Origin of the sequence: Sulfoacidibacillus thermotolerans (assembly GCF_003144315.1) — a bacterium.
GTDB lineage: Bacteria > Bacillota > Bacilli > Alicyclobacillales > SLC66 > Sulfoacidibacillus > Sulfoacidibacillus thermotolerans.
This window is the reverse complement of sequence record NZ_MPDK01000020.1, coordinates 1-47531: the sequence shown is the minus strand read 5'-3', so window position 1 is coordinate 47531 and position 47531 is coordinate 1. Positions and strand designations below refer to the sequence as shown.

The window sequence follows — 47531 nt, the reverse complement described above, 5'->3', positions numbered from 1 at the left end:
CTCGCTACCTTCTTGCGCCGCCGCTCGCGGCGACATCGAGTAATATAGCATACCCTGTTTTGCTCTGTCAAAGCCTATTTCGAAAAAAATACGTTGTAATTTATTCCTTGGAATTTATCGGTGAAATGCACGAAGAATAAGCTTGAACGAGACCATCTGCTAAGTCGATGGTCTTGTACTTTTACGCTCTTGTTCACGTTTTTTCAGAATATGACGTTGAATTTTCCCGGATGGAGTCATCGGGAATTCTGTGACGAATTCGATTTCACGAGGATATTCATGCGCTCCGAGACGAGTTTTTACCCATTGTTGCAATTCGACTGCAAGTTCATGCGTTTGCGTGAACTCTGCTCGCAATTTTACAAATGCTTTTACGATCTCGCCGCGCACAGGATCAGGGCTTCCGACGGCAGCCGCCATTAGCACAGCTGGATGCTGGGTCAATGTTTCTTCAATTTCAGAAGGACCTATGCGATATCCCGCAGATGAAATAACATCATCTTTACGACCAACAAAGTGGAAGTATCCATCTTCATCTTTATATCCTAAATCTCCCGTACAAAGCCAATCACCAATAAATTTTTGTTTTGTAGCATGAGGTTGCTTCCAGTATTCGAGAAACATCACGGGATCGGGGGTGAGAATTGCAATCTCGCCAATTTCCCCGCATTTTACCAGTTGTCCATTGGCATCAATGATTTCAACACGGTGGCCAGGAATGGGACGACCCATGGAATTCGCTTTGACTGGAAAAAGCGAACTGCAGTTCCCTAGTACTACATTACATTCTGTCTGACCATAAAATTCGTGAATCGTCACGCCTAGTTGTTCTTTCGCATAATCCAGTGTTTCTTGTCCTAACGGTTCTCCCCCACTTGTGATCGTCCGCAGTTGCAGATGCCAACGCTCCCTCGGACGCTGAATTTGGCGCATCATTTTGAGCGATGTTGGAGGCAGAAACACATTTCTAATCTGCTTGCGTTCCATCAGAGTAAATGCTTGTTCTGGATCAAATTTCGCCATGCGATGGGCCACGACAGGGACCCCCCAATGTAAAGCAGGGAAAAGTACATCAAAGAGTCCTCCAATCCATGCCCAGTCAGCGGGAGTCCAGAAACGATCTCCCAAATGGGGAGCAAAATCATGAGGTAAGCTTACGCCAGGTAAATGTCCTAATAAAATTTGATGGCCATGTAAAGCTCCTTTTGCAGGACCCGTAGTTCCAGATGTATAAATAATCACTGCCGGATCAGCTGGCCGCGTGCGTACAGGATCAAACTGTGGAGAAGCTCCATTTTGCAGATCAGTAAAGAAAAGCGTATCTCTTATTTGCTGGTCGGTGACAATAATGGATTGTAACGTGGTGAATTGCGAACGCAGGTCAAGGATTATGTGTGCATGTGCTGCATCTGTAATGACAACTTTTGCACCACTGTCATTTAAGCGATGTAACAACGCATCCGGCCCAAATAATGCAAACAAAGGAACAGCAATGGCGCCTAATTTGTAAATAGCAATATGCGCAATCGGCAACTCGCTACTTTGTGAGAGAAGTACAGCAATCCGATCTTTACGTTCACAACCAAGTCCGCGCAAGGCATTTGCAAGACGATTTGAGGAAACTTTTAATTCTTGAAAAGTCCAAATAATCTCTTTGCCTCTCTCATCTTCTTCAATGAGGGCAATCGCACTTGGATGGCTGTCTGCATGTCGATCACAAACGTCAACGCCAAGATTATAATGCATAGGAAGGTTCCATTTGAACTGAGAGTATACCTCCTCGTAAGTAATCTGATCATTTTTACTCTTTACTACTCTCGACAATTGATCCCATGAGTCATCAGAAGAATTAGAAAACATAAACAAGCCCCCCGATCCCAATGATACCGTCTTATTTGTATAGATAAGATGATTGTACATCGTTTAGAAGTGAAAACGAATACACCGTTTTACATACAAGACTTTCTTTGCTCAATCAAGACATTGCGCAATTGTAGTCGAAGGTAAAATTAGTTATGGGAGTTTGGAAGGACGAGTTGGTGATAGCGATTAAACAAACTCGGATAAGTGAGAAAACCAAGTGTTATACTGGCAATCATTGCAGAAGCCATAAATGTAAATAGTACAACGAGTTGATAGCGCACAGCAAGGATAGGATCTGCCCCTGCAATAATTTGTCCTGTCATCATCCCAGGCAGTTGTACAAGTCCAGTGGTTTTGGCGCTGTCAATCGTAGGGATAAGGCTTGCCCGAATGGCCTGTTTGACAAAAGGTACAATTGATTGTTTGGGAGTACCTCCCAGAGCGAGAACGGTGATGATTTCTTGGCGATGGGAATGAGCTTCTGCTTGCAAACGATTCAGCAATAACCCACTCACAATCATTGCGTTACCAATAATCATGCCACTAATCGGAATCAAATATTGCGCTTTTGCTGGGATGATATTCAGGCCAATTAGAAAACTTTGGGCAATGATTTCAGTGATCGCAATTGCAAATAAGATCTTGAAAGAGACTCGGGGAATCCCCTTTCCCCGTTTAGCAGCATTTTGAGTGGCTACCCCGATCATGAGTGCGATCATGAGGATCATAAATAACGGATTATTCAATCCAAATACAATTTTTAACACATATCCGACAGCCAACAATTGGATCGAAGAGCGAATCGTCGCAATGACAATATCACGTTCCACACCTAATTTTAGCCACATCGAAAGTAAAATTGCGATCCCGACAAACGCTAAGGTAAAAGAAAGTGTGAGCAAGCTCAACGAAATAGTGCTCCTTTCCTACTCGATTTATATGCGTTGCCCATTTAGTTCGCCTTGTAAAAAAAGTCGCCCCAGTTCGGTTTGTGGAGATGTAAAAAATTGCCTTGTTTCAGTCACTTCAATAAGTTGTCCTCCGATCATCAACCAGACCCAGTGACTGACGCGCAATGCTTGTTCGAGATTATGCGTAACCCATAGCATGGTCGTTTTGTTTTTTTCATGGATATGTAGGATCCATTCCTCAACATCACGAGCTGCAGAAGGATCGAGTGCAGAGGTCACTTCGTCAAGCAGCAAAACTTTCGGCTCTGTAGCAAGTACTCGCGCTAAAGCAACTCGTTGTTTTTGTCCCCCTGAAAGTTCACTTGCTTCATGATCCAACAAATCCGCAGATAAGCCAACGTTTTGTAGATAGCGTTCAGGTTGATTGAATGTATCTCCTTGTAATACGCGCGCCAATTCAATATTGGTTCGTACCGTACCAGGAAAAATGGTCGGTGTTTGAAATACAAGACCAACTTTACGGCGCAATTCAGTGATATTCCAATCTAGCACATTTATCCCGTCCACAAATACTTTCCCAGCATCTGCAGTGATCAATAAATTACAAAGCGATAACAACGTGCTTTTCCCGCTTCCCGAGGGACCAATCAAGGCAACAATATCACCCGGTGCCACAGCCGCTGTGACGCCTTTTAAAATCGGAATAAATGTATCCTTGACGTAAAATGACTTAACTACATCGCGAAATGCAAGCGCAGCCGACTCAGAATGTTCCACCATGTTTTCTATCACCTCTGTCACTTGCCTGGACATTGGGAGCCAAAGAAAGTATGGGATAGCGAAAACAATCTACTGTATGATCCATCACCATACCTGTAGCTTGCATGAAACTATAACAAATCGTCGTTCCCACAAAACGGAATCCTTGCTTTTTAAGTTCTGTACTCATATGGTCAGAAAGCGGCGAAGAAGTTGGAACCTCTTCGCTGCGATGCCAGTGATGTATTTGGGGGTTCCCATCCACGAAAGACCACATGTACCGTGAAAATGTCCCATATATTTCTCGAATGTTAAGATATGCGCGCGCGTTCTCTACGGCTGCTTGCAGCTTTAAGCGATTGCGAATGATGCCCCTGTCTTGAAGTAACTGTGCGATTTTTTGTTCATCGTATGCAGCTATTTTTTCTGGAATAAAATCATCGAATGCACAACGAAAGCTCTCCCTTTTTTTTAAAATAGTAATCCAGCTTAACCCAGCTTGAAATCCTTCTAAGAGGAGAAATTCAAACAGCTTAAGATCGTCATAAACAGGAACTCCCCACTCTTCATCGTGGTAATGTATCGAGAGTGGGTCTTGCGAAACCCAGTCACAGCGTGTCAGCACAAGGTAACTCCTTTATGTGAACATAGGATCTACATGCTGCGGATTGCTCCACCGTCAATAAAGATGGTTTGACCAGTCATGTAGGAATTTACAGGAGAGAGCAAAAATGCGGCTAATTTTCCAAATTCCTCAGGTTGACCGTAACGATTCAGTGGGATATGACTTTGTTCATCAAGACGTACTTCTTCAATCGTTCTCTGTTCTCGCACTGCCCGTTGTTCATCAAGCCACTGAACTCGATCGGTGTGTATGCGACCTGGTGCTAAATTTAAAATTTGGATGTTATCTTTGGCGACTTCTCGAGCTAAGGTTTTAAGCATAGCCATGGTCGCTGTGCGTACCGTATTTGACAAAATGAGATTAGGTATAGGCTCTTTCACTGAGACTGAAGAAACATTTAAGATTTTCCCGCCTCTCTGCTTTTTTAGATATGGGAGAGATTCGCGGATGAGGCGCACGACACTTAATAAATTTTGGTTTACTGCAAATAGCCACTGTTCATCAGATAATTGTTCAAATGTCCCTGCAGGAGGACCGCCTGCATTTGTGATAAGCAGATCAATTCCCCCCAATATTTGCGCGCTTTTTGCGATCAATTGAGCAATGTCATTCTCTTTTGTCACATCTGCAGGAATTGCATAAAGGCGCGATGGATCAATCCCCGTTTTTGTCATTAGATCTTTTTTTGTTTCCTCTAAAACTTTTACATTCCTGCTAGAAATGACTACTCGGCATCCTTCTTGGATCAGTTCTGTTGCGATCGCTCGTCCAAGACCACGTGATGCAGCCGTCACAATTGCCCGTTTGTCTTGTAATCCCAAGTCCATTTGTATGATTCCTCTCTATGCGGATCGTTCTTTTTTCTATCTACCTTTTCCATTGTCATCTCTATACGCGCTTCATTCAAATTTAAGTATACCGTAATTTAATAATGAACGCGAAGAAGTATGCATTCCTTGTGCCAGATCATCTCATAGGAATGCACGGTCGCAGGAATCAATCCGACTTCTCCAGGGGATAAGTGCAAGGAGAAATCGGGAGACTTTTCATTGTCCACGCGAATTTGAACATTACCTTTTACGCAGATGATCATGTCGGGACTGCGTTCACGTCCAAGATGAAAAGTAAGTATACGGCTTTGTCCATTAGGAAAATCGGTTTCAAGCACAATTTCCTCGATGATGAAATAAGGAGATACGATCTTTTTTGGCTCTTCAATTACGCCTATTTTGTTTTCGTTTTTTTTCGTTTCTTCTGTTGGAAAATTAATTACTTCTGCAGCTTCTTTTATATGCAAAGCACGTTTTTCTCCACCATTACTTACGCGATCCCAATCATAAATGCGATATGTAAGATCAGAGGTTTGCTGAATTTCTATCACACTTGTCCCGGCTAGTAACGCATGAACCGTCCCCGCCGGAATATAAACCATCTCACCTGCAGTGATCTCCCGATACTGTAAGTGAGATTTGATTTCTCCAGTAGCAATAGCGCTCTCAAAATCAGCACGTGAATTGAAATCGTGTCCAAGACAGATGCGACGCTCACCTTGTGCAGATAGAATGTACCAAGCTTCTGTTTTTCCAAAGTCGCTTTCGTAAGTTTGCGCATAGACATCATTAGGATGGACTTGTACAGAAAGATTTTGGTCTGCTTCCAAATATTTAATTAGAAGCGGAAAACGCGGCTGTGGAGATTCGCCTAGAAAATCTTCCGGATACACGCGAACAAGGTCATTGAGTGATTGCCCGGCCAAGGGCCCTTCTGCAACAACGCTCTGGCGTGTAGGATACGCCGACAATACCCAGTACTCTCCAATCGGTTCCGAGAGTTGTGTGTGAAACATTGACTTCAACTGGTGTCCACCCCAAATTCTCGGAACAGGAATTGGCGTAAATTTGACGGGAAACACTCCATCGCCTCCATTACAAACATCAAATACAGTGAACTTACCTTCTCCATGATAGCATGCACACGCTACCCTAGAGTGAAAAAAGTGCAGTACAGCAAAATCCGTAAATATGATTTGAATTAAAAGAATGAAGAGAGTATACTTATTCCCCATAAAACTCAGTTTCTTAGAAATGGGGGATCATAGATAAACATAGAATAGTCAGATTTGTAGGTTTTATTCATTATTATTTCATTAAATACTCAACTTGATATTTTGCCTTGAAGGGAGTAAGGGAAATGAACGCAGGATTTAAGCGGGATTTATCTCTCCTCGATTTGATCATGGCTTCAGTTGGAGGCATTATCGGATCGGGTTGGTTATTTGGAGCTTTGTATGCTGCCCAAGATGCAGGACCAGCAGCAATTCTTTCTTGGATTATTGGTGGAGCAGCAGTTTTATTAATTGGATTGGTTTATGCTGAATTAGGCGGAATGCTTCCTGAATCGGGATCGATCGCACGATATCCACACTATAGTCATGGACACGTGACAAGTTTCATCATGGGTTGGGCCGCTTGGATCGCATATGCTTCAGTCCCGGCTGTCGAAGCAGAAGGGGTTATGCAGTATGCCGCACACTGGTTTCCAGGACTTTGGGATACACAGACGAATCTCCTTACTGGACTCGGTCTCTTTTTTGCGGCTCTTTTGATGTTTGCCTTCTTTTTAGTCAATTATTTTGGCGTGCGGTATTTTGCAAAAGTGAATACGACCGTTACGTTTTTGAAATTTATAATGCCCGTGTTAACCATCATCATTTTTCTCTTCGCCGGGTTACATTGGGGAAATTTAACACAAGCAGGTGGATTTTCACCTGAGGGGACATCGGGTATCCTCGTTGCGGTCGCTACATCTGGAGTGGTGTTTGCCTACTTAGGATTTCGTCAAGCACTTGACCTATCCGGTGAGGCAAAAAATCCTCAACGTGATATTCCACTTGCACTTCTTACATCGATTGTGATTGGAATTGTACTCTATGTTCTCTTAGAGTTGGTATTTGTGGTTGGAATTGATCCTAAAGCTCTTCAACATGGTTGGCCAAGTGTTTCGTTTAATGCGCCTTTTGCACAACTTGCAGCGAGTTTAAATCTCGGTTGGCTAGCAACTCTATTATATGCGGATGCCGTACTGTCACCCGCAGGTACTGGCAACGTCTATATTGCTTCGACAACACGTGTGTTGTATGCGCTTGCAAACAATGGGTATTTCCCGAAAGCGCTTGCTAAAGTTGATTCTCGTACAGGAATTCCAGTTTTTTCTTTAGTAACAGCTTTTGTACTGGGATTGATTTTTCTACTCCCCTTTCCGTCTTGGCAATCACTTGTAGGGCTTGTTTCTTCTGCGACGGTTTTCACTTATATCATCGGCCCTGTATCGCTTGCGGTCCTGCGAAAAACGGCCTCCGAGGCTCACCGGCCCTACCATTTGTCTGGTGCATCACTCATTGCACCCATTGCATTTGTGATTGGTTCGCTCATCATTTATTGGACAGGTTGGGCAACAGATTCAAAACTATTGATTGCATTATTGATCGGAGTCGTCATTTATGCTTTCTTTGCCCTCATTATGCCTAATGAAATTCGTCGACCAGATGCACAATCGATCAAGAGTGGAATTTGGCTGATTCTTTTCTTACTTGCAATGCTCGGACTAACGTACATCGGTTCTGCGAAACTCGGAGAACTTAAAAACTGGATCCCCTATCCTTGGGATATGGTTGTTGTCGCCATTGTGTCATTGCTCTTTTATTACTGGGGAGTTGCCAGCGGATATCGGACAGCCGATGTAGTAGAGGCATTGGAAAATATCTCTCAAACTCGTGAAGCAAGCGAATTGTGATGAACTCTACAAATTTTCATGTGCTGGGTTGCTCGTAAGCAAACCCAGCACATCCTGTCTTCACAAGACGTATTTACCGCCATTGTGGCGGTCGTTTTTCTAAAAATGCAGAAATTCCCTCTTTTGCATCAGGAGTTGTACTTTGTAGTGAGATCACTTGAGTTGCAAAGGACAGGGCCTGTTCATCTGTCATGTTGTACTGCTGATACAGAAAACGTTTTCCTGCTGAAAGTGTAGATAAACTGTACTGTGCGATCGTCTGAGCGAGTTCGTATGTGGAGGAATGAAGAGTGTCTGGATCCGCGAGACGATTGACCAATCCATGCTCAAGTGCTTCAGTAGCGGAAATAAATTCTCCTGTAAATAACATTTCTGCTGCTTTTTTTCGACCGACATTGCGTGTAAGATGAACTGCTGGCGTGCTGCAAAAAAGTCCAATCTTGACACCAGGTGTAGCGAATCTTGCGTCAGTTGATGCGACTGCTAAATCGCTTGCCGCAACGAGTTGGCATCCTGCTGCGGTTGCAATTCCTTGCACCTCAGCAATGACAATTTGAGGGATCTCCCGCATGACCGTCATGACACTGCCACAGGTTTGAAAGAGACTAAGCACTTCTTCAGATGGACTAGAGATGATTTCGCGCAAATCATGACCGGAACTGAACACCGGACCGTGTGCCTTGAGGATGACCACATGAATGTTTTGATCTCGTGCAATTTCATGCAAATCGAGGGCAAGCGATTCTAAAACAGACTTCGATAACGCGTTGCGCTTCGATGGATTATTGAGTGTAATTGTGGCAATTTTTGATTCGTGATGCAAAACACTTTCTGTGAGTCTCATGGGCAACCTCCTTCTGGAAGATGATGATCAAGATTACAATAACATATGGCCACCGATCTGAGATAGAATAGTTTTGAAAATTAGAATAAGTGCAGGTCTTTTTTGGGGGATTCAATGGTCTTGCGGTGATATCTGTTTTCCATACGTTTTAAATGCTTCAAGTGCGTTTTCCATTTGATTGATTGTCAGCAACGTCGGTTTCCCTATGCAGAGAGAGCGATAATATAACTCTGCCATTTCTTCGAGCAGGATTGAATTTTTATAGGCCTCTTCTACAGAATGACCCACTGTAAGAGCGCCATGGTTGCGCAAAAGGACGCCGTTGTACTTCTCCGCCATAGCTAAGACCACTGTATGCGCTAATTCTTCACTTCCAAATGGGGCATAGTGCGATGTAATTGGAATCTCCGTTCCTCCTAAAGCGGCTACTAGATAGTGTAGTGAGGGAATCGACAAACCTTGCACAGCAAGTGTCGTCGCATAAATCGAATGCGTGTGCACGATGGCTTTCACCTCTTTGCGCGCGCGATAGATGCCTAAATGCATCGGTGTTTCTGAAGAAGGAAGAAGTCCTGAATAGCGGTTTCCTGTCAAGTCGATGATGGAGATATGATCAACAGTGAGCTCCTCATAGGGAACTCCTGTAGGAGTGATAGCAACAAGGTCACTTCTCTGCAATCTACAACTGATATTCCCAGAAGTCCCTGTCACCAATCGGTCTTCTGGCAATTTTTTAGCATGCTCCACTATCCTATTGATCTGATGTCTATCAAGTGCTTGTAATGTGTACATTTTAGTCTTTTTCTCCTTTAGATAAGCTATTTGCTAAAAAAATCTGCATTGCAGTTTGACTCGTGCGCTCTACGTGAAAAGCAGCGTCATGAAAAGCTTGTTCTAAACTCATAGGGCCTGGAACAATTGACAAGAGTCCAGTTACGCCTAGTTGATCGATTTGACTGGCTGTCATGTCAATAGATCCAGAAATACAAATTACAGGAGTATCAACTCGTCGTGCACGTTGAGCTACGCCAAATACGGCTTTTCCATGCAGCGTTTGGCTGTCCGTTTTCCCTTCTCCCGTAAAAATGAGATCTGCCCTTGTAGCGTGCATATCAAAGTCCAGCCAATCAAGCATCTGTTCAATTCCGCGATATATTTTAGCACCTAGTACGCCGACTAAAGCTGCGCCAAGACCCCCAGCCGCACCAGCTCCAGGTAAGGAGGCGACGTGAACGCCGAATTGCTTTTCTACTACTTCAGCAAATTTTGCAAGTGCTTGATCGAAAAGATTAATCCACTGATGTGCAATGCCTTTTTGTGGACCATAGATTGCAGTGGCTCCACTTGGTCCGCAGAGTGGGTTGGTTACATCTGCAACAACACGTATGTTTGCCAAACGTATTTGCGGGTGTAATTCTGTGTCATCAATCCGTTCGAGCTGTTGACAAGCGAGCGGCACGAGCGGTAATTCTTCCCCTGCTGCGTTGAGTAAGCGTATGCCAAGAGCATGTAGCATGCCAACTCCCCCGTCATTGGTTCCACTGCCACCAAGTCCAATCATCAAAGATGTGTGTCCTGCTTCTAACGCATGTTTTATGAGTTCGCCTACTCCAACAGAATTTGCTTTTCGCACATCCTGTTGGGTGTTTACCATTAAGTGGTATCCAATGGCAGCCGCAGCTTCAATCACAGCCGTGCCATCGGGCAAAACGCCGTACTGTGCAAGAATGTTTCGACCTAATGGGTCATGAACGGGTACAGATACCTTATATCCCCCTTTAGCCTGTAATAGACAATCTAACGTGCCTTCGCCACCGTCAGCGAGTGGTAGCAATTTAATCGTTGAGTGAGGAGCGACTTTTTTTATTCCATTTTCCATATGCTGAGCAACCGCTCGTGCAGGCAGAGAACCTTTAAACGAATCGGGAGCGATCAAAATGCGCATAGAAAACCTCCTACGAACTCGATGGGAAGCAAGTTATGGCGATTATAACGGATACAAGAAAAAGCGTCGAGACTCTAGAGTTGTAACTCCTAAGTCTTGACGCTTACACTTAGACTTTAACCGATCTTAGCGATTCTTTTTTTGTTCGTTGAGCGCCTGTAATAAATAGATCGCAAGGTGGAGTGAGCGCTGTACAGTCGGGTCTTTTCTCAGTTTTAAAATCCGAAATGCAGAGATGGTGGATTGTTCCGCCGCTGATTTCGCTTTTGCTTCAAGAATTAATTCTGGATGATTGACCAGTGGTTCGAGCAGGTCTGCCCCCACATCAACGAGGGAGGAAAGTTTTGCGAGCGAAGGCAGTTTATCGACTAACTGCAATGCGGACTGTAGCGTTTCTCCAGTTAGTGGTTTCGCTAATTGCGAGACACTTTGCATCACATTCTCTAATAACTCAGGATCTTTCATCATAGGTTCAATGAGATCCATCCCAAGTTCCAAATAGGAAATCGTTTTTACCAATAATGGCAACTTGTCAAGTAGCGTATTTACTGATTCCATCATGCCAGGTTTCGCCAAACTGCTGACACTAGTTACAACATTCGTAAGCAGTTCGGGATCTTTTATCATCGGTTCCACTAGATCTGTGGCCAATTCTAGCACTGTAACTAGTTTTGCAATCGTCGGCAGTTTGCTCAGTACAGTGACCGTAGCTGCCTGAATGTCCGGATTGCTTAACATGTGAAGGAGTTCATCAACATTGTCAACAGTTACTGTATCCGAAGCCATAAGTCCCCTTCTCTCATCATTGGATTGATATCAAAATGATTGGCAGAAAATTAAATCGGCAAATTGGTTAATCCATTTTTCATTTTCCAGATGAAATACTTTTCAAACGCAATTTTTGCGCCATGCACCCAAGAACCGTACTGTAACGTGTAATTTTTTTGCGGCGGAAATACAGGGTCAGCGATCATATAAATTCCTGCGTCTCCAGAATCTAAGATACACAACGCCTTCATATCATAAGGGTCAAAATCGTGTGTGAGGGTTCCTTCAATGTCAGCAATAATATTTTTAACAGCTGTTTTGGCCATATGTTCAGCCATGTATCCCGTTTTTGGAACGCCTGTTGGAATAGGGGTTGGATCTTTGGGAGCGAGAGCAACATTGACACCACCAGCAAATATGTTTGCGAAATTAGGATGGCGATATTGCGAGGTAACAGGAATAAAGCCATTTGCGTTGCCCAATCCAGGTGTATTGAAGACCGCATCGATTCCTTTAAAAGGAGGAATCATCATGCTATATGCAAAAGGTAATTCGGTACCATCATCGAGGATCACTTTGTCTTTTTCAATTTTCTTTACAGCATGGTTTGCATAGCCATCGATCTTTAATTCTTTGAACATTTTTTTAACCATGTTCTCAGAGTCACCTACACCACCTAAGCCGAAATGCCCGAGAAAAGGTTCAGGAGTGACCCAGCTTATTTTCACTTTGTCACGCAGCCCATTTTTGCGTAGAAAACTTTCTATATTTAATAGGAACTCATAACCTGCCCCAAAGCAACTGGCCCCTTGTGTAGCGCCAATCACGAGAGGGCCAGGATTCTTAAGAAACTCCTTGAAGGCAGACTGAGCAGACAAAGAATGTTCGAGATTGCAGACAGAATGTGTGAAACCTCCATGCGGACCCAATCCTTCAACAGCAGAAAAATCAAGAGCTGGTCCTGTACCAAGAAATAAGTAATCATAGTGGAATTGGGTCGATTGCGTATAAACAAGGTTTTGTGTCGGATCGATCTTTGTAACAGCATCTTGTATAAACTCAATCCCCTGTTTTGCAAGAGCGGGAGCAAGTGGGAAAGAAACTTGTTCTGCTGTTCTAGTCCCTAAAACGACCCATGGCATCGAAGGGATAAAAACGAAATGTGAACCCTTAGAAATGACGACTACTTCATGTTCTTTACCAAGCTCTCTGCGCAAGTCAAATGCTGCTGTAAGGCCAGCAAATGAAGCGCCAACAACGATGATTTTCGCCATAACGAGCGTCTCCCTTCTGATTTTAAGCACGATATACTTCTCGATCAAATCTACCTATAATTTTGGAAGCGATTTCTAAAGCAACCCTACCCTATAGCATAACGATAGACGAATTATAATATTAAAAGATATGACTGTACACGAAAATGATCACAGGTTTATCATATCGCCATCATTTCGACGAGATTACTCAAAATAATGACGTAAATACAACATTTTATATCTAGCCGTCTCTCCGATTGTGAGAGTTTTGTGTCGTTGCTAATCCTGTGTATATACATATGAATTGACAATGGTCGATCATTCAAGACATAATCAAACTATAGAGTCTAGTAAGCAGAAAGAAGGCTCATTTCGATGGAGTTAAACCAAGAAGTAGATTTTATCGTCGTAGGTTCAGGAGTCGCGGGTTTATTGTGCAGTCTTTTCGCTGCGGATTATGGTCGTGTTGCACTTTTTTCAAAAAGTGAGGTACAAGCAAGTAACAGCATGTTAGCACAAGGGGGAATCGCCGCAGCAATTGGGACAAACGATGATCCGTTGATGCATGAAGAAGACACTTTGCGCACTGGACAAGGACTTTGTGATCGCGAAGTCGTTCGTTCATTGATTAGAGAAGGTCCACAAATGATTCAGTTTCTCCAGCAGCTAGGGGTTTCATTTGATCAAAACGCAGAATCTGGACTGGCTTTAGGAATGGAGGGGGCACATCAGAGAGCTCGTATTTTGCACATCGGGGGTGACCAAACGGGAAAGGGCATTACTGAGGTGCTCCTCGAGCAAGTGCTGTCCCATTCACAAATCACTGTCTATGCAAAAACATCCGTCCATGAACTCGCAGTCGAAGATGGACAATGTGTGGGGGTATGGGTAGTTGATGAGCAAAATGAACTACTCTACTATCGCGCTAAAGCAGTGGTGTTAGCAACAGGAGGACTTGGACAAATTTATCAATATACTACAAATCATCCGATTGCAACAGGTGATGGGTATGTACTCGCTTATCACGCGGGAGCAACTTTACGTGATATGGAGTTCGTGCAGTTTCATCCCACCGGATTACGTGTTGATTCCGATTCATCAAGTTTGACTGTTCCTCTTATCTCTGAGGCGGTTCGCGGTGAAGGAGCTACACTTGTCAATGAACATAAAACACCATTTATGCATCGCTATCACGAATGGAAGGACTTGGCATCTAGGGATATAGTCTCAAGAGCGATATTTACGGAGATGGAAAACGGACACGAGATTTTCCTGGATGCACGGAAAATAAAAAATTTTTCTTCTCGCTTCCCAAGTATTTCAAAGCAGTGTGAAAAAATAGGAATTTCACCAGCGCAAGATCTCATTCCGATTGTACCTGTAGCGCACTACTCTATGGGAGGAATTGCAACAGATGCGTATGGTCAAACTTCGCTACAGCGTTTATTTGCGATTGGTGAAGTTGCTTCTTCTGGATTCCATGGTGCGAATCGACTTGCGAGCAATTCTTTGCTTGAGGGATTGGTTATGGCGAGACGAGCAGTCGAGCGAATGGCAAAACTCCCCCCGCTCTCATCAGAGCGCTCGATTGAGCTATCCCGGCCTTCCTTATGTGCAAGTGATCTCGAAATCAATCCTGAATTGTTTAAATTAATCCGTCAATTGATGTGGAAAAATGTCGGGATTGTCAGAGAAGCAAGTCGCCTGTATGAGGCTATACAAATTCTACAGCAGCAAATGAAAAAATTTGGAGATTCCCTCAATGTCAATCGCTCTTTGCTCGAAATTGCATTGCTTGTCACGCGTGCCGCACTCTGGAGACAGGAGAGTCGAGGGGCGCATTTTCGCTCTGACTTTCCAAATGTATCTTCTGAGTTTCAAAGACACTCTGTGCAAACGAGTGAACATCGGCTTTCTTCTGCACTTCTTTAGTTTTTCACTGCAGTTTTTATTTGATGTGAACACCATTAAAGGGGATTGTTATTAGATGAATCAACTGCTAGTACAGCAATTTCTTCGCCAAGCATTGATCGAAGATATTGGAATGCATGATCTCACTACGGAGTTAATTTTTGCTGAAGATGCGCAAACCCACGGGGTTTTACGGGCAAAAGAAGCTGGCAGAATTGCAGGGCTGCCTATTATAAAAGAAGCTTTTCAATTGCTCGATCCACTGGTTCAAGTGCAACTTTGTGTCTCAGAAGGTGAAGATGTCAATGCTGGCACTGTATTGGCAAAAGTGTTCGGTAAGACGCGCGCACTTCTATCTGCAGAGCGCGTCACGCTTAATTTATTGCAGCGTATGTCTGGGATTGCAACGCAAACGCACAGATGGTGCGAACGAATTAAGGAATACCCTACACAGATTGTCGATACAAGAAAGACATTGCCTGGTCTGCGGATGTTTGACAAATATGCAGTAACAGTCGGCGGTGGACGAAATCATCGCTTTGGTTTGTATGATGCGGTTCTCATCAAAGATAATCACATCGCAGCACTGGGTTCGATCACAGCAGCAGTCCAACGCGTGAAAGAACGCGTGAGTCCCTTTGTGAAGATTGAAGTTGAAGCAGAAACATTAGAGCAAGTCGCAGAGGCTGCAAGTTTATCCGTCGATGTGATTTTACTTGATAACATGACTCCCGAACAAGTGGAAGCAGCAGTTCGTTTGGTCGATCGCCGCGCGCTTACTGAGGCATCAGGTGGAATGACTCTACAATCCGTATTGTTCTATGCTAAAGCAGGGGTGGACCTAATTTCTGCTGGCTTTTTAACGCATTCGGTTCAAGCTTTAGACATTAGTTTAGATCTTTTTGCATAGTTGTTTATTTATGATGAAGAAAAGATAAGAGCTGATCCCCTTTTAGGATCAGCCTCTTTGCTTACAAGTGAAGTTCACGATGTAGTGAGCGACGATATCCCTCAAGACTTTGATCGCGGCGGCGATTGCGTACAGCAACGTGATCACGTTGTTTTTTTGACATCTTCATGTCGAGCAAAACCGCTTGATCTACCGCTTGATGTGCAGCCGTTTGAGCGATCGCAGTTTGAATTTGATCGATGTCATTCCCTCGATTTCCTGACATGTCGACTCCCCCTTCTTCACTTGTACCTCCTTTAGCATGTGTGTTTTGTCACTTGGTATTCTTTGTCTTATCGATTCGCAGAGTCTTCCTTCACTTCAGCGATCAACTTGTCTAAAATATCGCTATCTTCAAGCCCTGTTGCATCTCCACGCACAGTTCCCTCTTCAATAATCTCACGAAGCATCCTTCTGATAATTTTCCCGGAGCGAGTTTTTGGCATCACATTTACAAAGTGGATTCGTTCAGGCTTGGCAAATGAACCAATGTCTTCAATTACTTTGCGTTGCAGTGCATTGGCTAATTCTTCATCAGGTGTATATTGCTTGTCAATTGTCACAAATGCGACAGGAACGGCTCCCTTAATTTCATCTGGTTGACCAACGACCGCGGCCTCAACGACTGCCTCGTGTGCAATGAGCGAGCTTTCCATTTCCATCGTGCTAATTCGGTGCCCAGATACATTGATCACATCATCGACGCGACCCAAAACCCAATATTGACCATCTGAATCGCGTACTGCACTGTCGCCTGTAAAATAGACTCCTGGCATAGGAGCAAAGTAGTTATTGACATATCGCTTGCGATCACCGAATACATCTCTTGCCAGGGTAGGAAAAACAGTGCGTATGACTAAAAATCCGGGAGTTCCATCAGGAACAGATTGTCCATCTTGATTGACAACGTCCAATTGGTGCCCAAAAAATGGGACTCCGCATGATCCGGGCTTCATCGGTGTTGCCCCGGGAAGTGAAGCAAGAGGAGTTCCTCCCGTCTCCGTTTGTCCCCAAGTGTTATTAATCACTACTTGATTTTGACCAATGACGCGATAGAGCCAGTGCCAGGCTTCTGGATTGAGAGGTTCGCCAACTGACGCCAAAAGCTGAATAGAGGACAAGTCATATTTTTTCGCAAGCTCCTCCCCATATTTCATCAACATGCGAAAAGCTGTTGGAGCTGAAAATAGCTTGTTGACTTGGTACCGCTCAATCATTTCATACACTCGTCCCTGATGGGGATAATCAATGGCACCTTCGTACAGAATTGTCGTAACGCCAAGTGCGAGCCCCCCCACGAGTACAAAGATATGAGCTGTCAACCAGCCGATGTCTGCGGTATTCCAGTAGACATCCTCGTCGCGCAAATCTAATTGATATTTCGAATAAGCATAGGTCCCAAGTAAAAAACCTCCGCCAGCGTGTACGATTCCTTTTGGTTTCCCGCTTGTCCCACTTGTGAAAATTAAGAGTCCAGGATCATTGCAATCAAGGGGAACGACTTCACAGGAAGCGGATGCTTTTTGCATGAGTTCTTCGTAGTCATGATCACGTGTCGGATCCATCGTAACTTCGAGGTTTTCGATGCGGCGAAAAACAATGACATGTTGTACGGGATGCTCATCTCGCAACGCAGCGTCTACAGTGTCTTTTAGATTGAGCACTTTTCCGCGGCGATAGCTACCATTTGCACAAATCACAGCTTTGGCGTTGGAACTAAGGATTCGCTCACGTAAGGCTTCTGGAGAAAATCCTGCAAAAACAGTGTTATAGAGAATGCCTAAACGAAAGCAAGCGAGTAAGACAACATATGTTTCTGGTAGATTTTGCATGTATACGCTTACTACATCGCCTTTAGAAAGCCCTAGAGATAATAAAACATTTGCAAACTTTTGCACTTCTCGATGTAGTTGCAGATATGTCCATGATCGACGTTCTCCATTTTCCCCTTCAAAAAAGATCGCAACTTTATTGCGGCGTTTCGGGTCTAGTGCATGTCGATCTACGCAGTTTTGGCAAACATTGATCTTGCTTCCTGGAAAAAACGAAAAGTCTGGCATACTTCCTTCGATTACAGAATTCTCACGCTGTATCCACGTCAGTTCATCAGCAATTTCACGCCAGAATGAGGCTGGATCTTCAATCGAATGTTTATATTTTTCTTGGTATTCGGCCATAGATCGCACATAACTGTTCCTTTTATAAGCGACAGGCGGTTCGATCTTTTCACTCTTTTGAATAAATTCGACTTCATTCTGAGGACTCATGTGGCATTACTCCCCTTCGATTTAGTTGACATAAATGATAGAGTGGGCTGATGACGGGAAACTTTCAATTCATACGTATTGTAGCTGATTTGTGAAGGTTTGATCAATATATGATGCGGACTTGCGCAAGTTCTTATCTATAGGATACGATATTCGCAATCGAATCGATCAGCAGATGACTCTAGCGTGAGAGTGTATCGTTTACCACCGATGGGGCAATGTATGCGGAACCTCACCACATACAGAATCTCTCAGGTTCCATAGCGCTAGATGATGCTACTCTGGAAAAGTCGCGTTGCGACTACCAACGGGGTAACTCTAGAGTAAGGAAAACTAGGGGGAACTCTCAGGTATCAAGGCAGAGACATGCGAGGGCTTTTATTCGCATGTCTCTTTTTATTGTAAGAATTTCCGGGTGTTGCGAAAAACTTAAAATGGAGGCGAGCGAATGTCATTTCAATATTTGCATGAGTTAATTGCATTAGCTGAATCGCGCAAGGTATCCATTGCACAAGTTATGCTTGCTGTGGAGGAAGAACAAACGGGTCGTACGAGCGAACAAATTCTACAGCAAATGGAGAAACAATTTACAGTAATGGAAGCTTCAGCGCGAAAAGGAGTCGAACAACCTATTCGTTCGCGCAGTGGACTAACTGGTGGCGATGCTTACTTAGTAAAGGAATATATTGAAAAAGGAGATACGTTTGTCGCACCTTCCACACTGCGCGCGATGTCTTATGCACTCTCTGTTTCTGAAGTAAACGCTGGAATGGGATGTATTGTAGCGACACCCACTGCAGGAGCCGCAGGGATTTTACCTGGAGTGTTGATTTCTATTCTCGATTCAGGCAAGTATCGACGTGAAGCGATCGTGATGTCCATGTTGACCGCAGCAGCTGTCGGACTTGTCATTGCGAATTCTGCTTCAATTTCTGGTGCCGCTGGTGGCTGCCAAGCAGAGGTTGGATCGGCAACAGCGATGGCGGCAGCTGCTCTTGTTGAAATTGGCAAGGGAACTCCGCAGCAGGTCGGCCATGCCGTCGGATTAGCACTAAAGAATTCGCTTGGGCTTGTATGTGATCCGGTTGGAGGACTTGTTGAGATTCCTTGTATCATTCGCAATGGACTTCACGCAATCACTGCTTTAGCTGCGGCTGACATGGCACTTGCTGGTGTAAAGAGTGTGATTCCACCTGATGAGGTCATCCAAGTCATGCAGGCAATTGGACAGGAGATGCCTCTTTCACTTCGCGAAACTGGGATTGGGGGGCTGGCTTCAACCCCTACGGGAAAGCGATTACGGGAATCTGTTTTTGGTAAATCTGACTAATCTGGAGTGAGTAGCAATGAAGTATCACAGTGCTTTTGATATTATCGGACCGATTATGGTTGGGCCTTCAAGCTCGCACACCGCTGGTGCCGTACGTATAGGCAACATTGCGCGGCAAGTCCTTGGTGAGGAACCTGTTCATGTCACGTTTCACCTCATGGGTTCGTTTGCAGAAACGTATCGCGGACATGGTACAGATCTTGCTCTGCTTGCGGGTGTCCTTGGCCTTACAACAGAGAGTGAACAGGTTCCTGATGCTGATCGAATCGCAGCAGCTAGTGGCTTAACGTATGGATTTTCACAGGCCAATCTTGGGTGGTTCCATCCCAATACAGTGGAGGTTTTGCTAAAAAGCAAGCAACACAGTATCCAACTCATCGCTAGTTCCCTCGGAGGTGGAAAAGTAGAGGTACAGGAATTAGATGGACTTCCTGTGAAATTTAGCGGTGAAAAACCCACGTTGATTTTATATCATATAGATCAAAGAGGATTTATCTCGATGATCTCAAGATTACTTGATGCAAATGGCTATAATATTGCTCGGTTAGCTCTAGAGCGTTCACGCCGCAAAGGCGCTGCGATCACCGTCTGTGAAGTGGATGAAGAATTGACAGATGATCTCATTGCATCTCTAGCTACTACAATTCCAATGTTAAAAACGATTCGGGTCGTTAAAACTTTTTAAGGATTTCTATCGTATAGTGAGTAAGAAGAACTCACGCCTTGGTGAGAAGGCGTGAGCTCCTCAATCATCCACAAGTTTTCCTGGATTCATGAGGTCTTTGGGATCAAGCAGATGCTTAATCGCTTTCATCAATCGCAAGGACTCTCCGTGTTCCAATGCTTGATATTTTTTCTTGCCAAGACCCACACCATGCTCTCCTGTACAAGTGCCCCCACACTGTAAAGAAAACTGTACTAAGTGCGCATTCACTGCGGCAACACGTTGCATCTCGTCTTCATCATTTGGATCTACGAGTAAAACGGTGTGGTAATTTCCATCCCCTACATGACCTACGACTGCTCCATGTACGTGATATTCTTCAATCGTCTTTGTGGCATCCAAAACAGCTTCGGGCAACTTGGAAAGAGGCACGCAGATATCAGTTGCCATCTGTTCTTTGCCAGGTACACTTGCTCGAAAGGCAAGTGCAGCGACGTGCCTGCTATCCCAGAGGCGACGCCGACTGGCCTCGTCTTTGACGATTTCGACGTGTGACATTCCCTCATCTTGCATAATTGAAACTGCGAGTTCTACATCATAGTTAATGGACTTTTTCGCCCCCTGAAATTCTAGAAAGAGAGTAGGAGCTACAGGATAATCAACGCCTTTATAGCGATTGATGGCTGCAACGATCAATGCGTCAGCAAGCTCAATTCGCGTGACTGGAATGCCCGCTCCCATGATGGCTGTTGAAGCCTTGACACATTGCTCAATCGTGGAAAATGTTGCGCGTACAGCCACTGCGGCTTCTGGCAATCCGTAAACTTTGAGCCATAGTTCAGTAAATACGCCTAGTGTACCTTCAGATCCAACAAACAGCCCATTCAGATTGAGTCCAGAGGCAGATTTTGCAGCAAGTGAACCTGTTGTGATGACTGAAGCATCCGGCAATACAACTTTCAGCGCTCGCACTTGGTCTCGCATGACTCCGTAGCGTACAGTTGTTGTCCCACTTGCGTTTGTAGCTGCCATGCCCCCAACAGAAGCGTTCGCTCCAGGATCAACTGAAAAAAAGAGCCCATAGCGAGCGAGCTCAGCATTCAGTTGGTCTTTTGTGACACCAGGTTGTACATGGACAAGGAAATCATCTGGACGAATTTCAAGAATCTTGTCCATCTGCGACATATCCAAGCTAATTCCCCCATGAATCGGGATGACCTGCCCTTCCAGGCTGCTCCCTATCGCATAAGGGACGACTGGAATTTCATGTTGGTTTGCATAGGTTATCACCTTTACGACATCTTCTGTACTGTGTGGAAATACAACCACATCAGGCTTCTGTGGTGTATGATAGGATTCATCACGACTGTGATGTTCCAAGACGGTTTCATTTACAGAGACTTGTTCTGGCGTCAATAATTCACGCAAGTCAGAGATGAGTTTCATATTCATTCCCCCTATTTTTATCATACAATATCTTTTGTTTTTTGGTATGATTCTTCGTCTGTCGAATGCAGGAACAGGAGGTGATCAGATTGCTTAAAAGAAAGCTTTTTGAAAATGATGTTCCGACTACTTCATACCTCTGAGTGAAGTAGGTGTAGGTTAGCCTCTTCCGTCAGAGGCATTCTTAAAGAAACAACGAGACGGAGGAGACACGGATGAATTTTGTAAATAAGCGGCATTTGGGTGCACTTTATTTAGCAATGGCCGCCAGTATCTGGGGTGGCATGTATGTCGTTAGCAAAATGGAATTAGAAGTAATTCGACCGCTTGAACTCGTTTGGTTACGATATGTGATTGCATTTGCTTCTCTTGTTATTCTAGGAGTGCTAAGTCGACAATCATGGAAAATACGCAAAAGTGATTTTTTATTAATTGCTTCGATCGGGATCATTGGCTACGTGGTTTCGATTTATGCCCAGTTTCTTGGCACGAAATTGTCATCCGCACAGATGGGGGCAGTCATTACGTCCGCAACCCCCGCATTTATGGTCTTATTTGCGCGTTTGCTGATTGGTGAGCGGATCACTTGGCGAAAAGCACTCTCTGTAGCTCTTGCCACATGTGGTGTCCTCTTGATCGTAGGCTTTGGAGACCTAAGCCGATCTTATCAACTAGGCGGTCTTGTCCTTGGAATTGCAGCACTCACATGGGCTTTGATGTCAGTACTTATAAAGCGTGTTCCTAGTGACTATTCACAAATAGTTGTCACCGCCTATGCAATTTTCATTGCAGTCATCGCGTTAACTCCTTTTGTATCTCCACAATTGCAGCAAACTATTGCACTTTGGAGTCATCCATGGATTTTAGGAGGACTTCTTTACCTAGGCATTCTGTCAACTGCTGTGGCTTTCTTTTTATGGAATAAGGGATTACAGCTCGTAGACACCGCGAGCGGAAGTCTATATTTCTTTTTTCAACCTGTTGTTGGCACTTTTTTAGGTTGGGTCATAATGGGTGAAAAAGTGAGTTTTTCATTTTGGATTGGTTTTGCTCTTATTCTTAGTGGAGTGACGTTAGTAACAAGAGCTTGAGGATAGGCATGAGGTTTCAAATTCGCTTGATTTGGAACCCCATGCCTACATTTCTAAAATAAAATGAATCTAAAAGCTGTATACTCCCTACTCATTAGGAAGTCTCAGAATTGCTTAATGTCAATTCTTTCCCTACGCCTTTTAACATTCCTGAAAAAAATGCTACAGCACGTCGGATGTCAGGATCTCGCGCGAGGGCAAAAAAGTCAAAGACACTTTGACTTTTTTCTTTAGCAGTTTCCTTTACTCCTTCTTCTATTCCCGATCGTAAAGCAGAAACGAGAATCTGCACGTCGCTCTCCTCCAAATGGCTGAGTAAGCTTGCTACGCGCATGGAATTTTGGATGGCCGTGGTCATCTCAGGGGCTTTCATTTGTGTTAAAGCAATCTCGAAAATTTTATCTTTTGCTTTCATCCCACTCCACAACATTGTCAGGATCCCTGAATTACTTAATTCCCCAATTATCTCCACAATTTGACGAAATGCATCTTCATGGGCAAGCAGGAATTGCAGTAAGTCATCTATGCGCTGGTTATTTACTTGTTGAGAATTCACTGGGTTGAGCTTGATTTGCGTAATCGCTTCTGCCACGTTGCATGCTCCTTTCAATTTTCTGCTTGACAGACACATAGTTTGCGCGCGCCCACTTGCGCTGTACTTCGACTCCTTGCTGTGGATTGCGCTTCCCAAAGCGCGGGTTAAATCGTGGCAAGGGACTCTTGCCAGCATCTTTTAACACGATCATGCGTACATACGTTTCTTTATAGGCTGGAGTATGTGTGCGTTGATCTGTGTAACTGCTCGTTAACAAGTTGATGGCTGATTCTTGGCTGATCGAGTTCATAGGAAGATACAGTTCATTTCCTTGTACACGATCTGTGACGACAACTTGTACTTTAACCGCACCATAAGCAGACTCTAACCGTACCCAAGAACCATCAGAAATTCCTCTAGCAGCAGCAAGTTGCGGAGAAACTTCAACAAAAGTGCCTGGCACTTTATGGTTGAGTCCTTGGACTTTATTTGTCATATTGCCTTCGTGAAAATGCTCTAATAATCTCCCGTTGTTAACAATCAAATCGAATTCATCACTCATCGGAATGGGAGGAATCCAGTTGGGTTCAGCAAGCCGTGCTTTTTGATCAGGGAATGCAAATCCATCAGTATATAAAAGAGGCGTATCCGATCCATCCGGCGCAACAGGCCATACTAAACTTTGATAACCCGTCAAACGTTCATAGGTAACTCCTGCAAATAACGGGGCCAATTGTGCAGCTTCTGCCATAATTTCTTCAGGATGCGCATAAGTGAAATTTGCACCTAAGCGATTGGCTACAGCCATGATAATTTTCCAATCTGGTAGCGATTCACCAAGTGTAGGAAGTACTTGATATAACCGTTGGATTCTCCGTTCGGTGTTTGTAAAAGTCCCTTCCTTTTCTAGGCTAGGGCTGGCTGGTAAAATCACATCGGCAAATTGTGCTGTTTTCGTGAAGAAAATATCTTGGACCACGAGGAAATCTAATTTGCTTAGCGCATTTTGTACGTGGTTGGTATTTGTATCTACAAAGGCCATTTCTTCACCGACGAGATACATCGCTTTTAGACGCCCTTCTTCAATTGCAGCGACCATTTGTTGGTTATCCATTCCTGGAACTGCAGATAAAGGCACTCCCCAAGCTTGCTCAAATTGCTGTCTCACGCGAGGATCGCTTACTGCTTGATAACCTGGAAACCACGACGGCAACGTACCAAAGTCGCATGCTCCTTGTACGTTATTATGACCACGTAAAGGAAATGCCCCGGCTCCTGAACGACCATAATTTCCTGTGATCAGTAAGAGGTCGCTAATTGCACTGCTCGTCTCACTCCCACCACAATGTTGAGTTACTCCCATAGCAAAAAGAATAGCAACTCCATCTGCTTCGTGGATCATCTTCGCCATCGTCTCAAGCTCATCTTGCGTTATGCCACTTACTTGCTCCGCATACTCAAGAGTAAATGGAGCGAGCGCTGTCACAAACTCCGCAAATCCATTGACATGTTTTTCGATAAACGCTTTATCATGCCACCCTTGATCAATTACATATTTAGTCAAAGCAGAAATCCACACATGATCTGTTCCAAGCTTAGGACGAATAAACAAATTTGCACGCTCTGCAAGTTCATGTTTTCGCAAATCGGCAACAATGAGTTTTTGTCCACGCAGTTTTTGTGCACGCTTAACTCGAGTGGCAATCACAGGATGTGCTTCTGCCGGGTTCGCTCCAACAACAAGTACGAGACCTGCATTTGCAATGTCAACAATCGTTCCTGAGTCTCCTGCAAGTCCAACTGTACGCAACAATCCATCCGTTGCTGGAGATTGACAATAGCGAGAACAATTATCGATGTTATTGGTTCCAATCACGGCGCGTGCAAGTTTTTGCATCAAGTAGTTTTCTTCATTTGTGATTTTGGATGAAGAAATTAATCCGATCGCATCTGGGCCATAGGCCGCTCTCGTTTCATTCAATTTCTCCGCAACTAGATCAAGTGCCTCATCCCAAGATGCTTCTTCAAAAATACCATTGCGCCGGATGAGCGGTTTTGTTAATCGCTGCTCACTGTTTACAAAATCCCAGCCGAATTTCCCTTTTACGCAAGTCGATACGCCATTTGCTGGTGCATCTTCATGCGGTTCTACCTTAAGAATATGCCTTCCCTTGGTCCAAACGTCGAACGAACATCCGACACCGCAAAAAGTGCAAACCGTCTTTGTTTTTTGAATGACGTTTGATCTCATCGCAGATTCAATTTCTGAGATCGCAAAAATCCCATCGTAACTAGGTTCTACTTGTTTTACAAGATCGATCATCGGATTTAGTAGATCAGGCCCAATACCTGTCATGAAACCTGCTTGACCCAGCATTGATTTTTCCATCAGCGCATTGGTCGGACAAAGTGTGACACAATGCCCACAAGATACACAAGATGATTCATCGATTGGCACATCGTCATCCCAAATAACGCGCGGTTGTTCACGTTCCCAATCTATGGACAGTGTTTCGTTGACTTGTAAGTCTTGACATGCTTCTACGCAGCGACCGCAAAGGATACATTGATCGGGATCGTAACGATAAAAAGGATTTGAAAAATCTTTCTCATACCCTTTTGTTCGATATGGATATTGCTGGCTTTTGATGCCCATGGAATGAGCCGTGTTGTGTAAAGTGCAGTTCCCATTGTTGTTATCACAGACCGTGCAATACAGCATGTGATTTTCAAGAATTCGATCCATTGCTTCTTTTTGCGCGGCAAGCGCAAACGGATGCTCAGGTTCAATTTGCATGCCGTCTTCTAGTGGCGTGCTACAAGCTCGCACTAACTCTCCATTTGCAATAACCATACAGGTATCGCAGGTTTGAATTGGCCCTAAACTCGGATGATAGCATACATGAGGGTGCTCGATCCCCTGGTTTATGAGTGCTTGAAGAATCGTTTGCCCCGCAGAGACTTCGTATGTGGTTCCATGAATCGTGACGGAAATTCCTCTTTCTTGACGTTTCGTTTCCATGTACACTCCTCCTATAAAAACAAAAACTCCACAGTAAAGCGTTGTCACATATTTATCGTGACGACGTCTCTGTGGAGTAGCTCCAAGCACATTAGTACTTTTTGCCAATCCTTGTACTCAAAAAGATATTTCATTCCTTGTCTGCTGACTTAAACTTTATGACAACTTCATCCTGTCATTACGTAAGTATGAACCTTATCGCAACTTATTTAATCACCTAGTTGAAGTATACCAAATACACGTGAAATACGTCTAGAGGAAGTATTGTTCTTGCAAACTGTATTTTACACGCAATAATCGAAATTTTTACATTTACAACGAAAGATGACTTTTAGGCATATGCAACAGTAGTTTCGCCTATACAGCCCGTTCCTTTTTCGCGTACGTTACATTATCCGTCTCATACAAAGAGCTATCTTGTAAGAATAAGGTATACAGTCTGATGGCTCCTAAATTAAATGAGCGGATAGCTATACAAAAAAGGAGGATTTCGTATGGGTGTCTTTGGTGCATATACACGTTGGGCAGTCGTCTTTTTAATTATCTTTGTTTTGTTCTTCCTATTTGTGCCGAGTTATGGATATGGCACTGGCACTGGTGTAGCAGCTTCAAGCGCAGTCGTATACTAAATTCACTGGCGGCCGACCCGATCCGGCCGCCAGTTTTTTGTGATTCAGCGCATTTCGTTTGCGGCGCATTCGGTAATCAGCGATAATAGCCAGCTTCGCTGACCCGCAAAACCTTCCCCTTTGACTCGGCGATTTTCGGATCAATACGCGGGTGACCACTGCCTATAAATGCAAGGATCCATGTTGCTTGCTTTAGCTTCTCCATGTGTACAGCGTTGTGGGCGGAATCCCCAGTTGTGCTGAGGCAACGACTGGTCCAGCTTCATAGGATAATTTGACGGGTTCTTCTTTGAATTCTATTTAATCTCCTAATACTACTGCAGCTAAACCTAATAACAAAAATGGGATGATTGCAACTGTAAGTACTTGCGCCAAAGTTAACGTTTCATTCGCACTGTTGTGTGTCACCATGGCGGCGATCAGAAGGGTAAGTAAAACACCTATACTTACAAATGGTGCTAAGATACGGCGATGTCTTGCCACAAAAACCCCTCCCCAAGTTCAATCTTTACGTAACCTTATTTCGCCATTACCTTTTCAGACGAGGATCCATAGACAAAACGTGCAGTCAAAAGCATGGCAAGCAACACTGCAGCAGTAAATACCCACGCACTAACCGCCATTTGAATGCCACCACTTAAAATGTGTCCGCTAGCACATCCACCTGCCATACGGGCACCAAATAACATAATGAAAGCCCCACTAAATGTCCAGATCGCTCGATAGGATTTTCGATTTCCAAAACGATTGCGCCATGATGGAGGAATAACCGAACGAAAAGCATTAAAACGGCGACTAAAAAAAATCGAAGAAATAAACGCTCCTAAAAAAGTTCCGATATCTGATAACGGTTCCCATCCAATCGTTGCAAATACTTGCTTACTATAGATGGCATGGGGTAAAAACAGGCAACCTGCTAGCCATGAGAATGTGGTTGACTCGCCAAAAATTTGATGTAAAAAAATGCTGAGCACTACGATTACTCCAATGATCACTCCCACAAGCAACATCGGTGGCGAAAAGAAATTATGTTCAGGTATATCTTTATTGACGATCTCACCATTCCACGAATGTGAATCTAAAGGCATACCTCCCTCCGCTAGATAGGACAGGGTATCCACATGATATTCACGATCGAGCTCATCCACTTTCCGTTTTACTCTTTCACGAAAACAACTATGACGCCCACCCGCATATCGCGGTAAAAAGAAAGCAAGAAGCAGTAGAGCAACCGCGTAAAGGATAGACACACCAAATGTCATCCATGGATGAATATGTTCAATCGGGCCAGTAAAAATGAGATTCCCAAAATTTCCGGCATTCACAAGCCATTGACCTACGCTCGTTGGGTATAACAGCGTCCATGCAGCGGCGCCAAGCAGACTTCCTGGAATCGCATATAATACATCTCGCCTTCCCTCACCCAATGCCATCCATTCTGATCCCGGGACATATCCAGATACAGCCATCCCTGATCCAAATAATAATCCTCCAATCATGATTCCAAACACATACACGGGTTTCGGACCAAAGTGCATAGCGAACCCACTTGCATATAGACCGTAAAGTACGACTGCGCCTACCGCCGAACCAATTGCGATACATCCAATGAATAAACGGTCTTTCCAACGAGCTAGCCGAATGAGCGTTTCCGGATTAGAAATACCCCATAATTCAGCAAACCCGCCAATTACACCCCCAATAATGATCCCTATCCAAAGAGGTGCATTGACGTTAAACATGATCATCCCCCCATTCTTTTGCTCAGTTCCTGTACATGAGCAAAAATTACTAAAAAACAGAAATATTACCACTTATTTTTAGCTTAATTCTAGTTGGATGAAAGAAATAGATTAAAAAAGATTAGATATCATAGTACTAATTAACTATATTTTGTATAATCTATGATCAGTTTAACAAGTTAAGTGATAGATAGGGCACGGCCTTATAGGCGCGCTTTCTTTGATGCTACCGTCACTCCGAATTTAACCAATCTTCTTTTGAGTGCCTCTGTGAACCGTTCTGCGACTCGCTGATTCTCGAACAGCGCTACAAAATCGTCTGCAAAACGAATCAGTATTGCTTCTCCGCAAAGCGCCTTTGGGACTCCCCGTTTCAACCCTCCCTCTGATATGAACGAGGCCGTCAAACCCCATTCGATTTTTGTTAAAGGCCCAGCCCGAGGGCAAAGCATCTTCGACGATTGGCAATCTGATATTCGTAGATTGGATAGCACAAGTCTTACCTCTATCAAGGACTGCCTCGGACTAAGCGCGTGCGTTTAATCAAATCTAGCACATAGAGGTGCCAAGGAATCCCTGTATTGGGTCTTTGCCTCCGGGCCCGATCTTCACAACAATAAGCATTGATGCAAATATTTCTGGCTTACGCTGATCATTCGGACCGCTTGCTTATTTGCTGTTTTTCGATTTATATAGCAATCGCCCATACCATACATAGCCGAGTAGTTCTCGAGCGACAGCTGTAGCTGTACACTCGGTATTTTACCTCGAGACACCATGCGAAAATATTTGTGATGCAAGCGATTCTGTGCCTTCAAAGCTATATCCTGTACTTGTGGACTCTTTCCTTTTTGCTTACGTCGAATATCGCCTATAACCGCAGGTTTGTATCGATAGCTCCAAGCCGATTCTGATAATATCCAACGAACATGTGCATTTACCAGTCTTTATACTTCCACCCTGCCATCGACTAGCCCTGCTTGAATACTCCTTCGGTACTAATCTCGCGTACGCCATGAGCTGTTTCGGATTACGAAATCTCGAAAATTTGCCTATTTCGGCGACTAAGGTGACCGCTGGTATTAAGTCAATAGACCACCATGCCGCCTGAACAGCACCAGTAGAAGGATGAAAATGGGCTTGTGTCGAATGACACCTTAGCGGCTGGCGAAGGTAGGTCGTTCCACTCTGGTGCCATGAGCCCGCTCAATAGACTAACTACGACGACCCAGTGCACCATAGTATGTTGCTCCCTTTAGGGAAGCACGCAGGATAGAATGATCTTTATGGTCGTTGCACCAGCCCTTCAATTTATACAGTTCGCCAGAAAGGATCTATATAGATGTCGTCTACGAACGTTGTTGTGGTCTCGACGTGCATAAGAAGATGGTAGTTGCATGCGTTCTGACGTCGGAAGCCAAGGAAATTCGCACCTTCTCCACCATGACGTTAGACCTGTTAGAAATGGTCGATTGGTTGAAACAACACGGATGTACGCATGGAGCGATGGAAAGCACTGCTTCGTTTTGGAAGCCCATCTATAACCTCTTGGAATCAGAGGACTTTCAAGTGATTGTAGTTAACGCAAATCACATGAAAAACGTCCCGGGGCGCAAGACGGACGTGAAGGATGCTGAGTGGATAGCTGGTTTGCTTCGTCATGGGTTATTGCAAGCCAGTTATATCCCGGACCGAACCCAACGTGAACTGCGAGAACTCATTCGTTACCGTCGGAGCCTGATAGACGAACGAGCAAGAGAAGTAAATCGGATACAGAAGGTGCTAAAAGAGGCCAACATCAAGCTGTCTTCCGTAGCGAGTAACACCTTGGGGAAGTCTGGGCGTTGTGTTTTGCAAGCCAAAAGTGCAAGGCAGTCTATAAACAAAGGAAGTTTGCAAATGGCGGTATTTGTTTTGGAGTTCCGATCCCTCAAAGGCAGTCTATAAACCAAATGTTTTCGGCGCAGCAGTGGGCGATCCAAAAAGGTTCCGATCCCTCAAAGTATAGTGGTCCCAGGAAACAAGACAACTGAGAAGGGACCGAATAAGCTACAATATGACTATGCGAAAACATTACACGGGATCATTCAAAGCAGAAGTCGTCCTAGAGCTACTCAAAGAAGAAAAGACCATCGCTCAAATTTCCTCAGAGTACGGTGTTCATGTGACAATGCTCCACAAATGGAAAAACACGGTTGTGGACAACCTGCCTGGCATCTTTGAGGATGAGAGTAAAAAGAGCGCTGCCGCCCTAACGAAAGAACATGAAAAGGAAACCTCGGAGCTCTATTCAAAAATCGGCCGCTTAACCACTGAGGTTGAGTGGCTCAAAAAAAAAATCTGGAATCAAATTGAACTAGAAATGAGCGAATTTCCATGGTGGATCACGACAACGAGAAGCTTTCTGTCTCCAGACAAGCTGAGTTGCTCAGCCTGAATCGGACGAGTCTTTACTACAACCCCGTGGGCATCCCGGACGAGGAGATACGTCTCAAGCATCGCATTGACGAGCTATACACAGAAAGGCCTGTGTCAGGCAGTCGCTACATCGTGGCCATTCTAAGGCGTGAAGGGTGGGATATCAACCGAAAGCGTGTTGTGCGCTGCATGAGGGAAATGGGTATCGCTGGCGTGAGCCCAGGCCCCAATCTGAGTAAGCGCAACCTGGCACACAAGATTTACCCGTACCTGTTGCGAGGGGTAAAGGCCCGTCACGCCAATCACATTTGGTCTATCGACATCACCTATATCCGGCTCAAACGCGGATGGATGTATCTGGTAGCCGTCATCGACTGGTATTCTCGCTACATTGTCAGCTGGGAGCTCGATCAGACACTGGAAATCGATTTTGTTCTTAAGGCGACGCAAACAGGACTGCAGCACGCCAAACCAGAGATTTGGAACAGTGACCAGGGCAGCCATTTTATGAGTCCGCAATACACAGACATTCTCAAGAAGGCTGGTGTGCGCATAAGCATGGACGGAAAGAACCGGGCTGTGGATAACATCTTTATCGAACGATTCTGGCGAACGCTAAAGTACCAAGAGGTGTACACAAAAGAGTACGCCACACCAAGGGAGGCGAGAGAGTCTATCAGAAAATTCATACACAAGTATAATCATGAGAGACCCCATCAATCTCTCAAGGATCATACACCTGCTGAGATCTACCTGAAAGGGATGACGCCTGAGGATCCAATTCCTACCTCATCTCATGAAAATACATTCATAGGAAAGGAGATTGCTTAACGACCAAGGATGAGAGACAACGAGCAGGGGAAGCCGCTTCCACTCCTCTCCTCTGGTCTAACGGCCATTCACCCCTCCCGCTTCTCCTACAAACGGCGTAGGGATAGGGTGAAAGAGACTATAGCTTAAAACTTTAAAAACTTTGTCTTGACAGATGGGGCCACCATAAAGGCAGTCTATAAACCACGCCAAAGCGATATCCATTCTTTTTGAGTAATAGTTCCGATCCCTCAAAGGCAGTCTATAAACTTATAATTTTTCATTTTGAAAAGCACACCACGATTATGTTCCGATCCCTCAAAGGCAGTCTATAAACTCAGGTCGCGTTGTTGCGCTGGAGTGAGTTCAACGGGGTTCCGATCCCTCAAAGGCAGTCTATAAACGGCGCCATGACATAGGTGCTAATTGGACTAGCCGTTACGCTTTCGTCCCTCAAAGGCAGTCTATAAACGGCGCCATGACCCACGATTCGTCTTCGTCATCCCAAGTTCCGATCCCTCAAAGGCAGTCTATAAACTGACGCACGATAGTGCATCATGCCACGCTCGCGATCAAGTTCCGATCCCTCAAAGGCAGTCTATAAACGTACCGGAATTTGCACCAAGTGGGCTTCATCGATCATGTTCCGATCCCTCAAAGGCAGTCTATAAACCTCGTGTAAAGTTGAGTGGGAATCCCGTGCTAATCAGGTTCCGATCCCTCAAAGGCAGTCTATAAACTACACCTTTTGCTTTGGGTTTTTAAGTTTTGTATGGTTCCGATCCCTCAAAGGCAGTCTATAAACTGAAGCCTGATTTATACGACTTACCTGTAGATGCTCTGTTCCGATCCCTCAAAGGCAGTCTATAAACTGCAAATCATAGCGGACATCCGGGATATGCGGGGGTGGTTCCGATCCCTCAAAGGCAGTCTATAAACAGAACTCACATTATTAGAAAATCCGACGTAATATACGTTCCGATCCCTCAAAGGCAGTCTATAAACGACTCTGCATTGACGATAGTAGAAAGTGGAAACTGTGGTTCCGATCCCTCAAAGGCAGTCTATAAACCTATAATCAAGTGGAGTTGCCGTAATCTTTATGGTGCGTTCCGATCCCTCAAAGGCAGTCTATAAACGATTTCTACGGGCGAATTACACCGCGCTGGGTAAACCAGTTCCGATCCCTCAAAGGCAGTCTATAAACGTAGGTAGCACAAGGTTCTGCGAGCTTATCCCACGCAAGTTCCGATCCCTCAAAGGCAGTCTATAAACGGAGTTGGAGATTCCGATGAATATAGTGACGGTGGCGGTTCCGATCCCTCAAAGGCAGTCTATAAACTAGCTTTGATTGGTTTGAGCACTGGATGTGTTTTGGTGTTCCGATCCCTCAAAGGCAGTCTATAAACGTGATTGCACTGGAACGCTATTTTGTTGATTATTAGGTTCCGATCCCTCAAAGGCAGTCTATAAACCGTATCATATCTACTGCGTAGCCAATCAGACTGTAGTTCCGATCCCTCAAAGGCAGTCTATAAACTTGAGATGTGCTGTTAAAAGCGCCCTGAAAATCATCGTTCCGATCCCTCAAAGGCAGTCTATAAACCATATATACAGTCTCCCGCTCCATTTTCGACTTTTCGTTCCGATCCCTCAAAGGCAGTCTATAAACTTATCGGAGTGGGGTTTAGCATCCTTCTTTTTCTATGTTCCGATCCCTCAAAGGCAGTCTATAAACCAGCGGCTAGACCAGCAGTCTCAGCGTCGAGGGGTGGTTCCGATCCCTCAAAGGCAGTCTATAAACCTTGCTATGGCATGCACCAGGACTATCAGATACTAGTTCCGATCCCTCAAAGGCAGTCTATAAACGCTGTCTGCGTATTGTCGACCACCGTCGAGGTAGTATGTTCCGATCCCTCAAAGGCAGTCTATAAACGAAGGAATACGCAGATTATTATTGGGTGCTCTGGTATGTTCCGATCCCTCAAAGGCAGTCTATAAACCGCGACGCTCGAAGAAGCGGGAGCGCCAGAAACACTGTTCCGATCCCTCAAAGGCAGTCTATAAACCCATTCTACCCGCATCATAATAACAAGACAATACAATCATCACAAAAATTTTGTGATGATCATCACCCACCTGCAAAACTCGATCTATACCGCTGATTACAAGCAAATCTAATCGTGCCAGTATGTCGTCGATCCCCCTGGTTTTTAGCACGACTCGATATCGACGACTTTCTGCTTCTAGCACTATATTTCATATTTAGAAAACAACAACACAAGCAATCTACAAATTCATACTACGCGCTATAGCAAGAGCGCGTACCCATGGCTTCAAAGAAATCGATCTTCTCCACCCTTTTGAAGCCCTATACTTATTCGCTCAGTATATCGAGTAGTTCGAAATGTGTAAAAAAGCACTGAGTCTGTTTCTGGCGATATAATTCGCTTCAAATCTCGTTTCAATTCTTCAAAATCCGCCAATGTGATCTCACCTTCGAGCACGGAATTCTGAACCCAGTACAGATACTTACGACATACTTTTAGCACTTTTGCGACTCGTTTAACTTGTACGTCATAAACAACAATAACAAACATGAAAACCACGCACCTTCTTACCACCTAGCTGCAAATGGTTCATACGGCTTCTCTCCGATTAAATGCTTTTCCAGCTTATACAACTCCATGCGAATAAGCCGTCGATATGAAACTGAGCGCCCAAGATCTCGCAATTGAATAGTCTGCTGTAAACGATCATCCCACTGTTTCAAAAATACTGAACGACCTGCATCGTTAAGTAAAACTCCTCCAGACTCTCGAACAAAATCAGTCGATTTTAACATGTTTTTACTAATAATAGTAAAAATCATGCGATCAACAAGAATGGGTTTGAAAATCTCAGCTATATCCAGGTTCAACGTAAAGCGTCGAAAATTGGTTGCATGCAAATAGCCAATTCGGGGGTCAAGATGTGTCTTATAGATTTCACTAAGCACGGTCGTATAAAGCAAGGAGTTTCCAAAACTGATAAGTGCATTCAACGGATTACGTGGAGGCCGTTTCGTCCGACCATTCATGGCAAAAGCTTTATCCTGAATAATCTCATCGAACGCATCATAGTACGTCTCTCGGATATTCCCTTCAACGGCCATTAGTTGGGGAATATCATTAAATGTGTCAAGAGTAACAATTAGACTTTCGATTCTCTCTAAATTAGACTCCAAATTACGCCCGCGACTCATGTAATACTTGAGCACACGTCTCAAGTTTTGTGCCGCACCGCCGACAAATCTGCGTGCAATGTCCACCCTTAATGGATCGCTAAGATAATGCTCCACCTGGCGTAGGATCAGGCTTCCAGAAACAATGTGCTCACGAGGATAAATAGTCCCAGAATAGTATCCATAATGATTAAAATAATGGATAAGCACCTCTTGCTCGGATAGGAAATTAAGAACCCTCGAATTGAACGTCACTTCACCGAACAACAATATATCTCTGACGGTCGTGATTGGGATAAACTTCTTTCCCTCCGCCGTTTCAAAAAAAAGTGTGTTATCCTTTCGTTTTAATTCGCCGTTTGAAAACACGTACAGACTTTTTTCTATCACACGAATCCCTCCTCACGCCCAACAGAATTCTGCATAAGCATACTTTTTGCATACCGGTATGCGCGTGGGTGACGGTGGCAGATCGCGAGCAATCAGATCGCGAATCTGTGTAATGATTCCCATGATCTCTCGAAGTTCTTCGTCGCCCAATTGAATTTTGACAACCCTCTTTTCTTCCGGATAATGCAGTTCACCGATTGCCAGCACCCCTGCTTCCCGCAATTGCAAAAGATAGAATAGTAATTGCATACGAGCGGAGCGTTCGTGTCGCGAGCTTTTCTTTACCTCATAGACAACTAACTTTCCATCGCGCTGAACCACCCTGTCTATCTTACTGCCTGATATGGCTGCCTCCCGCTCAGCGCGGCCAAACGAATCTTCGTGAATCATCCTGCCGATTCGAATATTTTCGTCGTCTTCATCAGGCGTCAGTTGATGTGACATCAGCCACGCTTCACGAGGACAAACGCAAAAATACCAGACAAGCGTCCCTGTTACTCTCACATCTTCTATGGATTTTACCATTTGTACACCCCCATCAAATGAAGGAATCTATGTCATTAGGATCCATCACCAAACCTGTTATTGGATTGTATATATCAGGTTGATTCATGACCGCAGGGAGATACCAGAGCCCACCATTACCCTGTTCTATGGCTCCTAAACCTATAGCACGCCGCCTATGCACGGATATGATGTATCCATGAAATTCCGCTTTTCGCTTCAAATAATTCTCTCGACGTTGCTGTAAATCACTTTCACCGATGACAGATGATTGATACCATAACCACAGATCCTCTGCGTCTTTCGTGCAAGTCACGAACAGATCTACATATTGCGGATATTTATCGATTAAGCGAAAATCGCTGACGACGGGTATTTCTTTTACTTTATTAGGCGAAAAGTAGAGCTCTTCCATAGAAAACCATATTTGTTCTGAAACCCCCTTTGATCCTTGTTCCACTAGAGCGCTAAAATAATCGTCCACTAAGCGTGAAAATTGAGACTCCGCCAGAACATAACGACCCTTAGAATCACAAAATTTGTTTAAAGTTTCCATAGTAGCATGTGATTTGATTTTTCCGTAAACTACTTCCATTGATAAACGTTGTCCAGATTTCGGTTCCAATTGAAAAACGTAAACCAAACCTTTATTGACACCCCCACCATCATCGCGATTACACCGTCCTGCCGCTTGTACCATTGCATCCACCGGAGCAAGCTCGCGATAAACAACGTCGACATCAAGATCGACTCCGGCTTCAACCACCTGCGTAGACACGATTACCATAGATTTTATGGCTCTGCTCGCTTGGGTGTGTTCCTCGACAGATTTTCTGGCTCTGCTCGCCTGGGTGAGTTCCTCGACTCGCATGCGGCGCATAACAGGTACAACGTTACTAGACAGATAAGTAAGCCCCGCATCTTCACTTAATCTAGATTGAAGCGCTCTGTAAACATCTAGAGAAGTTCGAATGGTATTAAACACAAGTAAATAGGACTGATCGACCGTGTAACGATCAAGAAATTGCATGACAAACTGGTCGACAGAGATTACCGTGAGATCTATGAGCATATCGATTCGATCTAATTGGTTGAACATTTCTGCGACTTCATCCGATTCACCAGCCAATTCCACACTCTGCATAGCCTGACTTAATAGTTTCGGCTGAGTTGCAGTCATCAGGATAATTTTTGTCCCTAATTGTTCTGCTATCAGATTTACTACATTACCAATCAAAGGCCATAGTTCAGCTGGCAAGCTCTGCACCTCGTCAAGGATGAGGATAGCGTTTTGAATACGATGGAAACGTTTAAGCGCACGATTGCGATACCCAATCAGTGTCTCGAATAACTGTACAAACGTTGTGATAACAAACTCACTATCCCAACCCTCTTGCAATAATAGTGCTTCATCGACAGGAAGCTCTCGCCCCCCCTCCTGCGCTTTTACAGGAGCCAAGTGATGATGCGCAATCAAATACTTATACTCGCGTACCTTGAAATCATCCAATTGGTTAAGCATGTTCTTTAGAACCTTATAATTCTGGTCGATGATGCTCGTGAACGGCATAGCATATATAATGCGCGGTGATGGTAGCCCAATCGATTCAGCCCATTTGCGCAGTTGCATAGCCACTGATAGAACCGTCAAGGTTTTCCCGCTACCAGTCGGCGCAGTCAGAGTGAATAGTCGTTTTTCAGCCATTTGTTGTGCTCGCCTCGTTGCCCTGGCATATAAATTTTGACGAACACTAATCATAGAAGATGAAGCTTGAGAAGCCTCGACCTCTTTCGCCACGGGAACATTTACGATATCCACCGGAATAGTGGGTCTGTCTGAGATTTGCAATTTCGCTGCGTCACGCTTATCGCTATCGATTAGAGATGAAAAGATCAACAGAAGACGAACATAAAGCCAATGTCTGTCATGATCGCGATCATACAGAAATTTATCTTTGACCAATCGATTGAATGTCTTCATCCAATCCCCAGCAAGGAAAGCTGCTACATCCGGTTGCCAATCTATTGGTAAGCCGAATGATACTCGACTAGCAGCTATCTCCAATTCGCGCGTCACTGCCTTGCTTTGCGCTAGCAAGTCCTTCACCTGGTGCATAGCTTTGCTTAATGGATCGGCCAACTGATTGGTGATACTCACCAGATTATCATCCCGAATCAGTTTTGATCCAAGATCATCCGTGAGATTTGCCAGATCTCCATGGTGATGCTTAATAGCCAAGTAGATCAGTAATGGATCCCAAGATTCCACAAAACTCCATATGTCCAGTATTCGATAGGCTTCGAATGCTCCGTATAGAGCGGAAATGAAGGCATGCTGTTGAAGGGCGTGCGAATGCGGTTCACCTGTCTCTAGATAAGACTGAAAATACGTCGTCATTTTCCCAAAATCGTGGCACAATCCAGCAATCAAGGACGGACGTTCTGCGCCACCCGTTGTGGCCAATGCAAAAGTTGCATTGGCCACAGATGCAAGGTGATCACTTAGACGCGTTCTTCCTGTCTCTTTCCCGTTTTTGTCGCGACGGATGTGCGAATAATATCGCGTCATGATAGAAGGTTCACTTCCTCTGCGAAAACAATTTCATCCGTTACCGCGTTTCCAGCATCACCGGGGTAAAAGATTCTCAGTGACGGACGCCTCAGACGTACCGTCATGGGCAATCCTTGCCGTTCGTATAAAAATTCCCGATTCCAGCCATTTCTGCGTCCTGGATCAAAACTGTACGGCATGAGATCTTTAATCACCTCGGTGCGGAGGTTGGTATTAATTGATGGTACCAACTTTTCCACGTCTTCCATTAAACATGGCGTTACCACAGAAACATCTCTTTCAGGTGGTGTAAGTCGGACATCCTCAACCGCCACAATCGCTATAGGATGTATAGAAGCTAACATAGGGCCTGTTCCGAGAGATACAGGATAGGCTGGCGCATGCTGAACGATGCGATCAGCCAACTCACTCACCAAGGATTCATCTTGGTGAGCAAAAAAAACACGGTAGATCAAATCACCTGCTGTCTGAGAGACAACAATCTCAGTGGGTACCTGTGTATGCCCTTTGACGCCAGAGAGTTCTGACGGTGATTTTATGAACAGATTGTTCATGGTCTGCATAATGGTACGTACTTTTGTACGCAATGAAACAGTGATCCACGATTGCTCAGGGCCCAGCAGTTGGTAGTACGAATCACGATTCAATCCCAGGATGGCTGCGATGATTCCACTCAGCGTAGTTCGCGGCGGTACAAGATACGTCAGAGAGGAAGAATTTGTATAAATCTTACGAAAATGTGCCATGTGCCCGCGCAATTCAAAGACCACAATTCGATCCGGAGTACTCATAGGGTTCTCGCTTCCATTAGCTGAATGGGTGTGATCAAATCTGGTACCTTCTGCTCTATTGCTTTTGCGACTGAGGTCCTCTGGTTTCCTAAGAAAAAGGGGAAATCGGGATGCTCCCAGAGATAAACACGAGCGATACGCCCCTGCACCGCTTCAATCCGCTCCACTAATTTGTCGACATTCAATTGCACATCACCAGGTACGCGCAGGTTTTCCTTCTCTTTCAAAACCAGCTGGTCACGCCAATCTCCAAGTACAGTACGATCATCTCGGTATTCAATTCGAAGATACAACCTCGGATATTGGCCCATTTTACTTCGTGTCGTTTGCAGCGGAATAGCCTCTAACATTGCAGTATCCAACAAGGCAAGGTCTGTTTCTTTCAGGTGGCTGATCTCGGCCCGCTTGCCACTAACGACGCCCGCGAAAGCCAACAGAGCGTAGTAAATACGATAGTCTTTGCCAAACGTACCCTGAGTTTTGTCGTCTTTAGAACTGAATCGAGAACTGATCGTGTAGGAATTTACCAAGTCAACGTGATTAAGAGAATACCCCCAGGAGAACTGTACGGGTCCCGTCACCTGAATGGACGCTCCGCCCCCATCCCCATCTCCTTTGATCGGCATGGTGGCGCCAAACAAACGGATGTCAATAAGCTTGTCCAAAATGGTTGGAAGATCTCCCACGGTTGGTTTCTTGTCTCCGATTATGGTGCGAAGTCGCTTATCCGCAGTTATCGTTTCTCCTTGTCTGGGCTGAGCAACATACAGTTCATGACCTTGATCCTGCAGATAGTCGCGAATATACCGTTTGAGCCGGACATCACTCACCAGATTCCGCCTGGATTGATAGTCCATGCGGGGGCGGTTTTCGTCGTCCGGATCACCATTGGGATTGGTTAACTGCGCATCGTAAAGAAAAAGAATCTCAGAATTATTCATTGTTTTTTCCTCCTCAAGATTATGCTCTCAGGCGTTTTATTGTGTATTTTGCAAATCATTATTTTGCGTATCCTGATCAAGACCCACTTTCGTTGTATCTTTACGCCGATGCGAAAGAATCTCCTTTCGTTTGACAGCAAAGCCGGATAGAATGTAAAAAACAGCTTCCTCGTCCGTCATCGAATACTCTTTCTTCCAGCGCAGAGGCGACGCAGCCGTGTCCAACGCCGCAGCAAAAGCTGTATGCATGCGAAACAATGTATCGGCGCCTGAGCCAAACAACTTGTATTGCCGAAAAGCATCCTCTATCTTGCCTACAAGACGAACAACGTCACCAGCATTCATCCCCCGGTAATTGATCTTTTCAAGTACAGGCATAGTGTCTAAACCATTCTTCTGCTGTGCGGTAGCCACACTTGCAATCGCGGCTCCAAGCCAAAACAGCGCTTCGTGACTCGCCTTATAACCGACGGTCTCCAAAAACATCTCAGGGTTCACCTTTTCATTTACAACATCATGATTTGTATCCAAATGACCGTCCCTCCTTTTCATTGGGCTATCTGTAGCAAGTTGTCCGAGATCCTGCAAACTGAATAATACAATGTTCGCCATCAGTACATCATCTGTTAGCCTTGCTAATTCATACCCGGCTTTTGGCTCCTCTACATTTGTTGCATCATACCGTCCAAAACGCCGAATTTCGATAAGCTTTGCGAACGATTGCATCAGCAATTTGTAAGAGACGGGTTGTCCTGTCAAAATGGCATCAAAAACCTGCAATACACGCCTATATTCTTGAGTTTTATTGGAACGGCTGACCGGAATCAAATGATAAATCGTATTAAAATCGGGTCTCCAATTCCACTGTTCGTTATTTGAACGGGGTCCTAGCATCAATTTAGCGATTCGATCAGCACGCTGAAATCCTTCTTGTATTGTCTCAAACCTCGTTTTTGGCACATCGCGAACCAAGTTGAATAGACGGAGTTCAGCATTGTTCCATACATGGAATAAAAGATTTACCACGTACCCCTGTTCATATACAGATTGTTCTAATGCCAGTTCATCTTCTAATTCGGCAATTTCCTTGAAGTTGAGAGCGGACTGAACCTGATTCCACGCACGCCGATTCCATCGATATGGATCCAACTCGTCTGAAACAGGTCCAAAAATCTCAGGAATAACATAAAATCGTAAGTGTCCAATTCTTGACGACATATGACCCATAACGAAAGGTTCGGCCGCGAGACATGCCGTATAGCAAGAAGAACACAATGAAAGATTGCGATCAAAGCGTTTCTTGTCCACACCGCTCGCAAATGACATCTTGTCTGTGTTATAATATTTAAACTTCATTCGCGTAAGGTTGGAGGTGACCGTACCACTTTTCCCACATGCAGAACAGCGACCCGCCTGTGCATCTTCAAATACAGCTTCGACTTTGTTGCGCATCACCAAGGCTCGATAATCCGGATGATCGACCACACGCTTTCCATCCAATAACAGCGTAAAAAGATAAACCTGGCTTAATGAATACCCTTCGCGCTGAAGCACCATTTTTTCCAGTTCGGGCACAAGTTCCTTTGCGCGAATTGAATGATCGGATTGATCTCGAGTTTTATCAAGAAGATTTTCCCACTCTGCGCTTGGTATATTAGATAGCCGACTCAGATCCAAGATATGGCGATACCGTTCTTCTGAACCTTTTTTCTGAGGACCGAGATCTACCATCAAAGAATGGAGAACTGGATTCAGCCAGTCTCGCACTTCAGAATTTTCTGGTAGTATCCTGAAAAGATTCGGGATTGTTTGTGAAAGTAAATAGGATAGATTTTGAGTTGTGGCAGTCCATTGCAGGCTGGCTGCGCCATCGGCATTTCCAATCCACAATAATTCCTTGGCCAGTCTGATCTTATCAGCTGGCTCACATTCGATAGGAGTAAAGGTCAATTTTCCCCTGACTGTGTCAATATTCATTTCCACCACAAAACGTTTACCCTTACCAACCAAATTCGGCATAGGTTTGACCAGCGCTTCCGTATCGCTTTCTCCGCTCTTTCTACCGAGCAAACGCCCCAATTGAACCATTGCCTCTAACATTTTCATCACCTCCCTTGTGAAAATACATCAAATACTCCAAAACCAGAGCTTCCCTTCCCTCCTAAGCCCGCATTCCAAGCTAGTTCAATAAATTTCGTAGAGCCCTGCAAGCGAAAATCACCATCCCAAGCGTGAATGGGCGACCCATGAAACAAGATAATTCGTTCGCGTATTGCCCCTGCATTGACAGGAATCAATGATAAATCCACATCCTTCGATGTCACCTGCCACCCTAATGCATTCGCCTTCAGCGCCAAATTCTGACGTAAAAGTGTATCAAATTCCTCTGTTCCAGGTTTATAATATTGTGTAAACTTCTTTCCATTCGGTTGCGTGATCGTTCGATACGTCACGACGGGTGAGAGCAATCGAATTTGGTTATGTGTGTTCCTACCACAATACGACTGTAACTGCACCTGCCGCACCTGCATCTCTGTACCATGAAGGGAAATTCGATCAGCTTTCAGTAGAGAGGTCGCAAGATCATAAACCATTTCATCTAGCGCACTCGTCACAACTAAATCAACAGATCCCAAAATCGAAATGGTTTTATTATTACGATCAATTCTGTACTTACCCAATAGCTTCGAATACGCAAATAATTTCACTGGTTTCCCGCCAACTTGACGTAGACCGTGATCGTGCAGTTGCGTGCTAGAGGCTTTATCGCTCAGCATACGATAGATCAACCCTTGTACTATCTCCGGATAGTGCAACGGTAACTTAAGCGGCGACTTCGGCAACATCTCTATGCGACAACGCATGTATATCTCACCTCCATTCCATCGCAGATTGTATAATTGTTAAATTTTCTTCATGGTAGCACCCGCTAAATAATTTGTAAATAAAAAAGAGATAAGAATAAATGCGGTGTATGATCATTCAATAACATGGTATAATAATTACTATATCTAATCTGCCTAAAAGGAATCGAAATTCTCTTTTTTATTGACAAATCACAGAAGTTTACTTGAAAATATAGTCTGCCTTAAAGGGATCCCAAAAAGAATAACACACTTGAAAGAGAAGTTTTAGATACTTCCACACGGTGTGGAATCTCCAGACATACTGGGATGGTTAACAATACCAAGATGAACATGTTGTAACTAGGTTGTACGTAGATTTAATAACCAACAACTGGCCATCCTATGTAAAAATCTAACCATCCGATCACACTGAATTCACGTTGAAACGTTGAGTCATAACTTTTTACCTCCGCTTCTTTAATGACTTAACAACTTGATGGCTGACCTAAAAGGTATAGACTCAAATCTAATTCTAGAACTTATTAGACATTGCATACTCATACTTTGGGATGATAGTACTGTTCCAGATCAGCACGCAGTCGCTTTGCTGTATGATGAATCGCTGGATCATCACTGACGATGGTCGACGTACGAAATTGTCCAAGTGAAACTTCTAGCAATAAAAAAGAGGGACTCGAAAGAATCGAGGCCGCTTGTACAAAGGTCCATTTTGGCCACAAAACCGCATCAACGAATACACTTTGTATGTGATTGTGTCCATTTACATAGATGACACGACAATCCGATTGGGACATTTCGAAATAAAGTTCATGCGGTGTAGAAAGTGACATCATAGGTTGATTCGCGCCACTTGTCGTATTTGGGAACGGATGATGAGCAAAAATTGCTGTCACTTTAGATGGGTGCGCACGAAGAGAACGTATCCATTCAAATTGCGCATCATGAATTTCACCTCCCCAATTCAAAGGAGATGTCTCTTTAGTTGTATCAAGCAAAACGACTCGCAAGTCTTGCCATTCTATCATTGTATATAAGGGTTGAGCAGTCAGTTCTACAATATCACTTTTAAAGCAGTGTAACGTGTCATGGTTTCCAATTACAAACTGAAAGTTACACTGGGTTTGTGCCGCCAAATATTTTGCTAGAGTGATGAACTCTTTCCATTCTTCACGTGTTCCATTATGTGTGATATCCCCTAGTGCCACATGAAGATCCGCTTCTATTGAAAAAAACGCTTCCAACATTCCTTTGTAAAAAAGATTTCTTTCTGCAAATTTTTGATCATTCGTAAGACAGTAATGCAAATCACCTATCACTGCAATACGCCGACTCATATAAGCACCTCCAAAATATACAGAAAGTCAGTTGCTATTCTATTCATTCTGTTTTCAAGAACCTTGCCTTAAGCCGTAGTTGTTTGTACCTCGGTGCTCCTATCAATTTCTCTAGAAGTTTCTTCAAGAGACTGTTTTTTCGTCTCCGGAATAACTAAAATTGTAATGATCGCAGCGAATAATGCCAATGTAGATAAAAAGCCAATTGCAAAAGATTCGCCCCATGTCTGAAATAACGCAGGAAAAACAAATGCTGTAAACGAGGCACCAAGTCTTCCTGATGCGACGGTAATCCCCTGTACAAAACTGCGAATCTTTGTCGGTGCTAATTCAACGCCAAGCATGCCCGATGCAGACACAGATCCAGGACCTATTTGTGAAAATAAGTTTTGACTGCCGTACAATATGAGACCGATCATGGGAATCGCAGCCGATTCTACTCTAAAAAAACTAAACGCACCGAGTGCAATAGCCATTCCTATAAAACCAAGTGCTTGCAAAGGTTTGCGACCCCATCGATCAATAAATATTACAGCAATAATGGCTCCTGGTACGGTAAATGCAAACTCCATAACAAGTTGAAATGTTCCTGCAGTCAAGTTTAGCCCTTTAGCAATTAATGATGGACCAAATAAAATCCCCGAATATACAACAATATCAAATAAAAACCATAATAAGCATGCCGTTAAAATATTGCTCCCATTTCGTTTCCAATATTCTGTTGCTTGGTGATGGTCTTGTAAGATCAATTCCTCATCGACATACTGTTTGACATCTTCACCTACCACATATTGAATCACTTGTTGGAGAGCCGAACGATCTCCTTTAATACGTGCAAGAAATCTCGGAGTTTCAGGTAATTTTCGGCGCAAATAAATGACAGACGCTGCTGGAACAACGCCAAATCCTAGAACAACGCGCCAAATGATATTTTGTGGTTCATGCATAGCACCCAAGATCAAATAGAGGATCGCAGCAAATGTAGCTCCCAGTCCCCAAGTCAATCCAAAACCAATCGCCATACTTTTCCCGCGATCCTGCTTATTTGCATTTTCCGCCATAATCAAAGGAGATAACACATAGTCAGCACCAATACCAACTCCCAAGATAAAACGTATCAGAATTAACTCTGGCACATTTGTGACAAACGCTTGCGCCAGTGATGCAATAGCCATAATAAAAACATCTAACCCATAAAAGGCTTTACGACCGCGATTAGCCAACAAACCAAACAACAAAGCCCCTATGGCTGCTCCAATTAACGCACTACCTGCTAAAAAGGAGCTTTGCATTCCCGTTAAATTTTTGATTCCTAAGGATGCCAAAACCATAGGTAATACAATGCCAATTGATGATAAATCATATCCATCCGTGAATACCCCCATCCCAGTTGTGATCATTGATTTCCCGTGAAACCAATTAAACCGAACATTGTCAAGTGCAAAGAATGGACTTTGATTCTCCATGTAATCTCCTCCCCAACGTCTTTTTAAAAACAAAAACAAATAGATTCTTCACTTAGAAGGTTACTATGTTGATGCTCGTATCGAGTGAATATACAGAAAAGATTGGATTAATATTTCACAAAAACTTACAAAGAAATTATGGAGCAGTATCATGGGTGTATAATCAGGAAACTCGTCGTTCTGGTAATAGAGGAGAGTTATACTAAAGTTCCGTAACATAAGGAGGATTTAAACGGATCTTAAAGATATAAGTGAGAGAGTAAAGATGGAGAGACGAAATGGGCGCGGAGTAAGAAACGATTAATTGGCAGATTAACGTAGACACACCATACAACGAATACTTTCAATTGCTTATTACCTTAAAAATGCTATTTATTCAGAGGCAGCTCATGGGGGCTGTTTTACATGAAGAGCATCTTCTCTATGGAGCTAACTATTCTGTTACACCACTAGTTAAGAATAACTTGCCGAACTGAGGCAACAATAAAGTTCGCTTTCACAAAAATGAGAGTATAATAAAAAAGACTACGAGATCAGATGGAGTTCTGAAGTGATTTCACATATCAAAGAATATTAGTCTGAATAATAAGAATTTAAAGTGTGATAACCCAAGAAAGTCAGCCGCATTAAAGAAATAGGGTAGGTAGGACACAGCCTTGTAGACCTTACTCATTGCGTGGTCTTCTTGTGCCGTTTCCCCTTATAGAAGAACACGCGTGCAGATTTCTCATACCAGACTCCCTAGCTTCTCACACCTTAGGACTCTTCACCTAACACATTCGACTGTGTAAGTTTAGTATGACAAGACACCATGATCGGCTCATCGCCTTTTGGACACGTATGCTTTGCGTTGCATGAAGCACAGGAAAAATTAAGATAGAAACCAAGATGGCGGCATCATGAGATTCCTACCTTGCGCTTAGGTACCTAGTAGACAAACCAAATCGCATCCATGAAAGGATGGAGCCACACGAATCACGAGATAAGTAAAAAGAAGCTTCAAGTCGTCGAAAGACAATGATGGGACAAGCACCCTATCGACAAAAAGAAAGCGAAATTACACACAATCAAGAAATCGACCAGATACTTTTATTTTAGTTCAAAGTCGAAATTAATTTATTATTGTTTCCTGTTCAAGCTTACGATTTCACAGCAATTTGTTTCACTGCATCGCGCGCTTTTCCATTAAAACCTAAGTAGATATCCAATCCAATTTTCCTCAACATGCGTTCCATATCATCGCCTAACCCTACCGCTACGACTCCCGTCACATGATGCTCCATAATCCATTTGGCAATTTGAGCATGATGTAGACCTTCAGTTGTTTCCTCTCGGGCAATGTCCCACTGCACCGGATACTCTTTCCAATCGATGATCGCCCCATCTTGTACTGAAGCTACTGCTACTTTGGGTGCTCTCCCCCAAAAACGATAAATATCACCATTCTCTTGCACAGCAACAGCAATTACTTGAGATTTACGCTCCACAATACAATCTCTCCTTTTTAAGATCTAACTTTTTCATTTTAAATAACCATAATAACAATAGCATATCTCACGTGTTAAACATTTACAATAAAATCTTGCCTTTATGCTTTTTAGACCTGATTTTCTAGATGCCTTTTAAACCGTTCCTCCAAACTGACTTAAATCCACGCAGCGGTCATGATGCGTGTCGCATTTTAAGCATGTCCATTCTCGCACGGATAGCGGCATGCTTTCTTGTACTCGTGAAATCCCATGTCTCCCACCGCTCTTGCCAAACGATGATTCGCCATCATGCCCTTTACGTTTACATCCTCCATGACGATCACACCGTATTGACTTGCTAGGCGGGTGGTGAGTTTATGCCGTTCGTCGTTGCGAA

39 protein-coding genes, 3 pseudogenes, 1 CRISPR repeat array and 1 riboswitch are annotated in these 47531 nt (G+C 44.1%); of the genes and pseudogenes, 9 read left to right on the top strand and 33 right to left on the bottom strand.

The features are described from left to right. Window positions 1–159 precede the first annotated feature (159 nt). The 6 genes from BM613_RS10875 to BM613_RS10850 all read right to left on the bottom strand — a co-directional run bounded on the left by BM613_RS10875 (window position 160) and on the right by BM613_RS10850 (window position 6070). On the bottom strand, window positions 160–1860 hold the full coding sequence (locus BM613_RS10875) for an acyl-CoA synthetase (RefSeq protein WP_109431210.1): 1701 nt from the start codon (window positions 1858–1860) through the stop codon (window positions 160–162). A 149-nt stretch (window positions 1861–2009) separates the two neighbouring features. Continuing rightward, complete coding sequence (locus BM613_RS10870) at window positions 2010–2771, bottom strand: ABC transporter permease (protein WP_109431209.1); 762 nt, start codon at window positions 2769–2771, stop codon at window positions 2010–2012. 27 nt (window positions 2772–2798) lie between these two features. Further along, entirely contained in the window at window positions 2799–3587 is a 789-nt protein-coding gene (locus BM613_RS10865) for an ABC transporter ATP-binding protein (protein ID WP_245926361.1), read from the bottom strand. Then, a complete protein-coding gene (locus BM613_RS10860) occupies window positions 3538–4155 on the bottom strand; it encodes a DNA-3-methyladenine glycosylase I (RefSeq protein ID WP_109431213.1) in 618 nt (205 codons plus the stop codon). The genes BM613_RS10865 and BM613_RS10860 overlap by 50 nt, the downstream gene beginning before the upstream one ends. 32 nt (window positions 4156–4187) lie before the next feature. After that, complete coding sequence (locus BM613_RS10855; RefSeq protein WP_109431207.1) at window positions 4188–4985, bottom strand: SDR family oxidoreductase; 798 nt, start codon at window positions 4983–4985, stop codon at window positions 4188–4190. A 98-nt stretch (window positions 4986–5083) separates the two neighbouring features. Continuing rightward, window positions 5084–6070 (bottom strand): type I phosphomannose isomerase catalytic subunit, encoded by a 987-nt coding sequence (locus BM613_RS10850; protein ID WP_181363070.1) that lies wholly within the window; start codon window positions 6068–6070, stop codon window positions 5084–5086. A 278-nt stretch (window positions 6071–6348) separates the two neighbouring features. Here BM613_RS10850 and BM613_RS10845 point away from each other — a divergent pair, with 278 nt between their 5' ends. Next, complete coding sequence (locus BM613_RS10845) at window positions 6349–7950, top strand: APC family permease (protein WP_109431205.1); 1602 nt, start codon at window positions 6349–6351, stop codon at window positions 7948–7950. 73 nt (window positions 7951–8023) lie between these two features. Here BM613_RS10845 and BM613_RS10840 read toward each other — a convergent pair whose 3' ends face one another. From BM613_RS10840 to BM613_RS10820, 5 genes are all read right to left on the bottom strand, one after another. Further along, window positions 8024–8794 carry an enoyl-CoA hydratase gene (locus tag BM613_RS10840; protein ID WP_109431204.1) on the bottom strand — a complete coding sequence of 257 codons (771 nt, stop codon included), beginning with the start codon at window positions 8792–8794 and terminating at the stop codon, window positions 8024–8026. Between the two features lie 111 nt (window positions 8795–8905). Further along, entirely contained in the window at window positions 8906–9586 is a 681-nt protein-coding gene (locus BM613_RS10835; RefSeq protein ID WP_109431203.1) for a class II aldolase/adducin family protein, read from the bottom strand. 1 nt (window position 9587) lies between these two features. Next, a complete protein-coding gene (locus BM613_RS10830; protein ID WP_109431202.1) occupies window positions 9588–10739 on the bottom strand; it encodes a glycerate kinase in 1152 nt (383 codons plus the stop codon). Window positions 10740–10865: 126 nt separating this feature from the next. Continuing rightward, complete coding sequence (locus BM613_RS10825; protein ID WP_109431201.1) at window positions 10866–11525, bottom strand: hypothetical protein; 660 nt, start codon at window positions 11523–11525, stop codon at window positions 10866–10868. A gap of 50 nt (window positions 11526–11575) precedes the next feature. Then, window positions 11576–12781 (bottom strand): NAD(P)/FAD-dependent oxidoreductase, encoded by a 1206-nt coding sequence (locus BM613_RS10820; RefSeq protein WP_109431200.1) that lies wholly within the window; start codon window positions 12779–12781, stop codon window positions 11576–11578. Between the two features lie 357 nt (window positions 12782–13138). Here BM613_RS10820 and nadB point away from each other — a divergent pair, with 357 nt between their 5' ends. Together nadB and nadC are read left to right on the top strand one after the other, a co-directional pair. Beyond that, complete coding sequence (gene nadB, locus BM613_RS10815) at window positions 13139–14695, top strand: L-aspartate oxidase (RefSeq protein ID WP_109431199.1); 1557 nt, start codon at window positions 13139–13141, stop codon at window positions 14693–14695. A gap of 55 nt (window positions 14696–14750) precedes the next feature. Further along, entirely contained in the window at window positions 14751–15584 is an 834-nt protein-coding gene (gene nadC / locus BM613_RS10810; RefSeq protein ID WP_109431198.1) for a carboxylating nicotinate-nucleotide diphosphorylase, read from the top strand. Between the two features lie 61 nt (window positions 15585–15645). Here the strand turns inward: nadC and BM613_RS10805 are convergent, their stop codons facing one another. Both BM613_RS10805 and acs read right to left on the bottom strand, forming a co-directional pair. Further along, window positions 15646–15849 (bottom strand): hypothetical protein, encoded by a 204-nt coding sequence (locus tag BM613_RS10805; RefSeq protein ID WP_109431197.1) that lies wholly within the window; start codon window positions 15847–15849, stop codon window positions 15646–15648. Between the two features lie 67 nt (window positions 15850–15916). After that, window positions 15917–17890 (bottom strand): acetate--CoA ligase, encoded by a 1974-nt coding sequence (gene acs / locus BM613_RS10800; protein ID WP_109431196.1) that lies wholly within the window; start codon window positions 17888–17890, stop codon window positions 15917–15919. A 175-nt stretch (window positions 17891–18065) separates the two neighbouring features. After that, a riboswitch (glycine riboswitch) is annotated at window positions 18066–18166 on the top strand. A 172-nt stretch (window positions 18167–18338) separates the two neighbouring features. Here acs and sdaAA point away from each other — a divergent pair. Together sdaAA and sdaAB are read left to right on the top strand one after the other, a co-directional pair. Then, window positions 18339–19220: an L-serine ammonia-lyase, iron-sulfur-dependent, subunit alpha gene (gene sdaAA / locus BM613_RS15100; RefSeq protein ID WP_181363069.1), complete on the top strand. Its 882-nt coding sequence runs from the start codon at window positions 18339–18341 to the stop codon at window positions 19218–19220. A gap of 16 nt (window positions 19221–19236) precedes the next feature. Continuing rightward, window positions 19237–19905 (top strand): L-serine ammonia-lyase, iron-sulfur-dependent subunit beta, encoded by a 669-nt coding sequence (sdaAB, locus tag BM613_RS15095; protein WP_181363068.1) that lies wholly within the window; start codon window positions 19237–19239, stop codon window positions 19903–19905. A gap of 60 nt (window positions 19906–19965) precedes the next feature. Here sdaAB and BM613_RS10790 read toward each other — a convergent pair whose 3' ends face one another. After that, entirely contained in the window at window positions 19966–21330 is a 1365-nt protein-coding gene (locus BM613_RS10790) for an FAD-binding oxidoreductase (RefSeq protein ID WP_109431195.1), read from the bottom strand. Window positions 21331–21545: 215 nt separating this feature from the next. Here BM613_RS10790 and BM613_RS10785 point away from each other — a divergent pair, with 215 nt between their 5' ends. Next, on the top strand, window positions 21546–22421 hold the full coding sequence (locus BM613_RS10785; RefSeq protein ID WP_109431194.1) for a DMT family transporter: 876 nt from the start codon (window positions 21546–21548) through the stop codon (window positions 22419–22421). Between the two features lie 94 nt (window positions 22422–22515). On the opposite strand, the gene BM613_RS10780 is transcribed toward BM613_RS10785, so the two are convergent. Next, window positions 22516–23013: a helical membrane plugin domain-containing protein gene (locus BM613_RS10780; protein ID WP_181363067.1), complete on the bottom strand. Its 498-nt coding sequence runs from the start codon at window positions 23011–23013 to the stop codon at window positions 22516–22518. After that, window positions 22955–25978 (bottom strand): formate dehydrogenase subunit alpha, encoded by a 3024-nt coding sequence (fdhF, locus tag BM613_RS10775; RefSeq protein WP_109431192.1) that lies wholly within the window; start codon window positions 25976–25978, stop codon window positions 22955–22957. Before fdhF ends, BM613_RS10780 begins: the two co-directional genes overlap by 59 nt. 494 nt (window positions 25979–26472) lie before the next feature. Here fdhF and BM613_RS15690 point away from each other — a divergent pair, with 494 nt between their 5' ends. After that, on the top strand, window positions 26473–26607 hold the full coding sequence (locus tag BM613_RS15690) for a hypothetical protein (RefSeq protein ID WP_281267853.1): 135 nt from the start codon (window positions 26473–26475) through the stop codon (window positions 26605–26607). A 76-nt stretch (window positions 26608–26683) separates the two neighbouring features. Here BM613_RS15690 and BM613_RS15685 read toward each other — a convergent pair whose 3' ends face one another. The 5 genes from BM613_RS15685 to BM613_RS15810 form a co-directional block, all read right to left on the bottom strand. After that, window positions 26684–26812: a hypothetical protein gene (locus BM613_RS15685; RefSeq protein WP_281267852.1), complete on the bottom strand. Its 129-nt coding sequence runs from the start codon at window positions 26810–26812 to the stop codon at window positions 26684–26686. Further along, the gene (locus tag BM613_RS15815) at window positions 26800–26907 is read right to left on the bottom strand and encodes a transposase (RefSeq protein ID WP_219930679.1); all 108 of its coding nucleotides are present in this window, start codon (window positions 26905–26907) and stop codon (window positions 26800–26802) included. Before BM613_RS15815 ends, BM613_RS15685 begins: the two co-directional genes overlap by 13 nt. Continuing rightward, window positions 26908–27090 (bottom strand): hypothetical protein, encoded by a 183-nt coding sequence (locus BM613_RS10770; RefSeq protein WP_109431191.1) that lies wholly within the window; start codon window positions 27088–27090, stop codon window positions 26908–26910. Window positions 27091–27125: 35 nt separating this feature from the next. Further along, window positions 27126–28349, bottom strand: coding sequence for a YeeE/YedE thiosulfate transporter family protein (locus BM613_RS10765; protein ID WP_109431190.1), 1224 nt, complete (start codon window positions 28347–28349; stop codon window positions 27126–27128). Between the two features lie 855 nt (window positions 28350–29204). After that, window positions 29205–29432: a transposase gene (locus BM613_RS15810; protein ID WP_425450696.1), complete on the bottom strand. Its 228-nt coding sequence runs from the start codon at window positions 29430–29432 to the stop codon at window positions 29205–29207. A gap of 255 nt (window positions 29433–29687) precedes the next feature. Between BM613_RS15810 and BM613_RS10750 the strand changes: the two are divergent. Both BM613_RS10750 and BM613_RS10745 read left to right on the top strand, forming a co-directional pair. After that, a pseudogene (locus tag BM613_RS10750) lies at window positions 29688–30209 on the top strand (IS110 family RNA-guided transposase); the annotation flags it as partial. 202 nt (window positions 30210–30411) lie between these two features. Continuing rightward, window positions 30412–31520: pseudogene (locus BM613_RS10745) on the top strand (IS3 family transposase); the annotation flags it as partial. A 297-nt stretch (window positions 31521–31817) separates the two neighbouring features. After that, window positions 31818–33646: a CRISPR direct-repeat array (repeat unit 30 nt; unit sequence GTTCCGATCCCTCAAAGGCAGTCTATAAAC). A gap of 267 nt (window positions 33647–33913) precedes the next feature. Here BM613_RS10745 and cas2 read toward each other — a convergent pair. The 12 genes and pseudogenes from cas2 to BM613_RS10685 all read right to left on the bottom strand — a co-directional run. After that, complete coding sequence (cas2, locus tag BM613_RS10740; RefSeq protein ID WP_109431212.1) at window positions 33914–34177, bottom strand: CRISPR-associated endonuclease Cas2; 264 nt, start codon at window positions 34175–34177, stop codon at window positions 33914–33916. A 17-nt stretch (window positions 34178–34194) separates the two neighbouring features. After that, on the bottom strand, window positions 34195–35187 hold the full coding sequence (gene cas1b / locus BM613_RS10735; protein ID WP_109431211.1) for a type I-B CRISPR-associated endonuclease Cas1b: 993 nt from the start codon (window positions 35185–35187) through the stop codon (window positions 34195–34197). A 15-nt stretch (window positions 35188–35202) separates the two neighbouring features. Beyond that, a complete protein-coding gene (gene cas4 / locus BM613_RS10730; RefSeq protein WP_109431187.1) occupies window positions 35203–35715 on the bottom strand; it encodes a CRISPR-associated protein Cas4 in 513 nt (170 codons plus the stop codon). Window positions 35716–35728: 13 nt separating this feature from the next. Next, the gene (cas3, locus tag BM613_RS10725; RefSeq protein WP_109431186.1) at window positions 35729–38263 is read right to left on the bottom strand and encodes a CRISPR-associated helicase Cas3'; all 2535 of its coding nucleotides are present in this window, start codon (window positions 38261–38263) and stop codon (window positions 35729–35731) included. Beyond that, the gene (gene cas5, locus BM613_RS10720) at window positions 38260–39057 is read right to left on the bottom strand and encodes a CRISPR-associated protein Cas5 (protein WP_109431185.1); all 798 of its coding nucleotides are present in this window, start codon (window positions 39055–39057) and stop codon (window positions 38260–38262) included. Before cas5 ends, cas3 begins: the two co-directional genes overlap by 4 nt. Continuing rightward, a complete protein-coding gene (gene cas7b, locus BM613_RS10715; RefSeq protein ID WP_109431184.1) occupies window positions 39054–39998 on the bottom strand; it encodes a type I-B CRISPR-associated protein Cas7/Csh2 in 945 nt (314 codons plus the stop codon). The genes cas5 and cas7b overlap by 4 nt, the downstream gene beginning before the upstream one ends. A gap of 36 nt (window positions 39999–40034) precedes the next feature. After that, window positions 40035–42098 carry a type I-B CRISPR-associated protein Cas8b/Csh1 gene (gene cas8b, locus BM613_RS10710; protein ID WP_181363066.1) on the bottom strand — a complete coding sequence of 688 codons (2064 nt, stop codon included), beginning with the start codon at window positions 42096–42098 and terminating at the stop codon, window positions 40035–40037. Window positions 42099–42103: 5 nt separating this feature from the next. Then, window positions 42104–42862 (bottom strand): CRISPR-associated endoribonuclease Cas6, encoded by a 759-nt coding sequence (cas6, locus tag BM613_RS10705; RefSeq protein ID WP_109431182.1) that lies wholly within the window; start codon window positions 42860–42862, stop codon window positions 42104–42106. A 539-nt stretch (window positions 42863–43401) separates the two neighbouring features. Next, complete coding sequence (locus tag BM613_RS10700) at window positions 43402–44199, bottom strand: metallophosphoesterase family protein (protein WP_109431181.1); 798 nt, start codon at window positions 44197–44199, stop codon at window positions 43402–43404. Between the two features lie 68 nt (window positions 44200–44267). Continuing rightward, on the bottom strand, window positions 44268–45665 hold the full coding sequence (locus BM613_RS10695; RefSeq protein ID WP_109431180.1) for an MFS transporter: 1398 nt from the start codon (window positions 45663–45665) through the stop codon (window positions 44268–44270). A gap of 1139 nt (window positions 45666–46804) precedes the next feature. Further along, complete coding sequence (locus BM613_RS10690; protein WP_181363065.1) at window positions 46805–47152, bottom strand: NifB/NifX family molybdenum-iron cluster-binding protein; 348 nt, start codon at window positions 47150–47152, stop codon at window positions 46805–46807. Window positions 47153–47346: 194 nt separating this feature from the next. Then, a pseudogene (locus tag BM613_RS10685) lies at window positions 47347–47531 on the bottom strand (IS200/IS605 family element transposase accessory protein TnpB); the annotation flags it as partial.

Excerpts from the sequence above, each read along its gene's own strand:
- BM613_RS10700 (WP_109431181.1), bottom strand. The coding sequence starts at position 44,199 with ATGAGTCGGCGTATTGCAGTGATAGGTGATTTGCATTACTGTCTTACG.
- BM613_RS10825 (WP_109431201.1), bottom strand. The coding sequence starts at position 11,525 with ATGGCTTCGGATACAGTAACTGTTGACAATGTTGATGAACTCCTTCAC.
- BM613_RS10820 (WP_109431200.1), bottom strand. The coding sequence starts at position 12,781 with ATGGCGAAAATCATCGTTGTTGGCGCTTCATTTGCTGGCCTTACAGCA.
- cas6 (WP_109431182.1), bottom strand. The coding sequence starts at position 42,862 with ATGCGTTGTCGCATAGAGATGTTGCCGAAGTCGCCGCTTAAGTTACCG.
- acs (WP_109431196.1), bottom strand. The coding sequence starts at position 17,890 with ATGAGTCCTCAGAATGAAGTCGAATTTATTCAAAAGAGTGAAAAGATC.
- BM613_RS10855 (WP_109431207.1), bottom strand. The coding sequence starts at position 4,985 with ATGGACTTGGGATTACAAGACAAACGGGCAATTGTGACGGCTGCATCA.
- cas4 (WP_109431187.1), bottom strand. The coding sequence starts at position 35,715 with ATGGTAAAATCCATAGAAGATGTGAGAGTAACAGGGACGCTTGTCTGG.
- BM613_RS10865 (WP_245926361.1), bottom strand. The coding sequence starts at position 3,587 with ATGTCCAGGCAAGTGACAGAGGTGATAGAAAACATGGTGGAACATTCT.
- BM613_RS10695 (WP_109431180.1), bottom strand. The coding sequence starts at position 45,665 with ATGGAGAATCAAAGTCCATTCTTTGCACTTGACAATGTTCGGTTTAAT.
- BM613_RS10875 (WP_109431210.1), bottom strand. The coding sequence starts at position 1,860 with ATGTTTTCTAATTCTTCTGATGACTCATGGGATCAATTGTCGAGAGTA.
- cas8b (WP_181363066.1), bottom strand. The coding sequence starts at position 42,098 with ATGTTAGAGGCAATGGTTCAATTGGGGCGTTTGCTCGGTAGAAAGAGC.
- BM613_RS10785 (WP_109431194.1), top strand. The coding sequence starts at position 21,546 with ATGAATTTTGTAAATAAGCGGCATTTGGGTGCACTTTATTTAGCAATG.
- cas7b (WP_109431184.1), bottom strand. The coding sequence starts at position 39,998 with ATGAATAATTCTGAGATTCTTTTTCTTTACGATGCGCAGTTAACCAAT.
- cas3 (WP_109431186.1), bottom strand. The coding sequence starts at position 38,263 with ATGACGCGATATTATTCGCACATCCGTCGCGACAAAAACGGGAAAGAG.
- BM613_RS10830 (WP_109431202.1), bottom strand. The coding sequence starts at position 10,739 with ATGCGCATTTTGATCGCTCCCGATTCGTTTAAAGGTTCTCTGCCTGCA.
- sdaAB (WP_181363068.1), top strand. The coding sequence starts at position 19,237 with ATGAAGTATCACAGTGCTTTTGATATTATCGGACCGATTATGGTTGGG.
- BM613_RS10765 (WP_109431190.1), bottom strand. The coding sequence starts at position 28,349 with ATGTTTAACGTCAATGCACCTCTTTGGATAGGGATCATTATTGGGGGT.
- BM613_RS10835 (WP_109431203.1), bottom strand. The coding sequence starts at position 9,586 with ATGTACACATTACAAGCACTTGATAGACATCAGATCAATAGGATAGTG.
- BM613_RS15690 (WP_281267853.1), top strand. The coding sequence starts at position 26,473 with ATGGGTGTCTTTGGTGCATATACACGTTGGGCAGTCGTCTTTTTAATT.
- BM613_RS10805 (WP_109431197.1), bottom strand. The coding sequence starts at position 15,849 with ATGTCAGGAAATCGAGGGAATGACATCGATCAAATTCAAACTGCGATC.
- fdhF (WP_109431192.1), bottom strand. The coding sequence starts at position 25,978 with ATGGAAACGAAACGTCAAGAAAGAGGAATTTCCGTCACGATTCATGGA.
- BM613_RS10845 (WP_109431205.1), top strand. The coding sequence starts at position 6,349 with ATGAACGCAGGATTTAAGCGGGATTTATCTCTCCTCGATTTGATCATG.
- cas5 (WP_109431185.1), bottom strand. The coding sequence starts at position 39,057 with ATGAGTACTCCGGATCGAATTGTGGTCTTTGAATTGCGCGGGCACATG.
- sdaAA (WP_181363069.1), top strand. The coding sequence starts at position 18,339 with ATGTCATTTCAATATTTGCATGAGTTAATTGCATTAGCTGAATCGCGC.
- cas2 (WP_109431212.1), bottom strand. The coding sequence starts at position 34,177 with ATGTTTGTTATTGTTGTTTATGACGTACAAGTTAAACGAGTCGCAAAA.
- BM613_RS10840 (WP_109431204.1), bottom strand. The coding sequence starts at position 8,794 with ATGAGACTCACAGAAAGTGTTTTGCATCACGAATCAAAAATTGCCACA.
- nadB (WP_109431199.1), top strand. The coding sequence starts at position 13,139 with ATGGAGTTAAACCAAGAAGTAGATTTTATCGTCGTAGGTTCAGGAGTC.
- BM613_RS15685 (WP_281267852.1), bottom strand. The coding sequence starts at position 26,812 with ATGGAGAAGCTAAAGCAAGCAACATGGATCCTTGCATTTATAGGCAGT.
- BM613_RS10790 (WP_109431195.1), bottom strand. The coding sequence starts at position 21,330 with ATGAAACTCATCTCTGACTTGCGTGAATTATTGACGCCAGAACAAGTC.
- nadC (WP_109431198.1), top strand. The coding sequence starts at position 14,751 with ATGAATCAACTGCTAGTACAGCAATTTCTTCGCCAAGCATTGATCGAA.